50 protein-coding genes, 1 tRNA gene and 3 pseudogenes (2 of these 54 cut by a window edge) are annotated in these 55,477 nt (G+C 73.2%); 16 read left to right on the forward strand and 38 right to left on the reverse strand.

Going from position 1 to position 55,477, the window contains the following annotated elements:
- The 7 genes from OO54_RS11810 to dacB form a co-directional block, all read right to left on the reverse strand.
- Window positions 1-862: the 5' portion of a hypothetical protein gene (locus tag OO54_RS11810; protein ID WP_234439507.1), read on the reverse strand. The gene continues 158 nt to the left of window position 1, outside the view; 862 of the gene's 1,020 nt are visible here — the first part of the coding sequence; it begins with the start codon at window positions 860-862; its stop codon lies off the left edge, out of view.
- Between the two features lie 68 nt (window positions 863-930).
- On the reverse strand, window positions 931-1,536 hold the full coding sequence (folE, locus tag OO54_RS11815; RefSeq protein WP_033202819.1) for a GTP cyclohydrolase I FolE: 606 nt from the start codon (window positions 1,534-1,536) through the stop codon (window positions 931-933).
- 101 nt (window positions 1,537-1,637) lie between these two features.
- Window positions 1,638-3,665, reverse strand: a complete 2,028-nt coding sequence (ftsH, locus tag OO54_RS11820; protein WP_033202820.1) for an ATP-dependent zinc metalloprotease FtsH — start codon at window positions 3,663-3,665, stop codon at window positions 1,638-1,640.
- A gap of 183 nt (window positions 3,666-3,848) precedes the next feature.
- On the reverse strand, window positions 3,849-4,388 hold the full coding sequence (gene hpt, locus OO54_RS11825) for a hypoxanthine phosphoribosyltransferase (RefSeq protein WP_030219931.1): 540 nt from the start codon (window positions 4,386-4,388) through the stop codon (window positions 3,849-3,851).
- Between the two features lie 40 nt (window positions 4,389-4,428).
- Complete coding sequence (gene tilS / locus OO54_RS11830) at window positions 4,429-5,448, reverse strand: tRNA lysidine(34) synthetase TilS (protein ID WP_033202821.1); 1,020 nt, start codon at window positions 5,446-5,448, stop codon at window positions 4,429-4,431.
- Between the two features lie 207 nt (window positions 5,449-5,655).
- The gene (locus OO54_RS11835) at window positions 5,656-6,795 is read right to left on the reverse strand and encodes a zinc-dependent metalloprotease (RefSeq protein ID WP_078905157.1); all 1,140 of its coding nucleotides are present in this window, start codon (window positions 6,793-6,795) and stop codon (window positions 5,656-5,658) included.
- 71 nt (window positions 6,796-6,866) lie between these two features.
- Complete coding sequence (dacB, locus tag OO54_RS11840; protein WP_033202823.1) at window positions 6,867-8,264, reverse strand: D-alanyl-D-alanine carboxypeptidase/D-alanyl-D-alanine endopeptidase; 1,398 nt, start codon at window positions 8,262-8,264, stop codon at window positions 6,867-6,869.
- A gap of 103 nt (window positions 8,265-8,367) precedes the next feature.
- On the opposite strand from dacB, the gene OO54_RS11845 reads away from it, so the two are divergent.
- Window positions 8,368-8,859, forward strand: a complete 492-nt coding sequence (locus OO54_RS11845; RefSeq protein ID WP_015034462.1) for an inorganic diphosphatase — start codon at window positions 8,368-8,370, stop codon at window positions 8,857-8,859.
- A gap of 116 nt (window positions 8,860-8,975) precedes the next feature.
- Window positions 8,976-10,631, forward strand: coding sequence for a threonine/serine exporter family protein (locus OO54_RS11850; RefSeq protein ID WP_033202824.1), 1,656 nt, complete (start codon window positions 8,976-8,978; stop codon window positions 10,629-10,631).
- Window positions 10,632-10,803: 172 nt separating this feature from the next.
- Here OO54_RS11850 and OO54_RS11855 read toward each other — a convergent pair whose 3' ends face one another.
- Complete coding sequence (locus OO54_RS11855; protein ID WP_017240064.1) at window positions 10,804-11,508, reverse strand: DedA family protein; 705 nt, start codon at window positions 11,506-11,508, stop codon at window positions 10,804-10,806.
- A 150-nt stretch (window positions 11,509-11,658) separates the two neighbouring features.
- Here OO54_RS11855 and OO54_RS11860 point away from each other — a divergent pair, with 150 nt between their 5' ends.
- A complete protein-coding gene (locus OO54_RS11860; RefSeq protein WP_017240065.1) occupies window positions 11,659-12,027 on the forward strand; it encodes a YbjQ family protein in 369 nt (122 codons plus the stop codon).
- Window positions 12,028-12,115: 88 nt separating this feature from the next.
- Here OO54_RS11860 and OO54_RS48535 read toward each other — a convergent pair whose 3' ends face one another.
- On the reverse strand, window positions 12,116-12,226 hold the full coding sequence (locus OO54_RS48535) for a hypothetical protein (protein WP_324611630.1): 111 nt from the start codon (window positions 12,224-12,226) through the stop codon (window positions 12,116-12,118).
- A gap of 43 nt (window positions 12,227-12,269) precedes the next feature.
- Window positions 12,270-12,509, reverse strand: a pseudogene (locus tag OO54_RS48540) (MerR family transcriptional regulator); the annotation flags it as partial.
- A gap of 128 nt (window positions 12,510-12,637) precedes the next feature.
- Between OO54_RS48540 and OO54_RS41475 the strand changes: the two are divergent.
- Together OO54_RS41475 and gad are read left to right on the forward strand one after the other, a co-directional pair.
- Window positions 12,638-13,928 (forward strand): annotated as a pseudogene (locus OO54_RS41475) (ion channel protein).
- Window positions 13,929-13,996: 68 nt separating this feature from the next.
- On the forward strand, window positions 13,997-15,415 hold the full coding sequence (gad, locus tag OO54_RS11870) for a glutamate decarboxylase (RefSeq protein ID WP_033202825.1): 1,419 nt from the start codon (window positions 13,997-13,999) through the stop codon (window positions 15,413-15,415).
- Window positions 15,416-15,427: 12 nt separating this feature from the next.
- Here gad and OO54_RS11875 read toward each other — a convergent pair whose 3' ends face one another.
- From OO54_RS11875 to OO54_RS11905, 7 genes are all read right to left on the reverse strand, one after another.
- Entirely contained in the window at window positions 15,428-16,645 is a 1,218-nt protein-coding gene (locus OO54_RS11875) for a beta propeller repeat protein (RefSeq protein ID WP_234439213.1), read from the reverse strand.
- 91 nt (window positions 16,646-16,736) lie between these two features.
- Complete coding sequence (locus OO54_RS11880; protein WP_017240069.1) at window positions 16,737-17,501, reverse strand: ABC transporter permease; 765 nt, start codon at window positions 17,499-17,501, stop codon at window positions 16,737-16,739.
- Window positions 17,498-18,478: a daunorubicin resistance protein DrrA family ABC transporter ATP-binding protein gene (locus tag OO54_RS11885; RefSeq protein WP_033202826.1), complete on the reverse strand. Its 981-nt coding sequence runs from the start codon at window positions 18,476-18,478 to the stop codon at window positions 17,498-17,500. The genes OO54_RS11880 and OO54_RS11885 overlap by 4 nt, the downstream gene beginning before the upstream one ends.
- Before the next feature lie 139 nt (window positions 18,479-18,617).
- Window positions 18,618-19,232 carry a PadR family transcriptional regulator gene (locus OO54_RS11890; protein ID WP_017240071.1) on the reverse strand — a complete coding sequence of 205 codons (615 nt, stop codon included), beginning with the start codon at window positions 19,230-19,232 and terminating at the stop codon, window positions 18,618-18,620.
- Window positions 19,233-19,275: 43 nt separating this feature from the next.
- Entirely contained in the window at window positions 19,276-19,824 is a 549-nt protein-coding gene (locus OO54_RS11895) for a DinB family protein (protein ID WP_033202827.1), read from the reverse strand.
- Between the two features lie 102 nt (window positions 19,825-19,926).
- Entirely contained in the window at window positions 19,927-21,384 is a 1,458-nt protein-coding gene (locus OO54_RS11900) for an aldehyde dehydrogenase family protein (protein ID WP_033202828.1), read from the reverse strand.
- 63 nt (window positions 21,385-21,447) lie between these two features.
- Window positions 21,448-22,320: a helix-turn-helix domain-containing protein gene (locus OO54_RS11905; RefSeq protein WP_078905159.1), complete on the reverse strand. Its 873-nt coding sequence runs from the start codon at window positions 22,318-22,320 to the stop codon at window positions 21,448-21,450.
- A gap of 321 nt (window positions 22,321-22,641) precedes the next feature.
- On the opposite strand from OO54_RS11905, the gene OO54_RS11910 reads away from it, so the two are divergent.
- Window positions 22,642-23,139, forward strand: coding sequence for an ATP-binding protein (locus tag OO54_RS11910; RefSeq protein ID WP_017240075.1), 498 nt, complete (start codon window positions 22,642-22,644; stop codon window positions 23,137-23,139).
- Between the two features lie 100 nt (window positions 23,140-23,239).
- Here the strand turns inward: OO54_RS11910 and OO54_RS11915 are convergent, their stop codons facing one another.
- The 4 genes from OO54_RS11915 to rpmG all read right to left on the reverse strand — a co-directional run bounded on the left by OO54_RS11915 (window position 23,240) and on the right by rpmG (window position 25,309).
- Entirely contained in the window at window positions 23,240-23,452 is a 213-nt protein-coding gene (locus OO54_RS11915) for a DUF397 domain-containing protein (RefSeq protein WP_030219358.1), read from the reverse strand.
- Window positions 23,453-23,738: 286 nt separating this feature from the next.
- Window positions 23,739-24,869: a GTP-binding protein gene (locus tag OO54_RS11920; protein ID WP_033202829.1), complete on the reverse strand. Its 1,131-nt coding sequence runs from the start codon at window positions 24,867-24,869 to the stop codon at window positions 23,739-23,741.
- Window positions 24,869-25,138 carry a type B 50S ribosomal protein L31 gene (locus OO54_RS11925; RefSeq protein WP_017240078.1) on the reverse strand — a complete coding sequence of 90 codons (270 nt, stop codon included), beginning with the start codon at window positions 25,136-25,138 and terminating at the stop codon, window positions 24,869-24,871. The genes OO54_RS11920 and OO54_RS11925 overlap by 1 nt, the downstream gene beginning before the upstream one ends.
- Window positions 25,139-25,144: 6 nt before the next feature.
- Entirely contained in the window at window positions 25,145-25,309 is a 165-nt protein-coding gene (gene rpmG, locus OO54_RS11930) for a 50S ribosomal protein L33 (protein ID WP_033202830.1), read from the reverse strand.
- 63 nt (window positions 25,310-25,372) lie between these two features.
- Here rpmG and rpmB point away from each other — a divergent pair, with 63 nt between their 5' ends.
- Both rpmB and rpsN read left to right on the forward strand, forming a co-directional pair.
- Complete coding sequence (rpmB, locus tag OO54_RS11935; protein WP_033202831.1) at window positions 25,373-25,609, forward strand: 50S ribosomal protein L28; 237 nt, start codon at window positions 25,373-25,375, stop codon at window positions 25,607-25,609.
- Window positions 25,609-25,914, forward strand: a complete 306-nt coding sequence (rpsN, locus tag OO54_RS11940; protein ID WP_033202832.1) for a 30S ribosomal protein S14 — start codon at window positions 25,609-25,611, stop codon at window positions 25,912-25,914. Before rpmB ends, rpsN begins: the two co-directional genes overlap by 1 nt.
- Before the next feature lie 67 nt (window positions 25,915-25,981).
- Here the strand turns inward: rpsN and OO54_RS11945 are convergent, their stop codons facing one another.
- The 3 genes and pseudogenes from OO54_RS11945 to OO54_RS11955 form a co-directional block, all read right to left on the reverse strand.
- On the reverse strand, window positions 25,982-28,042 hold the full coding sequence (locus OO54_RS11945; RefSeq protein ID WP_033202833.1) for an FUSC family protein: 2,061 nt from the start codon (window positions 28,040-28,042) through the stop codon (window positions 25,982-25,984).
- Between the two features lie 150 nt (window positions 28,043-28,192).
- Complete coding sequence (locus tag OO54_RS11950; RefSeq protein ID WP_033202834.1) at window positions 28,193-29,323, reverse strand: DUF2786 domain-containing protein; 1,131 nt, start codon at window positions 29,321-29,323, stop codon at window positions 28,193-28,195.
- 182 nt (window positions 29,324-29,505) lie between these two features.
- Window positions 29,506-29,883: pseudogene (locus OO54_RS11955) on the reverse strand (winged helix-turn-helix transcriptional regulator); the annotation flags it as partial.
- 73 nt (window positions 29,884-29,956) lie between these two features.
- Here OO54_RS11955 and OO54_RS11960 point away from each other — a divergent pair.
- The 3 genes from OO54_RS11960 (at window position 29,957) to OO54_RS11970 (ending at window position 33,823) form a co-directional block, all read left to right on the forward strand.
- Window positions 29,957-30,775: an NAD(P)H-binding protein gene (locus OO54_RS11960; protein ID WP_033202835.1), complete on the forward strand. Its 819-nt coding sequence runs from the start codon at window positions 29,957-29,959 to the stop codon at window positions 30,773-30,775.
- A gap of 70 nt (window positions 30,776-30,845) precedes the next feature.
- Entirely contained in the window at window positions 30,846-31,670 is an 825-nt protein-coding gene (locus tag OO54_RS11965) for an ABC transporter ATP-binding protein (RefSeq protein WP_033202836.1), read from the forward strand.
- On the forward strand, window positions 31,664-33,823 hold the full coding sequence (locus OO54_RS11970) for an FtsX-like permease family protein (RefSeq protein ID WP_033202837.1): 2,160 nt from the start codon (window positions 31,664-31,666) through the stop codon (window positions 33,821-33,823). Before OO54_RS11965 ends, OO54_RS11970 begins: the two co-directional genes overlap by 7 nt.
- 177 nt (window positions 33,824-34,000) lie before the next feature.
- Here OO54_RS11970 and OO54_RS11975 read toward each other — a convergent pair whose 3' ends face one another.
- Both OO54_RS11975 and OO54_RS11980 read right to left on the reverse strand, forming a co-directional pair.
- Window positions 34,001-34,558, reverse strand: coding sequence for a GNAT family N-acetyltransferase (locus OO54_RS11975; protein ID WP_033202838.1), 558 nt, complete (start codon window positions 34,556-34,558; stop codon window positions 34,001-34,003).
- 78 nt (window positions 34,559-34,636) lie between these two features.
- Window positions 34,637-35,566 carry an NADP-dependent oxidoreductase gene (locus tag OO54_RS11980; protein WP_033202839.1) on the reverse strand — a complete coding sequence of 310 codons (930 nt, stop codon included), beginning with the start codon at window positions 35,564-35,566 and terminating at the stop codon, window positions 34,637-34,639.
- A 150-nt stretch (window positions 35,567-35,716) separates the two neighbouring features.
- Between OO54_RS11980 and OO54_RS11985 the strand changes: the two genes are divergently transcribed.
- A complete protein-coding gene (locus tag OO54_RS11985; RefSeq protein ID WP_033202840.1) occupies window positions 35,717-36,961 on the forward strand; it encodes a LuxR C-terminal-related transcriptional regulator in 1,245 nt (414 codons plus the stop codon).
- 393 nt (window positions 36,962-37,354) lie between these two features.
- Window positions 37,355-39,046: a bifunctional 3'-5' exonuclease/DNA polymerase gene (locus OO54_RS11990; RefSeq protein ID WP_033202841.1), complete on the forward strand. Its 1,692-nt coding sequence runs from the start codon at window positions 37,355-37,357 to the stop codon at window positions 39,044-39,046.
- An 85-nt stretch (window positions 39,047-39,131) separates the two neighbouring features.
- On the opposite strand, the gene OO54_RS11995 is transcribed toward OO54_RS11990, so the two are convergent.
- Together OO54_RS11995 and OO54_RS12000 are read right to left on the reverse strand one after the other, a co-directional pair.
- The gene (locus OO54_RS11995) at window positions 39,132-40,421 is read right to left on the reverse strand and encodes a hypothetical protein (protein ID WP_033202842.1); all 1,290 of its coding nucleotides are present in this window, start codon (window positions 40,419-40,421) and stop codon (window positions 39,132-39,134) included.
- A gap of 117 nt (window positions 40,422-40,538) precedes the next feature.
- Window positions 40,539-41,048 carry a SigE family RNA polymerase sigma factor gene (locus tag OO54_RS12000; RefSeq protein ID WP_033202843.1) on the reverse strand — a complete coding sequence of 170 codons (510 nt, stop codon included), beginning with the start codon at window positions 41,046-41,048 and terminating at the stop codon, window positions 40,539-40,541.
- A 163-nt stretch (window positions 41,049-41,211) separates the two neighbouring features.
- Between OO54_RS12000 and OO54_RS12005 the strand changes: the two genes are divergently transcribed.
- Window positions 41,212-41,592 carry a DUF6479 family protein gene (locus OO54_RS12005; RefSeq protein ID WP_033202844.1) on the forward strand — a complete coding sequence of 127 codons (381 nt, stop codon included), beginning with the start codon at window positions 41,212-41,214 and terminating at the stop codon, window positions 41,590-41,592.
- 140 nt (window positions 41,593-41,732) lie between these two features.
- Window positions 41,733-42,974, forward strand: coding sequence for a sigma factor-like helix-turn-helix DNA-binding protein (locus OO54_RS46765; protein WP_051786872.1), 1,242 nt, complete (start codon window positions 41,733-41,735; stop codon window positions 42,972-42,974).
- 15 nt (window positions 42,975-42,989) lie between these two features.
- On the opposite strand, the gene OO54_RS12015 is transcribed toward OO54_RS46765, so the two are convergent.
- The 8 genes from OO54_RS12015 to OO54_RS12050 form a co-directional block, all read right to left on the reverse strand.
- A complete protein-coding gene (locus OO54_RS12015) occupies window positions 42,990-43,685 on the reverse strand; it encodes a pyridoxamine 5'-phosphate oxidase family protein (protein WP_033202845.1) in 696 nt (231 codons plus the stop codon).
- A gap of 47 nt (window positions 43,686-43,732) precedes the next feature.
- Window positions 43,733-45,082 carry a lysine N(6)-hydroxylase/L-ornithine N(5)-oxygenase family protein gene (locus OO54_RS12020; protein WP_033202846.1) on the reverse strand — a complete coding sequence of 450 codons (1,350 nt, stop codon included), beginning with the start codon at window positions 45,080-45,082 and terminating at the stop codon, window positions 43,733-43,735.
- A gap of 32 nt (window positions 45,083-45,114) precedes the next feature.
- The gene (locus OO54_RS12025) at window positions 45,115-46,365 is read right to left on the reverse strand and encodes an APC family permease (protein ID WP_157856462.1); all 1,251 of its coding nucleotides are present in this window, start codon (window positions 46,363-46,365) and stop codon (window positions 45,115-45,117) included.
- A gap of 142 nt (window positions 46,366-46,507) precedes the next feature.
- The gene (locus OO54_RS42370) at window positions 46,508-48,865 is read right to left on the reverse strand and encodes an FAD-dependent oxidoreductase (RefSeq protein ID WP_051786873.1); all 2,358 of its coding nucleotides are present in this window, start codon (window positions 48,863-48,865) and stop codon (window positions 46,508-46,510) included.
- Window positions 48,858-50,483 (reverse strand): methionine--tRNA ligase, encoded by a 1,626-nt coding sequence (locus tag OO54_RS12035; protein WP_033202848.1) that lies wholly within the window; start codon window positions 50,481-50,483, stop codon window positions 48,858-48,860. The genes OO54_RS42370 and OO54_RS12035 overlap by 8 nt, the downstream gene beginning before the upstream one ends.
- Window positions 50,480-51,025, reverse strand: a complete 546-nt coding sequence (locus tag OO54_RS42375; RefSeq protein ID WP_051786874.1) for a cupin domain-containing protein — start codon at window positions 51,023-51,025, stop codon at window positions 50,480-50,482. Before OO54_RS42375 ends, OO54_RS12035 begins: the two co-directional genes overlap by 4 nt.
- Before the next feature lie 237 nt (window positions 51,026-51,262).
- A complete protein-coding gene (locus OO54_RS12045; protein ID WP_033202849.1) occupies window positions 51,263-52,168 on the reverse strand; it encodes a beta/alpha barrel domain-containing protein in 906 nt (301 codons plus the stop codon).
- 3 nt (window positions 52,169-52,171) lie between these two features.
- Window positions 52,172-52,387 carry a hypothetical protein gene (locus OO54_RS12050; protein ID WP_033202850.1) on the reverse strand — a complete coding sequence of 72 codons (216 nt, stop codon included), beginning with the start codon at window positions 52,385-52,387 and terminating at the stop codon, window positions 52,172-52,174.
- Between the two features lie 245 nt (window positions 52,388-52,632).
- On the opposite strand from OO54_RS12050, the gene OO54_RS12055 reads away from it, so the two are divergent.
- The gene (locus OO54_RS12055) at window positions 52,633-53,736 is read left to right on the forward strand and encodes a helix-turn-helix transcriptional regulator (RefSeq protein ID WP_033202851.1); all 1,104 of its coding nucleotides are present in this window, start codon (window positions 52,633-52,635) and stop codon (window positions 53,734-53,736) included.
- 42 nt (window positions 53,737-53,778) lie between these two features.
- On the opposite strand, the gene OO54_RS12060 is transcribed toward OO54_RS12055, so the two are convergent.
- Window positions 53,779-53,852 (reverse strand) — tRNA-Thr (locus OO54_RS12060).
- Between the two features lie 85 nt (window positions 53,853-53,937).
- Window positions 53,938-55,477: the 3' portion of an alpha/beta hydrolase gene (locus OO54_RS12065; RefSeq protein ID WP_033202852.1), read on the reverse strand. Its footprint extends 20 nt past the window's final position; only the last 1,540 of its 1,560 coding nucleotides appear in the window; the start codon falls outside the window, past its right edge — the gene reads right to left on this strand; it ends in the stop codon at window positions 53,938-53,940.

Raw genomic sequence — 55,477 nt, forward strand, 5'->3', positions numbered from 1 at the left:
ACTCGGGCGGGTCCAGGGGATGGTGCTCAGGGGTGAAGGTGCCGCGATCGGCCCAGCGATCCGATACGCAGAGCTGCGAGGCCCCCTTGGCCTTGGCCCTCGGGGTGAACCGTGCTCCGATGATCGGAGCGATCTCGGCCAGGAAGGGAACGTTGGCGCTCGTGATCATGCGCCCGTTCCATCCCTTGATGGGGCATCCGTCACCCTCGACGTATCCGTCGAGGAACCCTTCGAAGGTATCGATGTCCCGCAGGACCACCCGGGGGAAGTGTTGCCGCATGTGGTGGGCGTCCTCACCCACGTAGTGCCGCAGCGCGTCGGAGAGGTACGAGGAGACCACCCGCACGCGGAAGCCGGGGAGGTCCCGCTTCAGATAGCCGGATGGCCGGGTCACCGCCTCAAGGCGGGCTGAAAGCCCTGTGCAGGCCGTGAGTGCAGCCGCGTACCGGGCGGCGAAGGCCTCTTCGTTCACGACCAGCGACACATAGTTCTTACCCACTGTTCCGTCGGCGCACGTGGCCCCGACGAAGTAGCCGAACTCGTATCCCGGCCAGATCGTCAGCCGCTCCCGGCACAGCTTCTTCGCGTACGTCCAGGCGACCGTCGCCCCCGCCACGTCCGCCGCGCGCTTCCACCCGTCCGGCGTGAGCAGCAGCAGGTCCGGGCCGGCCGTGAACGTCATGCGGTCCGTGACCACGTCGACGGCCTCGCGCCCCTTCACCGCCGTCACGTCCACGACCGTGGTCTGCACCGTCCGGTCGCCGTCCAGCGTCCACATCGCGCTTCCCGGCACCACGTTCTTGGCCTGCGCGCAGCCGTCCACCAGGTTGACCAGCATCTTGCTGGTCGGTCCGTACCCCATACCGCCCCCTTGATCAGCGATCAACTCCACTGATCGGGACGGTATGGAGCACAGCGGGCAGTCCGCTGCTAACGAGCCAATATCAGGGACATGGCCTCAGCACGTGTAGTAGCGTCGCGAAGTTGACCTCGCACCGCCGAGGTCGTCGTCTTCGCGCCCGGCTTTCGGATGCCTCGCAGCGACATGCACATGTGCTCGGCCTCGATGACAACGATCGCACCACGGGCCTCAAGGATCTTCATCAGCGAATCCGCGATCTGGGTCGTCAGGCGCTCCTGAACCTGCGGGCGCCGCGCGAAGACGTCGACCAGCCGAGCCAGCTTCGAGAGCCCCGTGATCTTGCCGCTCTCCGCCGGAATGTAGCCCACGTGGGCCACGCCATGGAACGGGAGCAAATGATGCTCACAGAAGCTGACGAGCTCAATGTCCTTTACGAGGACCATTTCATCGTGACCGAGATCAAAAGTCGTGGTAAGGACGTCTTCGGGCTCCTGCCGCATCCCCGCCAGCAATTCCCTGTACGCCCGCGCCACGCGCGCCGGCGTCTCCCGCAGGCCCTCGCGGTCCGGGTCCTCGCCGACCGCGATGAGGAGCTCTCGTACGGCGTTCTCGGCGCGCTTCTCGTCGAACTCGCCGATCGTGCCCTCGCCGTCCAGCGTCACCGGGTCGGTCATCCTGTGCCTCGTTCCGTCTGACTGTGTGCGCGCGAAATAGCCACGCCCCCACAGGCTAGAACCTGTGGGGGCGTGGCATCCATTCCGGGGTGGCCGGGCGGTCAGTCCTCGGGGCTGTCGACCGGGGCGATGTCGATGCCCTTGGTCGTGTCCACGGGGGTGGCCGAGCCGTTCGCCGTGCCGTTGGCGCTGTTCGTCAGGGCGAGCTCCTTGGGGGAGAGCACCGGCGGACGCGTGGAGGGCGTGCGGCGGGAGGAGCCGGTCCAGGCCGGGCGGGCCGGGCGCTTGACGATGGGGGCGAAGATCTCGGCGATCTCCTCCTTGCCCAGCGTCTCCTTCTCCAGGAGGGCGAGGACCAGGTTGTCGAGGACGTCGCGGTTCTCGACGAGGATCTCCCAGGCCTCGTTGTGCGCGGTCTCGATGAGCTTCTTGACCTCTTCGTCGACCAGCGCCGCGACCTCTTCCGAGTAGTCGCGCTGGTGCGCCATCTCACGGCCGAGGAAGGGCTCGGTGTTGTCGCCGCCGAACTTGATGGCGCCGAGCCGCTCGGTCATGCCGTACTGCGTGACCATCGCGCGGGCCGTGCCCGTGGCCTTCTCGATGTCGTTCGCGGCGCCCGTGGTCGGGTCGTGGAAGACGAGCTCCTCGGCCGCGCGCCCGCCCAGCATGTACGCCAGCTGGTCGAGCATCTCGTTGCGCGTGGTCGAGTACTTGTCCTCTTCCGGGAGCACCATCGTGTAGCCCAGGGCGCGGCCGCGGGACAGGATGGTGATCTTGTGGACGGGGTCGGCGTTGGGCGAGGCCGCCGCGACCAGGGCGTGTCCGCCCTCGTGGTACGCGGTGATCTTCTTCTCCTTGTCCGACATGATCCGGGTCCGCTTCTGCGGGCCCGCGACCACTCGGTCGATCGCCTCGTCCAGAGCCTTGTTGTCGATCAGCTTCTGGTCGCTGCGGGCGGTGAGGAGCGCCGCCTCGTTGAGGACGTTGGACAGGTCGGCACCGGTGAAGCCGGGGGTGCGTCGGGCGACGGCGCCGAGGTCGACGTCCGGGGCGACCGGCTTGCCCTTCTGGTGGACCTTGAGGATCTCCAGGCGGCCCTGCATGTCCGGGCGGTCGACGGCGATCTGCCGGTCGAAGCGGCCGGGGCGCAGGAGGGCGGGGTCGAGGATGTCGGGGCGGTTCGTGGCGGCGATGAGGATGACGCCGCCCTTGACGTCGAAGCCGTCCATCTCGACGAGGAGCTGGTTGAGGGTCTGCTCGCGCTCGTCGTGGCCGCCGCCGAGGCCGGCTCCGCGGTGGCGGCCGACGGCGTCGATCTCGTCGACGAAGACGATGGCGGGTGCGTTGGCCTTGGCCTGCTCGAAGAGGTCGCGGACGCGGGAGGCGCCGACGCCGACGAACATCTCGACGAAGTCGGAGCCGGAGATCGAGTAGAACGGCACGCCGGCCTCGCCGGCGACGGCGCGCGCGAGGAGCGTCTTGCCGGTTCCGGGCGGACCGTAGAGCAGGACGCCCTTGGGGATCTTGGCGCCGACGGCCTGGAACTTCGCGGGTTCCTGGAGGAATTCCTTGATCTCGTGGAGTTCCTCGACGGCCTCGTCGGAGCCTGCGACGTCGGCGAAGGTGGTCTTCGGCGTGTCCTTGGTGATGAGCTTCGCCTTGGACTTGCCGAACTGCATGACGCGGGAGCCGCCGCCCTGCATCTGGTTCATCAGGAAGAGGAAGACGACCACGATGAGGACGAAGGGGAGGAGCGAGAGCAGGATCGAGACGAAGGGCGACTGCTTCGTCGGGGAGACGGTGTAGCCCTTCTCGATCTGCCCGGCCTCGAACTTCTCCTGGAGCTTGTCGGCGATGTCCACGCCCTGGCTACCGATGTAGCTGGCCTGGACCTTGCTGCTCTTGTCGATCTTCTGGCCGTCGATGAGCTCGATCTTGATGATCTGCTCGTCGCCGGTGGTGACCTTTGCCTGCTTGACCTGGTTCTTGTCGATCGCCTGGACGACCTTGCCGGTGTCCACCGTCTTGTAGCCCTCGGACGAGCCGACGACCTGCATCAGCACGACCACGGCGAGGACGGCCAGCACGATCCACATGACCGGCCCACGGAAGTATCGCTTCACGTCCATCCATACGGAGCGAGTACGCCCCGTCCCTCCTGCCCGTAGGAAAATGCTGCTGTGAGTGCTGCTGTGTGAAAAAGCTGTTCTTCGGACGGTACCTCAGCATCGTCGCCCGCGACCGCCTTCCCGTGGTTCAACGGAGGGAAGGCGGTGCGGGTTCCCCGAACGGCGGGAATGCCGGCCGAGCGGTCAGCCGCCGTAGACGTGCGGGGCGAGCGTGCCGACGAACGGGAGGTTCCGGTACTTCTCGGCGTAGTCGAGGCCGTAGCCGACGACGAACTCGTTGGGGATGTCGAAGCCGATCCACTTGACGTCGATGGCGACCTTGGCGGCCTCGGGCTTGCGCAGCAGGGTGCACACCTCGAGGGAGGCGGGCTCGCGCGAGCCGAGGTTCGACAGGAGCCAGGACAGGGTCAGGCCGGAGTCGATGATGTCCTCGACGATCAGGACGTGCTTGCCCTTGATGTCGGTGTCGAGGTCCTTGAGGATCCTGACGACGCCCGAGGACTGGGTGCCGGCGCCGTACGAGGAGACGGCCATCCAGTCCATGGTGACGGGGGTGGAAAGGGCGCGTGCCAGATCCGCCATCACCATCACGGCGCCCTTGAGGACTCCGACGATGAGCAGGTCCTTGCCCGCGTATTCCGCGTCGATCTTCGCGGCCAGCTCTGCCAGCTTGGCGTCGATCTCTTCCTTGGTGATGAGCACCGACTGGAGGTCGGTGCCCATGTCCTTCTCGTTCACCCGGGTCACTTTCGTTGCGCGTGCGTCAGCCTTGCCGGATGACCAGTCTGCCACCCTGGCGGCGGGCTTCGACTCGGCCGGGCAGGTTGATGGCTCCCTGGCCGCGCCAGCCGGTGATGAGCCGGTCGACTTCTTCGATGTGCCGGGCGAAGAGGGAGCCGGCCGGGGCGCCCTCCGCGATGACGGCGCGGCGCAGGACGCGGCGGCGTACGGCGGGGGGCAGCCCGAAGAGCTTGGCGCACTCGAGGGCGCCCGCCTCGTCGCGTACGGCGGTCTCGGCGTCGGCGGCCCAGGTGTCGAGGGCGTCGGCGTCGTCGCGGGAGAGCTGGGCCGTTCGGGCGAGGGCTTCGACGACGCCCTTGCCGAGTGCCTTCTCGAGGGCGGGGAGGCCTTCGTGGCGGAGCCGGGAGCGGGTGTAGGCGGGGTCGCTGTTGTGGGGGTCGTCCCAGACGGCGAGTTCCTGTGCGATGCAGGCCTTGCGGACGGTCTGGCGGTCGAGCTGGAGGAAGGGGCGCCGGTAGCGGCGGCTGGCGCCGGAGACGGCGGCCATGCCGGAGAGGGAGCGGATGCCGGAGCCGCGGGCGAGGCCGAGGAGGACGGTCTCCGCCTGGTCGTCCCGGGTGTGGCCGAGGAGGATCGCGGCGGCGCCGTGGCGCGCGGCGGCTTCGTCGAGTGCGGCGTAGCGCGCGTCGCGGGCGGCTGCCTCGGGGCCTCCTTCGCGGCCGACGGTGACGGTGACGGCCTCGACGGGGGTGAGGCCGAGGGCGGTCATGCGTCCGGCGACCTCGGCGGCCCGGTTGTCGGAGCCGTCCTGGAGGCCGTGGTCGACGGTGATGCCGCCGGCCCGTACGGGAAGCTTGCGGGCTTCGAAGGCGAGGGCGGAGGCGAGCGCCATGGAGTCGGCGCCTCCGGAGCATGCGACGAGCACCAGGGGTTGGGGTGCGTCGGGTGCGGTGGTGGGGTCGGTCTGGTGCTCGGTGAGAACGTCGTGGAGTACGCGGCGGACCGCCAGGCGTATCGCCGCGACCGCAGGATGGGGACCCATGTCCGGTGCCCTTCGTGATGGGGTGGGGTGCCTCGGTCGGAGTCTTAACGGTCGGAAAGGGGGTTTCGGTCACTCAGAGTGCGTCGATGGTGACAGAAACCCGACCGTTACCCGAGCATTGCACGCCTCACCCCATGCCCAGGGTCCCTCGGATGGGTGATTGGTGGGGTGTTCTCACGTGTTCCTGGGCCGTCTGGCGCTCCTGTCTCATGAGTCTGCCTTACGGTGCACCCTCGCGATCCAGTCGGCGGGTGCGGCGATCTCCGACTTGGTGGGGAGCGTGTTGGGCGAGGTCCACACGCGGTTGAAGCCGTCCATGCCGACCTGGTCGACGACGGCCCGGACGAAGCGTTCGCCGTCGCGGTACTGGCGGAGTTTGGCGTCGAGGCCGAGGAGCTTGCGCAGGGCGAGGTCGAGGCGGGAGGCGCCGCGTGCGCGGCGTTCCTTGAACTTCTCGCGGATCTCGGCGACGGAGGGCACGACCTGCGGTCCGACGCCGTCCATGACGTAGTCGGCGTGGCCTTCGAGGAGGGACATGACGGCGGTGAGGCGGCCGAGGATCTCGCGCTGCTCGGGGGTCTGGACGAGTTCGACGAAGGAGGGGGACGGTTCGCCCTCCTCGGCGTCGGGGCGGCCGCCGGCGAGGGTCTGGGCTGCTTCGCGGAGCCGTTCGACGACGGTGCCGGGGTCGACGTCGGTGGCGCTGAGGAACGACTGGATTTCGCCCTGGAGGTGGTCGCGGAGCCAGGGGACGGCGGTGAACTGGGTGCGGTGGGTCTCCTCGTGGAGGCAGACCCAGAGCCGGAAGTCGTGCGGGGAGACGTCGAGTTCGCGTTCGACGTGGACGATGTTGGGGGCGACGAGGAGGAGGCGTCCGCCGCCTTCGCCGCCGCCCGGGAGGTCGCGGGTGACGGGGGCGAAGGTCTCGTACTGGCCGAGGATGCGGGAGGCGAGGAACGACAGCAGCATGCCGAGCTCGACGCCGGTGACCTTGCCGCCGAGGGCGCCGATGACGGCGTTGCCGGGGGTGCCGGCGCGGCGGTCCTGCATCTTGCCGAGGAGCGGGGTGAGGAGTTCGCGGAAGCCGGCGACGTTGGCCTTGATCCAGCCGGCGCGGTCGACGACGAGGACGGGGGTGTCGTGCGGTTCGACGCCTTCGGGGATCATCCGCGTGAAGGCGCGGACGTGTTCCTCGGACGCCTTGGCGTGCCTGCGGAGTTCGGCGACGACCTCGCGGGCTTCGTCGCGGCTGACTTCGGGTCCGGGCCGCACGAGGCGGGTCGCGGTCGCGACCGCGAGGTTCCAGTCGACCATCCCGGATGTGCCTGCGCCACCGATGCTCGTCATGCGTCAACCGTACGGTCTCGGCGCCGGATCGGTGTCGGTTCGGTGCGGGTCGTCGGTGGTCCGGGCCGGTGTCAGCCGCTTTCCGCGAGTGCCGTGGAGAGCCGGTCGAGGGCGGGCTGGGCTTCGTACGGGGAGGGGGTGCGGCCGGCGAGGAAGGCGAAGGCGAGGAGGCGGCCGTCGGGGGTGACGACAGTGCCGGCGAGCGTGTTGACGCCCGTGAGGGTGCCGGTCTTGGCGCGGACGAGTCCGGCGCCCGGTGAGCCCGTGTCGTAGCGCCCTGCGAGGGTGCCGGTGAAGCCGCCGACGGGGAGGCCGGTGAGGAGGGGGCGCAGGGCGGGGCGGGTGGGGTCGGCCGCGCGGGTGAGGAGGCCGGTGAGGAGGGTGGCGGAGACCCGGTCGCGGCGGTCGAGGCCGCTGCCGTCGGCGAAGCGGGCTCCGGTGACGGGCAGGCCGAGCCGGGCGATCTCGTCGCGTACGGCCCGCTCGGCGCCCTGGAAGCTGGCGGGGCGCTTGTGGGCGAGGGCGGTCTGCCGGGCGAGGGCTTCGGCGAGGTCGTTGTCGCTGTGGGTGAGGGTGCGCTCGGCGAGGTCGGCGAGGGGTGCGGAGTACGTGCGGGCGAGGGGGTCGGCCTTCGGGGCGCGGCCGGGTTCGGGGTCGCCGGTGACCTGGACGCCGTTGCGGGCGAGGAGGCCTGCGAAGGTCCTGGCGGTGTCGCCCGCGGGGTCGGCGGTGCGGGGTGCGGGGCCGCTGCGGCTGTCGTCGAGGCGGCCTTCGTCGGTCATGAGGGCGACGACGGGGGCGATGTTCTCGTTGGGGCCGATGGGGTGGAGCTCGGGGCCCTGGTAGAGGTGCGTGTCGTAGGTGAGGCGTACGGAGGTGTGGCCCCGCTTCGTGAGGGCGCGGGCGGTGTCGGCGGCGAGGGCGGCCAGGCGGGCCGGGTCGAGGGTGGGGTCGCCGCCGCCGGTGAGGGTGACGGTGCGGCCGTCGGGGGCGGCGGTGACGGTGGTGGCGATGCGGTGGTCGGTGCCGAGGGCGGAGAGCGCGGCGGCGACGGTGGCGATCTTGACCGTGGAGGCGGGGGTCATCGGGGTGCCGGCGCCTTCGCCGTACAGCTGCCGGCCGGTGGCCGTGTCGACGACGGAGGCGGTGCGGAGCGGGCCGAGGCCGGGGTCGGCGAGGAGCGGGACGAGGGCGGCGGCGAGGTCGGCGGGGCGTCCGGCGGGTGCCGGGGCGTGCAGGGCGGTGAGGACGCCGGGGGCGCTGGGCGCGGGGGCGGGTCGGCGGGGTGCGGCGGGGGCGGGGGCGGGGGCGTGACGCGTGCCACCCGCCGCGGGGGCGGCGGCGCGGGCCCGCTCGGCCGTACGCTGACCTCCGTCCCAAGGTCCGGCCGCGGTCACCGCCACGGCCGCCAGGACGAGTCCGAGGGCGGCGGAGCCCGCCGTGAGCTGCCACGTTCTCGGCTGCGGCATCTGCTGACCAGCCCCTTTCGCGATCACACACGTGCGTGAGGGACACTTAATCACCGCGCGTCGTCGCGAGCAGTCACTTGTGTTGATTCAGGAGGAGCCACCCGTGGAGTTCGACGTTCTCATCGAGATCCCCAAGGGATCGCGTAACAAGTACGAGGTCGACCACGAGACCGGTCGCATCCGTCTGGACCGTCGTCTCTTCACGTCGACGGCCTACCCGACCGACTACGGCTACGTCGAGAACACCCTGGGTGAGGACGGCGACCCGCTGGACGCGCTCGTCATCCTCGACGAGCCCACCTTCCCGGGCTGCCTGATCAAGTGCCGCGCCATCGGCATGTTCCGCATGACGGACGAGGCCGGCGGCGACGACAAGCTGCTGTGCGTCCCGGCGACGGACCCGCGCATGGAGCACCTGCGCGACATCCACCACGTGGCCGAGTTCGACCGCCTGGAGATCCAGCACTTCTTCGAGGTCTACAAGGACCTGGAGCCCGGCAAGTCCGTCGAGGGCGCCGACTGGGTCGGTCGCGCCGAGGCCGAGGCCGAGATCGAGAAGTCGTACGCGCGCGCGAAGGAGCAGGGCGGCCACTGAGCCCCCGCTGTCGTGATCGTGTGAAGGCGGTGCACCTCTCCGGGTGTACCGCCTTTCGCACGTCCGTCGCACCTTCATACTGGAATTCACGATTCCCTGGGGATGAGGCGGAGAGAGTGGTGGCGGAGCCGGAGGGCCCCGAGGAGGCTCCGGAGGACCGGAAGCCTCAGTCGGACGAGGCGCGGAGCGCGTTCGTGCCGCCGGCCGGGGTGGAGAAGCCCGCACCGCCCGAGGAGGAGCATCCGACCTCCGAGTTCTCGCTGCCGGCCGGTCTGACGGCGGAGCCGCCGCAGGACCAGGAGGGTTCGGCGTTCGCGCCGCCGGCCACGTATTCGTCGAAGACCTCGCCGCCCGTGTTCACGCCGGCGTACGGGATCCCCCTGGTGCGGATCTCGCAGGACGCGCCGTGGCAGGACCGGATGCGGACCATGCTGCGGCTGCCGGTGCACGAGCGGCCGGTGCCGGAGGCCCGCAAGGAGGACGAGTCGGGGCCGTCGGTGCCGCGCGTGCTCGACCTGACCCTGCGCATCGGCGAGCTGCTGCTCGCGGGCGGGGAGGGCGCCGAGGACGTCGAGGCGGCGATGTTCGCCATCTGCCGCTCGTACGGTCTCGACCGGGTGGAGCCGACGGTCACGTTCACCCTGCTGTCCGTCACGTACCAGCCGTCGCTCGTGGACGACCCGATCACGGCGAACCGGACGGTACGGCGCCGGGGCACGGACTACACGCGGCTCGCGGCGGTGTACCAGCTGCTCGCGGACATCAACGCGCGGGCCCACGAGGTGTCACCGGAGGAGGCGTACCGGCGGCTGGCGGAGATACGGCGGAACCGGCATCCGTATCCGGGGTGGGTGCTGACGGCGGCGGCGGGTGTCCTCGCCGGCGCGGCCTCGGTGCTGCTCGGCGGCGGTCCGACGGTGTTCTTCGTGGCGGCGCTCGGCGCGGTGCTCGGCGACCGGCTCGCGTGGCTGTGCGCGGGGCGGGGGCTGCCGGAGTTCTACCAGTTCCTGGTGGCGGCGATGCCGCCGGCGGCGATGGGGGTGCTCCTGACGCTGCTGCACGCGGATCTGCGGCCGTCGGCGGTGATCACCGGTGGGCTGTTCGCGCTGATTCCGGGGCGGGCGCTCGTGGCGGCCGTGCAGGACGGTCTGACCGGTTTCTACATCACGGCCTCGGCCCGGCTCCTGGAGGTGGCGTACTTCTTCGTCGCGATCGTGGTGGGCGTGCTGTCGGTGCTGTACGTCGCCGTGCAGTTCGACGCTCAGCTGAACCCGGAGGGGGCGCTGCGGGCGGTGGAGCGGCCGGTGACGCAGATCCTGGCGTCGATGGTGCTGTGCGCGACCTTCGCGATCCTGTTGCAGCAGTCGCGGTCGACGGTGCTGTTCGCGACGCTGAACGGCGGGGTCGCCTGGGTGATCTACGCGTCGATCGCGGTGACCGCGGAGGCCTCGACGGTGATGGCGACGGCTGTGGCGGCCGGCCTGGTCGGGCTCTTCGGGCAGCTGATCGCCCGCTACCACCACACCTCGTCGCTCCCGTACGTGACGGCGGCGATCGGCCCGCTGCTGCCGGGTTCCGCGACGTACTTCGGGGTGCTCGCGATCGCCCAGAACAACCTGGACCAGGGCTTCGCCTCGCTGGCGAAGGCGGCGGCCCTGGCCCTGGCGATCGCGATCGGGGTGAACCTCGGGAGCGAGCTGGCCCGGCTCTTCATGCAGGCGCCCGGCGCGGCAGCGGCACGCCGGGCGGCGAAGCGGACCCGAGGCTTCTAGGGCCCGTCCGGAACGTAGCGCCGCAAGCCCGGAGGGCAGGACCTGGGTCCTGCCCTCCGGGCTTGCGTCTCGGGTCCTGCGGCTCGGGTCCTGTCCGGCCTGCGGCTCGGATCCTGTCCGGCCTGCGGCTCGGGTCCGCGGGCTGTCGGCCCGCGGGGCCCGGGCCTTCCGGTCAGCGCTTGGCGTGGCGGCCGCCGCGGGGCGATCCGGGGTTCGGGGTGCCGGGGGCGTCGTGGTCGTCGGCGTCCTGGGCCTTCTTGGACTGGGAGCGGGCGCGGAGGAGCTCGATGACGACCGGGATCACGGAGATCAGGACGATGCCGACGAGGATCATCTCGATGTGGCGGTGGACGAACTCGACCTTGCCGAGGGAGGCGCCGAGCAGGGTCACGCCGGCGCCCCACAGCACGCCGCCGATGATGTTGAACGTGATGAACGAGCGGTAGTTCATCCGGCTGACACCGGCGATGATCGGCGTGAACGTCCGCACGATGGGGACGAAGCGGGCCAGGATCAGCGACTTCGGGCCGTGCTTCTCGAAGAACGCGTGCGCCTTCTCGACGTTCTCCTGCTTGAACAGCTTGGAGTCGGGCCGCTTGAAGAGGGACGGGCCGACCTTCCGGCCGAAGAGGTAGCCGACCTGGTCGCCCACGACGGCGGCGAGCACCACCAGGGTGCACACCAGCCACAGCGGCGTGTCCAGCTTGCCGGTGGTGACGAGGAGGCCGGTGGTGAAGAGGAGCGAGTCGCCGGGCAGGAAGAACCCGATGAGAAGACCGGACTCGGCGAAGACGATCACCAGGACACCGATCAGACCAAAGGTCTGGATCAGATAATCCGGGTCCAGCCAGCTCGGTCCGAGGGCAAGCGTGTTCACGGGTTCCGGGCTCCTGCGGTCGGTGGGGGCATGGGGACGGCTGGTCCCAAGCTATCAACGCGGACCGGACGCCCCCGGTTCCACCCGGCTCCCACGGGATGCGGACCCGGCTCCAGCGCCTGAGGGTGGGGGGTCAGGAGGTGCATGCCGATGGGCATCGAGGAATACGGCGGCGGCCAGGGGCCGCAGCCCGACGTGCTGGTCGTGACCACGAACGACGTGCCGGGATACGAGGTCCGGCAGGTCCTCGGTGAGGTCTTCGGGCTCACCGTGCGCTCCCGCCATCTGGGCAGCCAGATCGGCGCGGGCCTGAAGTCGATGATCGGCGGGGAGCTGAAGGGCCTGACGAAGACCCTCGTGCAGACCCGCAACCAGGCGATGGAACGCCTGGTCGAGCAGGCCCGGGCGCGCGGCGCGAACGCCGTGCTGATGTTCCGCTTCGACGTGACCGAGGCGGCGGACGTCGGAACCGAGGTCTGCGCGTACGGCACCGCGGTCGTGATCGCGGAACGCGCCTGACGCGCCCCGGCGGGTGGCGGGGTCTGATCGCGCACGGCGCCGGCCACCCCGGACGGGTGGCCGGCCCCGGCTGCCGGCGCGTCGGGGGTCAGGCCGTGTGGCGGGCCGTGTTCGCCCGGACGGCTCCGAGGAGGTGCTCGGGGAGGCCGGGGTGGATGGACTCGTAGAAGGCGTGGAAGTTCTCGTCGGTGACGTACATCTCGGCGAGGCCTTCGCGGGTCTTCGGGTGGCACTCGAAGAACCAGGTGCTCCTGCGGGTCGGCGTGCGGGTCGTCGAGGAGGGCGGCGACCTCTTCGAGGGGGAAGCCGAGCTCCCGGTAGAACAGGATCTGCCGGAGCCGGTCGAGGTCCGCGTCGTCGTAGCGGCGGTGGCCCGCCGCGCTGCGGCCGCTCGGGGAGAGCAGCCCGATCGCGTCGTAGTGGTGCAGGGTGCGCACCGTGACCCCGGCGAGGCCGGCGACCCGTCCCACGGAGTGGTCCATCGGCGTTCCGCCCCCCTTTCTCTGTCGGTACGCGTGTCAGCTTCGGGCCTGACGCGACGTGAGGTGCAAGTCCCGTTCGGCGCGAATCTCGGGATGTTATGCGGCTTTTGCTCATTTATGGTGGGGCGGTGGCCACCGATCACGCTCCGCCCGCGCCGTCACCTTCCGCCCCCGAGAGCCAGCTGCGGCTGCTGCTGCCGCAGATCCTGCCCGCCCTTGTCGTGGGCGTGGCGGCGAGCCTGCTGTTCCTGGGGATCAGCGCCCTGGCGGAGCAATTCGAGGAGGTTCTGTGGGACGACCTGCCGGACGCGCTCGGCATCGGCGGCTTCTCCTCCCTGTGGATGATCAGCATGCTCACGGCGACCGGCATCGCCGTGGGGCTCGTCGTGTGGAAGTTCCCCGGCCACGCCGGACCCGACCCCGCCGCCGAAGGGCTCGGCGGCGCGCCGTTCGCCCCCGCTGTGGTGCCGGGCCTCCTGGTGGCGAGCGTGTTCGGGCTGGCGGGCGGGGTCAGTCTCGGCCCCGAGAACCCGATCATCGCGGCGAACATCGCCCTCGCCTACTGGCTCGGCCGCAAGGCCCAGCCCTCGCTGCCCGGCGCGGCCTGGGTGGCCCTGGCCTCGGCCGCCACCATCGGCGCCCTGTTCGGTACGCCGGTGGCCGCCGCCCTCGTCCTCTCCGAGGCCCTGTCGGCCCAGCCGGGCCGCGGCTCCCTCTGGGACCGCCTCTTCGCCCCGCTCGTCGCCGCGGGCGCCGGCGCGATGACCGCCCAGCTGCTGTCCATACCCAGCTTCGACGTGGGGCTCCCGCCGCTGACCGATCCCGGTTTCGGCGATGTCCTCGCCGCGCTGGTCATCGCCTCCGCCGCCGCCGCCTTCGGCCTCGCCGCCTGCTACCTGTTCCCCTATGTCCACGCCTTCTTCCGGCGGCTGCGCCACCCCATGCTGATGCTTGCCCCTCGGCGGCCTCGTGCTGGGCCTGCTGGGCGCCCTCGGCGGGCACCTGACCCTCTTCAAGGGCCTCGCGGAGGTCAAGGAGCTGACCTCCTCGCTCGGCAGCTGGTCGTCCGGCGAACTCGCCACGTTCGCCGTGGTCAAACTCCTGGCCCTGCTCGTCGCCGCCTCGTGCGGTTTCGTGGGCGGCCGGATCTTCCCCGCCGTGTTCATCGGGTCCTCGTTCGGGCTCCTCGCCCAGGCCCTCGTCCCCGAGGTCAACCCCGCGGTCGCCGTCTCCTCCGCCGTCCTCGGCGTCCTCCTCGCCACCACCCGGCAGGGCTGGATCAGCCTCTTCACGGGCGCCGTCCTCGCCGGCTTCCCAGAGGTCATCGCCCTGCTCTGCCTCGCCTCCCTCCCGGCCTGGCTGATCGTCACCGGCCGCCCCCAGCTCGAACTCGACCACCAAGGCCACGCCTTGCACTGACCTTGCCCCCCCGCCCACGGCCCTGCCCCTCGGGCAGCCCCGCCGCCACCGGACAGAAGGAGTCCCCCATGCCGCTGCACCAGGGCCCCCAGGCCTCCCCGGCCGCACACGAACGCCGGCTCGCGCTCAACCCCTTTTTCGGAGAGGCCAACCCGGTCGGCGGTATGACCGAGGCTCCGCCCCGCCACCGCCTCCCCGACGGCCCGCTGCCGCCGATGAGCGCCTATCAGCTCGTCCACGACGAACTGATGCTCGACGGCAACTCCCGGCTCAACCTGGCCACCTTCGTCACCACCTGGATGGAGCCCCAGGCCGGCGTCCTCATGGCCGAGTGCCGCGACAAGAACATGATCGACAAGGACGAGTACCCGCGCACCGCCGAACTGGAGCGCCGCTGCGTCGCCATGCTCGCCCAGCTGTGGAACGCCCCGGACCCGGACTCGGCCGTCGGCTGCTCGACCACCGGCTCCAGCGAGGCCTGCATGCTCGCCGGCCTCGCCCTCAAACGCCGCTGGTCGAAGCGGAACGCCGACCGCTACCCGGCCAGTGCCCGCCCCAACCTGGTGATGGGCGTCAACGTCCAGGTCTGCTGGGAGAAGTTCTGCGAGTTCTGGGAGGTCGAGGCCCGGCTCGTCCCCATGGAGGGCGACCGCTTCCACCTCGACGCCGAGTCCGCCGCCGCGCTCTGCGACGAGAACACCATCGGCGTGGTCGCCATCCTCGGCTCCACCTTCGACGGCTCCTACGAGCCGGTCGCCGAGATCTGCGCCGCCCTCGACGCCCTCCAGGAACGCACCGGCCTCGACATCCCCGTCCACGTCGACGGAGCCTCCGGCGCCATGGTCGCCCCCTTCCTCGACGAGGACCTGGTGTGGGACTTCCGCCTCCCCCGCGTCTCCTCGATCAACACCTCCGGTCACAAGTACGGCCTGGTCTACCCGGGCGTCGGCTGGGCGCTGTGGCGCTCGCCCGCCGAGCTCCCCGAGGAACTCGTCTTCCGCGTCAACTACCTGGGCGGCGACATGCCCACCTTCGCCCTCAACTTCTCCCGCCCCGGCGCCCAGGTCGTCGCGCAGTACTACACCTTCCTGAGGCTGGGCCGGGAGGGCTACCGGACGGTCCAGCAGACCGCCCGGGACGTCGCCCGCGGCCTCGCCGAACGGATCGAGGCCATGGGCGACTTCCGCCTCATCACCCGCGGCGACCAGCTGCCCGTCTTCGCCTTCACCACCGCCCCCGACGTCACCTCCTTCGACGTCTTCGACGTCTCCCGGCGCCTGCGCGAACAGGGTTGGCTGGTCCCCGCCTACACCTTCCCGGCCCACCGCGAGGACCTGTCCGTCCTGCGCGTGGTCTGCCGCAACGGCTTCTCCGCCGACCTGGCCGACCTGTTCATCGAGGACCTGAAACGACTCCTGCCCGAACTCCGGCGCCAACCGCGTCCCTTCACCCACGACAAGGACGCGGCGACCTCCTTCCACCACTGAACCGGCCCCGGCTCACGAGGAGTCTCTCCCGCAGGCGAGCCGGAACTCCGACCACCGCACCCCGTCCGCGCTCAGCTCGTACTCGCAGCGGGACCCCTCGCGCAGCAGACCGAGCGGGGTGCGGCGGGTGTAGTGCGTGCCGTCACGGAGCCCGACGAACGTACGACCGCCGTCCACGCTCCCGTACCCGGACAGCTCCCCCCCGATCTCCACCCGGCCGCCCGGGCCCGGCACCGGCACGCCCAGCAGCGAGCGGGGCTCCCCGGTCGGGCCCGTGGTCCACACCCGCTGCCACGTCCGGCCGCCGTCCGGCGAGCGGTGCAGCGCCCTCATCGGGTTCTTGACGGGCTCGCCGGGCACCACCTCCCCCATCTCCGCCGCGTACACCGCGTCCTGGCCGACCGCGACCACCACGTGCCGCCCCGGCCGGTCCATCGGGCTGGGCAGCCGGCTCACCGTCCAGCCGCGGCCCCCGTCCCGGGAGAAGGCGACCGCCGATCGGCCGGACAGCGGGTCCGTCCCCGCGACCCACCAGGACCCGTCGGGCTCCCGGTGCGCGGCGGGCAGCGGGTGCGCCCCCAGCGAGGGCGCCCCCGCGAGCGTCCGGCGCCGCCCGTCCTGGGGCGACACCACGACCACCCGCTCCCGTAGGCACGCGTCGGGCAGCGCCCCGGCCGGTGCGGCGCACTCGGTGGCGAGCACCGCGTCGGCGGGTATCTCCGCGACCTCGCCGACCGTCCGCCGGTCCACGGCGTGCCAGCTCCGGCCCCCGTCCCGGGTGAACCAGGTCCGCTCCGGCCGGTCGCCGCCACCGTCCTCGATCAGCGCCCGGCCGGGCCCGAGGGCCAGCAGGTTCGCCGACGCGCCCTCCGACGCGCGCAGCTCGGGCAGCGGAGACCGCCGCACGACCCACTCCGCCGCCCCTGTGTCCCGCACGGCCACCCGCTGTCGGCAGAAACCGGTCCCCGGCGCCGCATCGGAACTCACGCATCCGACGAGCAGCGCGAACCCGCTGCCGTCCCGCGCGAATCCCAGACCGTGCGCCCAGCCGGGCAGCTCCTCTCCGGACGGCATCCGGGGCGGCGCCCCGAACGCCCCCGCGACGGCCGGCGGGCCCGAACCTCCCCGCCCTGCACCCGACTTCGGATCCTCGCCCGGCCCCGTACAGCCGCCGAGCACAGCCCATACCAGCGCCACGACGGCGCCGACCACTCCCACCGGCCTGCGCATGGCACGTCCCCCGTCCTCCCTCGGGCGGCCCGCGGTGAGCCGCTGCTTTCAATACACCGCTCGCCGCCCCCGGGTTCCCACTCCCGCGCTCCTACTTCCCGAGGCGCCCGAACTTCCGTACCGCCAGCGGGAAGAAGACGGCCAGCAGCACCAGCGGCCACACCACCGCGGCCATGACGTGCCCCGGCTCACCGCCGGGGTTGCCGAAGAGTTCACGGACCGCCGTCGCCGTCGCGGACATCGGGTTCCACTCGACGAACGTGCCGAGCCAGCCCGGCATCGAGTCCGGCGCGGCGAAGGCGTTGGAGAGGAAGCCGACGGGCCAGACCAGGATCTGCACCGCCTGCACCAGCTCGGGCCGCCCGGCGACCAGGGCGAGGAAGATCCCGATCCAGAGCATCGCGAACCGCAGCAGGAGCAACAGTCCCAGGGCCCCCAGGGTGCTCCCGAGGCCGCCGTGCGCCCGCCATCCGATCGCGTACCCGACGCCGACCATCACGAGCAGCCCGACCGTCGACTGGAGCATGTCGGCGGCCGCCCGTCCCACGAGCACCGCCCCGTCGGCCATCGGCATCGACCGGAAGCGGTCGACCACGCCCTTGTCCAGGTCCCTGGTCACCGCCGTCATGGTGCCTTCGAGCCCGAACACCATGGTCAGGGTGAGCATTCCGGGCACCAGGAAGTCGACGTAGTCGCCCTCGACGTCCCGCCCGCCGCCGACCAGATAGCCGAACATCAGCAGCATCATCACCGGGAAGACGAGGCCGACGAGGACCGCCACCGGCTGCCGGGCCCAGTGCGCGAGCTCCCGGCGGGTCATCGTCCAGCAGTCGCTCACCACGTACGCGGCGCTCATGCCGCCACCTCCTTCCGCCGGGACGCGTCCCGGTCCGGCTCCCGCTCCCCCGCCGTCAGGCGCAGGAAGACCTCGTCCAGCGTCGGCCGCCGCAGGGCGATGTCCTCCGCCTCGATCCCGGCCGCCCCCAGCGCCCGCACGGTCTCGGCGAGCGAGGCCATCCGGTCCTTCACGGGCGCGCTGAGCAGCCGCCGGTCGGCGTCCACGTCCACGTCGCCGCGCGCCACGGGCAGCAGCGCGGCCGCCTCGTCGATCCGCGCCGCGTCCCGTACGACCACGTCGATGCGGTCCACGCCGACCCGTGCCTTGAGTTCGTCGGCCGTGCCGTCGGCCACGACCCGCCCGCGGTCCACGACGGAGATCCGGTCGGCGAGCCGGTCGGCCTCCTCCAGGTACTGCGTGGTCAGCAGCACCGTGGTGCCCCCGCCGACGAGCGAGCGCACGGAGTCCCAGACCTCGCCCCGGCCGCGCGGGTCGAGTCCGGTCGTCGGCTCGTCGAGGAAGAGCACCTCGGGCTCGGTGATCAGCGAGGCGGCGAGGTCGAGCCGGCGCCGCATGCCCCCGCTGTACCGCTTGACGGGCTTGCGTCCGGTGTCGCCGAGGCCGAAGCGTTCCAGGAGTTCGTCGGCCCGGGTCCCTGCGCGCCGGGCGCCCAGGTGGTGGAGCCTGCCGAACATCTCCAGGTTCTGCCGCCCGCCCAGCTCCTCGTCGAGGGCGGCGTGCTGGCCGAGCAGCCCGATGCGCCGCCGCACCTCCCTGGCCTCGGTCCGCACGTCGTGTCCCGCCACCCGCACGAGGCCCTCGTCGTGACGCAGCAGGGTGGCCAGGATCCGTACCGTCGTGGTCTTGCCCGCGCCGTTGGGCCCGAGCAGGCCGTGGACGGTGCCGCGCCCGACGGTCAGGTCGAGGCCGGCCAGGGCGTCCTTGTCCCCGTACCGCTTGCGCGCGCCCTGCACGAGGATCGCGTCCGCCGTCATGTCGATTCCTCCCGAAAGCTTGGTAGTCAAATTTGACCAGCTGTCGCCGACGGAGCAAGGTATGCCCTCCATACCCTCTAGTCAAACTTGACGAGATGGTCTCGTCAAACGCGCCGAGCAGGCTCCCTACCGCGGCCGGTCAGGTCGCGAAGGGGTTCTCCTCACCCTCGGCGAGCACGCCGACGAAGGGCTCCCCCTCGCCCGCGAACACGTACGCCCCGCCCTCGATCCGCTCGATCAGACCGAGCGTCCACTCCTTGCCCGCGTCCGCCGAGTGGACCCACAGGTGCATGATCTCGCCGATGTGCCCGAGCTGGCCGGGGCCGCCCTCCGGCGTGTAGTACTCCGTGACCGCGGCCCGCCACTCGTCGAGCGCCCGCACCCGCCGGCGCAGCAGCTCCGCGGCCTCCTCCCGGGGCAGGTCCACGATGAAGCCGATGCCCGCCGACAGGACGTCCATCTTCTGGTCGTACGTGGTCAGCGCCTCGCGCAGCAGCGCGAAGTACTCCTCCGTGCCCCGCTCCGTCAGCTCGTACTCGACGCGCGGCGGCCCGCCGACCGTGCTCGGCGCGCTCTCGTGGGCGTGCAGCATTCCCTGCTTCGCCAGCTGCTTCAGCGCGTGGTAGATCGAGCCGGGCTTGGCCTGGGACCACTCGTGCGCGCCCCAGTACTCGAGGTCGTTGCGCACCTGGTAGCCGTGGGCGCGGCCGTGCTGTTTGACCGCGCCCAGGACGAGAAGCCGGATCGCCGACATCTCGCACCTCCCTAGTCAATTTTGACCAGGGTACGCGCGGGGGTCACGCGCCCCGCTCCTCCCGCTCCGCCGCGATCAGCTCGAAGGAGGTCCTGCCGTCCAGGGACTCGCGGATGATGTCGGCGTGCCCGGCGTGCCGGCCCGTTTCCTGCACGAGGTGGAGCAGCATCCAGCGGATCGACACCCGTCCGTCCTCGGGGAACCAGGGCGCCTTCGGCAGCGGGAAGGTCTCGTCCAGGCTCGGCACGGTGCGGACGAAGTCCTCGGTCTCCTTCGCCACGCCCGCCCAGAACGCGACGATCTCCGGGACCGTCTCGTCCCCGACGAGACGGAAGCCGTCGCCCCAGGTGTCCTGGGTGCGCTGCCGCTCGTTCGGCCGCCGCTGGGCGAGCCGGAGCCAGTTCAGCTCCACCTCGGCGACGTGCTTGAGCAGGCCGGAGAGGCTGAGCTCGCTGGCGCTGGGCCGCCCGGCGGCCTGCTCCTCGGTGAGTCCGTGGAGTGCGCGGCGGAGCGCGGCGCGCTGCTCCTCGATGAAGTTGAGGAACGCGCCGCGCTCGTCGCCGGGGGCCTCTGCGGGAACAAGGGCAACCATGGTGTCCGCCTCACGTGGTCGTGGCTTCTTTCGACACGGACCACGCTACGGACCATTGAGGACAGCTGCTGTCCTCAATGGCGGGCTTGCGGGAGGGGACCGTCAGAAGGGGAAGCGGCTGCGGCCGTGCTGGATCGAGATCCACTTCTGGGTGGTGAACGCGTCCACCATCGCGTCGCCGTTGAGCCGCCCGATGCCGGAGTGCTTCTCACCGCCGAAGGGCACGATCGGCTCGTCGTGCACGGTGCCGTCGTTGATGTGGATCATGCCGGTGTGGATGCGCTTGGCGACCCGTACGCCCCGCTCGACGTCCCCGGTGTGGACGGCGCCGCTGAGCCCGTACGGAGTGTCGTTGGCGATCCGCACGGCCTCCTCCTCGCCGTCGAAGGGGACGACGAGGGCGACCGGGCCGAAGATCTCCTGGCTGAGGACCGGGGCGTCGGCGGCGAGGCCGGTGAGGACGGACGGGGAGACGAGGTTGCCGTCGACGGTGCCGTGCAGCAGGGCCGTCGCGCCGGCCGCCACCGTCTGGTCGACGAGCGAGGAGACGGACTCCGCCTGCTGGGAGTTGATGAGCGGGCCGATGTGGGTGGCGGGGTCGGCCGGGTCGCCGACGCGCAGGGTCTTCACCTTCGCCACGAACTTCTCCGTGAACTCCTCCTCCAGCGTGCGGTCCACCAGGATGCGGTTGGCGGCCATGCAGACCTGCCCCTGGTGCACGAAGCGACTGAAGACGGCCGCGTCGACCGCGTAGTCGACGTCGGCGTCGTCGAGGACGATCAGGGCGCTGTTGCCGCCGAGTTCGAGCACCGCGTGCTTGAAGTTCTGCGCGCAGACCGTGGCGACGTGGCGGCCGACCTTGTCGGAGCCGGTGAAGGAGATGACCTTCGGGACGGGGTGGGTCAGCAGGGCGTCGCCTATCTCGGCGATGTCGGTGACGACGACGTTCAGCAGACCGGCCGGCAGACCGGCCTCCTCCAGGACCTTGGCGACGAGGGTGCCGCCGCAGATCGGGGTGTTCTGGTGCGGCTTGAGGACGACCGCGTTGCCGAGCGCGAGCGCGGGCGCGACCGACTTGATCGACAGGAGGAAGGGGAAGTTGAAGGGGGAGATGACGCCGACGACGCCGACCGGGACGCGGTAGACGCGGTTCTCCTTGCCGTCGACCGGCGAGGGCAGGATGCGGCCCTCGGGGCGCAGCGCCAGCTGGATCGCCTCGCGCAGGAACTCCTTGGCGAGGTGCAGCTCGAAGGCCGCCTTGAGGCGGGTGCCGCCGAGTTCGGCGACGATCGTCTCGGCGATCTCCTCCTCGCGGTCCTCGACGATCCGCAGCGCGCGCTCGAAGACGAGCCGGCGGGTGTACGGGTTGGTCTCGGCCCACACGGCCTGGGCGCGCTCGGCGGCCCGGTAGGCCCGGTCGACCTCGTCGGCGGTGGCGACCGTGATCGAGGCGAGCTTCTCCCCGGTGTACGGGTTGAAGTCGATGATGTCCCACGAGCCGCTGCCCGGCTTCCACTCGCCGTCGATGTACTGGTGGGCCAGGTCGGTGAAGTGCGACATGGTGGAAGACCCCTCTACCCGCTACCTGCAGTGCGACTGATGTTGCGTCATCGTACTGATGTATCAGGAGAGTTGGAGGAGACCCCGGAGAAGGTCACGACTTTCGGCCGGATCCGGACCGTCCTTCTGGAGCTTCTCCATCACCCGCTGGTACTGGGCGACCTCCTCGCGCTTGTCGAGGTAGAGGGCGCTGGTGAGCTGCTCCAGGTAGACGATGTCGGAGAGGTCGGACTCGGGGAAGCTCAGCATCGTGAAGGCGCCGCTCTCGCCGGCGTGGCCGCCGAAGCTGAAGGGCATGACCTGGAGCGTGACGCCGGGGTGCTCGGAGATCTCGATGAGGTGCTTCAACTGCTCCCGCATGACGGTCCGGTCGCCGTACGGGCGGCGCAGCGCGGCTTCGTCGAGGACGGCGTGGAACTGCGGGGCGCGCTCGGACACGAGCACCTTCTGGCGCTCAAGGCGCAGCGCGACGCGGCGGTCGATCTCGGCGCGCGGGGCGTCGGGCATGCCGCGGGTGACGACGGCCTGGGCGTACGCCTCGGTCTGCAACAGGCCGTGGACGAACTGGACTTCGTAGACGCGGATGAGGGAGGCGGCGCCTTCCAGTCCGATGTACGTCTGGAACCAGCCGGGCAGGACGTCGCCGAAACTGTGCCACCAGCCGGCGACGTTGGCCTCGCGGGCGAGCCCGAGGAGCGAGCCGCGCTCGGCCTCGTCCCCGACTCCGTACAGCGTGAGCAGATCCTCGACGTCCCTGGCCTTGAAGCTCACCCGCCCCAACTCCATACGGCTGATCTTGGATTCGGAGGCCCGGATCGAATAGCCGGCCGCCTCGCGGGTGATCCCGCGCGACTCGCGCAACCGCCTCAGCTGGGAGCCCAGCAGGATGCGCCGCACCACACTCCCGCTCGCTCCGCTCGATTCGCCTGCGGTCACGGCTCCCAGCCTCCCCTTTACGGTGTCGAGCCCCCGTCGAGCCCCGGATTCTGCCACCAAACGCTTCAGCGCGTACACATTCGATTACGGAATGGCGGCGAGATTCGGGCAGGCGCGGGCACAGCGCACGCACATCGCGGAAAGTTCCCCTCGCCGAGTGGACGACTTATGCACAGATTCGGCACGGGGACGGACAGGTCCGGCGCGTGCACGTGCATCTGCCCTTGCATCCAGTGGGCGCATTCGGAACCATGGACCCCGCGCAGCCGCGTACTCGTTCGTGTTGTCGCACCACAGTCGCGATTCCCGGGAGTGCCTCGCATGGGGACGAATGGATCGACCGTGCTCGAGCCTTTACGGCAGGGCCTACCGCCGCTCGATCCCGGCGCCGTCTCCACTTCCGCCTCCTGCGCCCTTCCCGCCCGGTACGAAGCCGTGCGCGGGGCCCGGAAGTTCACCAGTGCGACGCTCGACCGCTGGGAGCTGACCGAACGCTTCGACGACGTGGCCCTGGTCGTCTCCGAGCTCGTCACCAACGCCCTGCGCCACGCAGTACCCACCGACGCACCCCAGGAAGAAGGCCAGAACCCGCCGGTCCGGCTGCACCTCATGCGCTGGGCCTCGCGCCTGGTGTGCGCCGTGCGCGACCCCAGCGGCGAGAGCCCGGAGGCGCGCGGCGGCGAGGAGGACTTCTCCGCCGAGTCGGGCCGCGGACTGTTCCTGGTGGACTCCTTCAGCGACAGCTGGGGCTGGCACCCGCTCGCCGGAACCCTCCAGGGCAAGGTGGTGTGGGCACTGTTCCGGATCGGTCCGGAGTAGCACCCGACGGGTGCGCGAGGCGTGCACGAGTCATACGGAAGGGCCCGGGCGCACACCGCCGGGGCCCTTCCCTCGTCATGTCCCGCGCCGCCCGCGCCGGTCACACCAGGTGGTCGAACTCCCCGTCCTTGACGCCCAGCAGGAGTGCCTCTATCTCCGCGGGCGTGTAGACGAGGGCGGGCCCGTCGGGATGGCGCGAGTTGCGCACGGCGACGTTTCCCCCGGGGAGTTTGGCGAACTCCACGCAGGAGCCCTGGGAGTTGCTGTGCCTGCTCTTCTGCCACACGACACCGCGCAGCTCCGTGGCCGCCATGCCGTTGTACGCGTGATGCGCATGGTGCACTGGAAGCTCCCCGAGTCACTTGGTGCAGGTGTCAACTTCCTCGGATCATAGCTGTGTTCACATGCCGATGCATGAGCAGATGCACGTGCACGAGGGGTGGCGTAGTGGCTACGCGACACAGCGTGCCACCGGCGCCCACGAGCCAAGTTCCCCTGATCAGACGTTCCTGACGGCCCGTACGGTTCCCTTCGCGATCCTACGGTTCCCGATCTCCACTCCGCCCGAGAGGGCCGCCGCGCAGCCGCCCCTGGCCGCGTCAGACCCCCAGCACCGCGTCGAAGGCGGACGCGAGGCCCTTCCAGGAGTCGCGGCCCGCCGCGTACTCGGCGTCCGTGAGGAGGCAGGAGCAGAGGAGTTCGTCGAGGCCCTCGCGGTCGAGGCCGGGCGAGGTGAAGACGAGGTGCTGGCAGCGGTCGCCGTGCTCCGGGTGCCAGTCGAGGGCCGCGGCCGCCCTGCGGACCGGCGGGACCTCCTCCCAGGCGGCGTCGGGCAGCGAAGCCAGCCACGGCCCGGCGCTCTCCACGCAGAGCGCACCGCCGGCCGCGTCCCAGGCGAGCAGGGTGTCGGGCCGGTCCGCCAGGTAGAACCTGCCGCGACTGCGGGCGGCCGCGCAGGTGAGGCCCTCCAGCGCGGCGTAGAGCCGCTCCGGATGGAAGGGCCGGTGGTGGCGCCAGACGTACGTGCCGACGCCGTGCCGCTCCGCCTCCTGCGGCAGCAGCGCGCAGGCCGGATGCTGGGCGGCGGCCGCGGCCTCCACGTCGAAGCCCGCGAACGCGGCCGCGGCGAGCAGCCCGGCCCCCTCGACGGGGATCCGCCGGGCGGTGGGGTGCAGCTGGTCGAGCAGTGCACGGTCCCCGGCGTCGGCCTCCGGGCTGTCGACGACGGCCAGGACGGGCGCGTACTCCAGCTGGCGCGCCCAGGTGTCCGCGACCGTGCGGCGGTCGGTGGCGGCCGCGGCGAGGCCGACGTCCGCGAGGTCGTCGCCGTTGCCGAGGTACGGCAGGAGGAGGGCCGGGTCGACGGCGGTGACGACGGCGCCGATGCGCAGCCCGGCGGCCGCGACGACCTCGGCCATGGTCCTGGGTTCGACCGAGTCCCAGAGCTCGACGACCGCGAGGCGGGTGAGGCCGGCGGCGCGGAGCCGTTCGAGTTCGGGGACGAGGTCCTCGCGCAGGGCGCAGCAGGCGCAGTCGTCGACGAGCGGGGTCTCGCCCGTCGAGAGGAGGCCGGTGGCGTCGCGGACGGTACGGACGACGGTCCCGGTCTCCGGGGCCGTCGCGAGGTCGTGGTGGAGCGCCACGCTGCCGGGGACGTCGGCCAGGAGCCGGTCCACGGCAGCGCGGCGGGCGTCGGAGTGCAGTCCTCCGACGAGGGCGACGGTGAGCATCAGCCGGCTGCCCCGGGGGCGCCGGCGCGCGTTCCGTAGCGCTTCTCGAAGCGCTCCACGCGGCCCGCGGTGTCCAGGACGCGCGCGGTGCCCGTGTAGAAGGGGTGGCTCGCCGAGGAGATCTCGACGTCGACGACGGGATAGGTGTGCCCGTCCTCCCACTCCACGGTCTTCTCACTGGTGAGCGTGGAGCGGGTGAGGAAGGCGAAGCCGCCGGCCTTGTCGCGGAAGACGACGGGCTCGTACGGGGGGTGGATTCCGGGCTTCACGGGGGTTCAGCGCTCCTCTCGGAAGTCGACGTGACGGCCGGCGACCGGGTCGAACTTGCGCAGGGTGAGGCGGTCGGGGTCGTTGCGGCGGTTCTTGCGGGTGACGTAGATGAATCCGGTGCCCGCGGTGGACCGGAGCTTGACCACGGGGCGGAGTTCGTTGCGTGCCATGGTGTGTAGAGTAAATGAAAATGGTTCCCATTTCCAATATCTTCTCGGAGAGGTAGGTCACCCTTGTCCGCCCACTGCCAGCTCACCGGCGCACGGCCCGGATTCGGCAACCGGATCTCGCACTCCCACCGGCGCACCTCGCGCCGCTTCGACCCCAACATCCAGCACAAGCGCTACTGGCTGCCCAGCGAGGGCCGGCACGTACGGCTGACCCTGAGCGCCCGCGCGATCAAGACCGTCGACGCCATCGGCGTGGAGGCGGCGGTCGCCCGCATCCGGGCACGCGGAGGGAAGGTCTGATGGCCAAGCGCGGCAAGATCGCACGCAACGAACACCGGAAGGCCGTCGTCGCTCGGTACGCCGGACGGCGGGCCGGACTCAAGGAACTCATCCGCCGCCCCGGCACCCCGGCCGCCGAGCGCGAGGCTGCCGTACGGGAACTGGCCGGCCAGCCCCGCGACGCCTCCCCGACCCGCGTCCGCAACCGTGACGCCGTCGACGGCCGGCCACGGGGCCACCTGCGGAAGTTCGGCATGTCCCGCGTCCGCGTCCGCGCACAGGCACACGCGGGGTTCCTGCCGGGAGTACGGAAGGCATCCTGGTGACGCCCGGCTGACGCGCGCGCGTGGACGCCGTTTCGGCCCGGCCGCCATCAGTGCCGCCAAACCCCGGCTAACGCGCGCGCGTGGACGCCGTCAGGGCCACCGTGACCTCGTCCAGGGCCTCCAGGAGGAGGGCGGAACCCTTGTGCAGCAGGAAGTGGTCCGGCGGGTCGGCGGACCAGGCGGCGACCGTCTCGCGCAGGTCGTCCCACTGCGGCTCCCGGTGCTCCCGCACCTCCTTCGCGCCCCGCTCCGTCGCCCGGCGCAGGGCTTCCGCCAGGGCCGCGGCGGGGGGTACGGGCGGGGCGCCGCGCTCCGGCAGGTGGGCCTCCATCAGCATCGCCACCCGGCCGAACTCGGCGAGGGCGTCCTCGGCCTGCTCCGCCGCCGCGTGCGACAGGCCCCGGTGGCGCACCGGCTCGTGGGTCGCCCGGGCCAGCGCCTCCTGCCAGGCGACCCGGGCCGTGCGGGTGTCCAGGAGCGCCTCCCGGACATCGGGGCAGGCCGGGCCGACCGGGTCGGCGTACCGCGCGGCGACGGCGGCCGCGTACCGGCCCACCGCCGCCAGCCAGTCCGCGAGCCGGCCGCGCAGCCGGGGGGTCTCCCAAGCCGGGTAGACGGCGTACGCCAGCATCGCCAGGAGCCCGCCGACGAGGGTCAGGAGCACCCGGTCCCGCACGGTCTGGGTCAGGCCCGCGCCGTCCATGGCGAGCAGGAACACCACGTACGCGGAGACGAAGACCTGGCTCGCCGCGTACCCCGACCGCATCAGCAGGTACATCCCGAAGGCGCTCAGCACCGCGAGCGCGGCGGACAGGTACGTCCCCGGGTCCGCCCCCTGCACCACCGCCGTCGCCAGTGCCACCCCGACGAGCGTGCCGCCGAACCGGGCCACCGACCGCGCGTACGTCTGCGAGAAGTCCGGCCGCATCACCATCACCGAGGCCATCGGCGCCCAGTAGCCGTGCCCGAACGGCAGCACCGCGCCCAGCAGGTACCCGGCGGCCGTGACCGCCGACACCCGGACCGCGTGCCGCAGGACGGGCGAGTCGGGGCGCAGCTCGGCGCGCATCTTCGCGGCGACGACGGGCGCGAGGCGGACGAGCGTCGGCCGGGTCCTGGTGGCGGCCCGGGGAGACGTCTCCGTACGCGGCTCCGCCGTCTCCACGACGTCGCCGAGGAGGGCGGCGAGCCGGAGGGCCGCGCGGCGGGCGGGACCGGAGAGGATCCTGCCCGTGTCGGGGGTGCGGAGCGCGGCGACGGCCGGCGCGGGGAGCGTGACCGGTTCGCCGTGCCGGATCGCGTGGGCGGCGGCGTCCAGGAGCGAGGCCGCCGCGGCGAGCAGCTCCCGTACGCGGTCCCGTTCCGGGCCCTCCTTCGGCACCCCGACCGCCGGATCCGCCAGCGAGGCGAGCACCGGGCGGATGCGCTCGGCGAGCCCCCGGGCGCCGTGCAGTTCCGCCGGACGGCGGCGAGCCTGGCGGGGCGTCACGGCGGCGGCGCTGCGGGCCGTCATGAGGGGGACGGGGTCGAAGGGCGCGACCGGGTCGTGCCGGAGCCGGCGCGCGTAGTCGGCCTCCGCGGCCAGCGCGTCCGCCAGGGCGTCGCGCTGGGCGCCCCAGCGGCGGACGGGCAGGAGCACCACCAGCGCGGCCTGCACGACACCGCCGGCGAAGATCATGGCGGCGTGGCCGGCGGCCGTGGCCACGGACGTGGGCAGCGTGACCGTCACCAGCATGATCGCCACGTTGGACGAGGCGATGATCCCGGCGGTCGGGCCCGCGGCCCAGGCCAGGCCCGAGACGAACGTCCAGGAGAGCAGCAGCGCCAGGAACAGCACCTCGTGCGCGCCGGTGAGATAGCCGATGAACGTCGACACGGCGAGGCTCGCCCCGGACGCGAGGGCCAGCGTGGGGCGGGGCCGCCACGAACGCTGGAAGGTGGCGATGGCCGCCTGGAACGCGCCGAACGCCGACGACGCGGCGACGGCCGGCCCGAAGAACGCGAGCGAGAACCCCACGACCAACGCCAGGCCCAGCGCGGCCCTCGCCGCGATGACGGGCTCGAGCGGCCGCCGCTCCACGGTGAGCCCCGAGCGGGAGGTCGCCTTCAACGCCCGAAGCCAGCTCATGCGCCGAGCGTATCCGCGATCCCCCATGAAACCGGCATTTCACCCATCGCCCCTCGCCCTGAGGCCTGAGGCCTGAGGCCTGAGGCCTGACCGGAACGGCGATCGTGCGTGCCGGGCGCCGCGAGCCGGACGGGGCTTTCCGGACCGGCCCTAGGGCGCCCCGCCGTCCCGGAGGGAGCGGTGGTCGGGGTGGAGTCCGGCCTGGTCGGCGGCCGAGGCTCCGTGGTTCCAGCCCGCCTCGTCCCAGGCCGCCCGGACGCGGGTGGTGCGGGTCTCGGGGAAGAGCTCGTCGGTGCGGCTGGTGACGGCGAGGTCCCGCGACGCGAGGGCGGGCAGGAGCGAGGGGGCCTCGGCGGCGACCCGGCGGGACGTCGACGCGAGACGGGCGCCCAGCCGGTTGGCGTACGCGAGCAGGAACGACTGCCGGAAGGACTTCGTGCGCTTGCGGCCGCCCGCCCGCTGCTCCGCCTCCGCCCGCGTCATCGCCGCCGTCCCCTGGACGAGCAGCGACGTGTACAGCAGCTCGACCGGATCCAGGTCCGCCTCGAAGCCGACCACCGTCGAGAAGGCGTACGTCTCGTTCCACACGGCCCGGCAGTGGTTCGCCGTGGCGACCGCGTCGAGCAGGATCGCCTTCGCCTGTTCGTACGGCGGCTCCACGCCGATGCGGATCGCGCCGGGCGTCTCCGGCGACGGGGCGCCCGCCGCGAGCGTCGCCTCGTCCAGACTGTGCCGGGCCATCAGCTCCTGGGCCTTGGCCGTCAGCGCCTCCGCCTCCTCGGGATAGCCGGTCGCCTCCGCCTTGGCCAGGAGCGCCCTGATCCGGGTGAGCATCCGCGGCTCCCCCACGGCAGCCGGCGGCAGCGCCTCGCCCGGCACCGGGCCGACGGCGTCGAGTCGCGGCAGCCGGACCAGGAGCCGGTACAGCTCCAGGACGGTCGTCGCGTGCGAGAAGCGGTCGGCCGGCCGCACGGCCGCGTCGTCCAGCTCGTCGAGCTGCGCCTGCCAGCGGTGCGGCAGCCTGCCGTACCCGGCCGTCTCCGTCCTGATGAGGGCGGCGAGCAGGCGCACGTGCTCGTCCGCCAGCTCCCGCCGGGCCGTCCGGGCCAGGTCGGCCGGCTGCCAGCCCCTGCCCCACAGGGTGCGCAGGAACTCCTCGCCGCGCCTGGCCAGTTCGCCGTCCGCGCCCCGGTCGGCGGCGAGCAGCGACGCCGCCGTGTCGAGCGACCCGTCGTCGCTCGCGTACAGCGCCTCGAAGGCCTTGTCGATCGTGCTGCTCATGCGGTCCTCGTGCCTCTCGTGCCCCTCGTGCCCCTCGTGCCCCTCGTGCCCGTCGCGCCCGTCGCATCCGTCGCGCCCGTCGCGTCCGTCGCATCCGTCGCGCCCGTCGCGTCCGTCGCGCCCGTCGCGTCCGTCGCGTCGCCCCTCGCGGCTCCGACGCTTCCCGCACCTCCGGCGCCTCCCGCGTCCCAGCGCTCGCGTGACCGGGCGATCACCGCACGGTGGTCGAGCGACCAGTCGACGAGCTGCTTGATCAGGTGCGTCATGCTGTGGCCGGTCTCCGTCAGCGCGTACTCCACCTGCGGCGGGGTCGTCGGGTAGACCGTCCGGGAGACGAGGCCGTCGCGTTCGAGGCGGCGCAGCGTCAGGGTCAGCATCCGCTGCGAGATGCCGGTGACCAGCCGCTGGAGCTCCCTGAACCGACGTGGTCCCGGAGCGAGTTCGACGACCACGTGCACGGTCCACTTGTCGCCGAGACGGTCCTGGACGTCCCGCACCCCGCAGTCCTCGGCACAGCTGACCAAGGGCTCGGTGGTTACCTCCGTGTGCCCCTCCGACATGAATGTGCCTCCTTCCGCACAGGTGTCCGTCCCCCCACGATGGTCTCAGCCATCACGACCCCAGGGGGAACGCATGCTGCTCGTCACCGGTGTCTCCGGCGCGCTCGGGGCGCTCGTCGCCGAACGGCTCGCCGGCCGCGACGACGTCGTCCTCGGCACCCGCGCCGGGCTGCCGGGCACCCGCCGGCTCGACTTCGACGCGCCGGAGACCCTGCCGGAGGCCTTCGCCGGGGTGGAGACGCTGCTGCTGATCTCCGCCGGGTACGGCGAGGACGACACCGTCGTCGCCCGCCACGAGGCCGCGATCTCGGCGGCCGAGCACGCGGGCGTCCGGCACGTCGTCTACACGAGCCTCTCCGGCGACGGCGACCACCTCACGTACGCCCTCGCCCACCGCTGGACCGAGCGTCGGCTGCGGCGGTCGGCCACCCTCGACTGGACGATCCTGCGCAACGGCCTCTACGCCGAGTTCCTCACCTGGATCGCCGCGCCCGACGCCGAGAACCGGATCACCGGGCCCCTCGGGGACGGCCGGCTCGCCGCCGTCGCCCGCGCGGACCTCGCCGACATCGCCGTCTCCGTCGCCACGGACCCCGCCGCCCACCGCGGCCGCGTCTACGAACTCGTCGGCGACCGCCCCCTCGGCGGCGCCGACCTGGCGGAGGCACTGGGCGCCGCGTACGCCCCCGGCACGCTCGCGGACGCCCGCGCCGCCGTCGCCGCCTCCGGGGCCGTGCCCTTCCAGGTCCCGATGCTGGCGAGCACGTACTCGGCGATCGCCCACGGCTTCCTCGACGGCACGGGCGTCGAGAGCGACCTGCGCACCCTGCTCGGCGGACGCGAACCCCTCGACGCCCTGGACGTGTTCGTGAAGGCGGTACGCGAGGGGTAGGGCCAGGCATACCCCCGGGACGCCCCTCAGCGGTCGTGATCCGGACGGGCCGAAACGGTTCGCTTGAGTCATGACCACGACCACCGAAGCCACCGCCGCCGGCGCCGTCGCCGTACGGCTCCGCGGGCTCAGCCGGCACCACCGGGACGTCCGCGCCCTCGACGGCGTCGACCTCGACTTCGCCGCCGGGACCTTCACCGCCGTCATGGGCCCGTCGGGCTCAGGCAAGTCCACGCTCCTGCAGTGCGCCGCCGGGCTCGACCGGCCCACCGCCGGAAGCGTGGAGGTCGGCGGCGTCGCCCTCGACGGACTGAGCGAACGGCGCCTCACCCTCCTGCGGCGCGACCGCATCGGCTTCGTCTTCCAGTCCTTCAACCTGCTGCCCTCCCTGACCGCCGCGCAGAACGTCGCCCTGCCGCTCCGGCTCGCCGGCCGCCGCCCCTCCCGCACGGAGGTACGGGAGGCACTCGCGCGCGTGGGTCTCGCCGGGCGCGAACGGCACCGCCCCGGCGAACTCTCCGGCGGACAACAGCAACGCGTCGCGATCGCCCGGGCCCTGATCACCCGGCCCGCCGTCCTCTTCGGCGACGAGCCGACCGGCGCGCTGGACTCGACCACGAGCCGCGAGGTCCTCGGCATGCTCCGGGACCTCGTCGACCGCGACGGACAGACCATCGTCATGGTCACCCACGACCCCGCGGCCGCGGCCCGCGCCGACCGCGTCGTCTTCCTCGTCGACGGACGCCTCGCCGGCGAACTCCCCTCCCCCACGGTGGAGACGGTCGCCGCCCGGATGGCCGGGCTCGAGACGAGCGGCGGGGCGGCCGAAGGGGCCGGGACGGGCACCGGAGCGGGTGTCGCCGACGGCTCCCCGGTGGGGAGGCTCGCGTGCTGACCGTCGTCGTGACCGGGTTGCGGGCCCGCTGGGCCTCGTTCCTCGGCGGATTCGTCGCGCTCTCCCTCGGGGTGGGACTGCTCACCACGATGGGCCTGGGCCTCTCCGCCACTTTCCACGCGCCCGAGCGTTCTCCTCAGCGGTTCGCCTCGTCGCCCGTGGTGGTGCAGGGCCGGGACCGGCTGGTGCTCGACGTGCGGCGGGGACCCGACACCGTGCCCGTGGCGCGGCAGCTCGACCGTCCACAAGCTGTGGACAAAGAAGTGCTGCGGGAACTCCGCGCGCGCTGGACGGTGACCGTGAACCCGTCCGCCGCCGGACACGACGGCCCCGGAGGCCGGACCGCGGACGGCGGCGGCCCCGACGCCGTCGGTGTGGACGCGCCCGCCGACGAGGTCAAGGCGGTCGTCGGGGACCGCGCACAGGTGCTCACCGGCGCCGACCGGGTGCGCGCCGACCCTGATCCCGAGCGCGACGCACGGGCCCTCACGGCCCTGAACGCGCTGCTCGGCACCTCCGGCGGGGTGACCGCCTTCGTGTCGGTGTTCGTCGTCGCCTCCACGTTCGCGTTCGCCGTCGCGCTGCGCCGACGCGAGTTCGGGCTGCTCCGGACCGCCGGAGCCACCCCGGGGCAGGTCCGGCGGCTCCTGCTCACCGAGGCGGCCGTGCTCGGCGTGGCCGCCTCGGCCACCGGATGCGCGCTCGGCGCCCTGGGGGCGCCCCTGCTGGCCCGCACCCTCGTGGACGGCGGCCTCGCGCCCGCGTGGTTCACGATCGGCACAGCCGGCTGGCCCTTCCACGCGGCCTTCTGGACAGGAGTGACCGTCGCCCTCACCGGGGCCCTGGCCGCCTCTCGGCGCGCCGGAAAAGTGGGCCCGACAGCCGTGCTGCGCGAAGCCGACGTCGACACGGACACCCTGCCCCCCGGCCGGGCCGTGCTCGGCACCGGACTGCTCCTGGCCGGGATCGCGATGCTGGCCTGGACGTACGCCACCGAGCCGTCCGAGCTGCTCAAACGGAAGACGTACACGACCCTGCCCATGCTCCTGATCGGCGGCGTCGCCCTGCTCTCCCCGCTGCTCGTGCGGCCCACAGCCCGGCTCCTGCGCCTCCGCGGCGCCGTGGCGACCCTCGTGCGGGAGAACAGCGCGGCCTCCGTACGCCGCACCGCCGCCGTCGCCGCGCCCGTCCTGGTGACCGTGGCGCTCGCCGGGACCCTCTTCGGCTCGGCGACGAGCGTCACGCGCGCGCGTGGAGCCGAAGCGCGGGAGCAGACTACGGCTCAGTACGTGGCGAGCGGAACGGAGTTGCGGCCCGTGACGGCACCGGCCGGAGCCGTCCTCTCCGCCACCGGGGCGACCTCCGTCTTCGTACGGGACGGAGACGAGGCGGTCGTGAAGTACGGGGCACGGGCGGTCGCCGACCCGGCGGCCTTCGCGTCACTCGCCCGGCTGCCCGTCGTCGCCGGCGACCTGAGAGACCTCGACGACCGGTCGATCGTCGTCAACGAAGAGTTCGAACGGCACCGGGTCGGCGAGACCGTCGAAGTGTGGCGGGCCGACGGCAGCGGCCCGGTACGACTCCGGGTCGCGGCCGTCCTCGCCCTCGGCACCGGCGACAACGGTCCCTACGTGACCCCGGCGAACGCGCCCGGCGCCACCCTCGACCGCATCGACGCCCGCGGCGGCGGCACGGCCACCGCACGAGCCCTCGAAGCCGGCGGCGGAACCGTCAGGACCGCCGACGCGTGGGCCGCCGCCACACACCCCGCGGGCAACCCGCAGACCCGGCTCGGCATGATCCTCGTCCTCGGCATCGCCCTCGTCTACACGGTCATCGGCCTCGCCAACACGCTCCTCATGGCCACCTCCGTACGCGGCGGCGAACTCGCCTCACTCCGCCTCGCCGGAGCCACCCGGGCCCAGGTCCTCCGCACGGTGGCCGGCGAATCGGCGCTCGCCGTCGCCATCGGCGCCGCCCTCGGCCTCGCCGTCACCGCCGCCGTCCTCGGCACCCTCGGCGCCGGGCTCTCCGTCCTCTCCGCGCCCCCCGCCCTCGCCCTCCCCTGGGCCCCCGTCCTCGCCTCCACCGCCGTCTGCGCGGCCGTCGCCGTAGCCTCTTCGGTCCTTCCCGCGTGGCGCCTCGTCCGCTGAGCGGTCATGGTGGGACGACGGGGCGGTGACAAGGGTCGGAGCCGGGTCATCGCCCCACCCGCCCCCACGGGCCCCCACGGTGTGGAGCCTCCGCCCCGGGCCCCGTCGGGCCCACACCCCCGGGGCCGCGCCCCTCGGCCCCCTCGGCGCCCTCGGGCGCGGGCGCACGACGCGGGGCTAGGGGGTGGGGAGGGGGCGCCAGGTGGGGGCGAGGGTGGACCAGATTTGCTGGTCGTGGCGGGCGCCGCGGTAGGAGTAGGACTCGCGGAGGACGCCGTCGAGGGTCATGCCGAGACGCCGGGCGACGGCGATGCTCGGCAGGTTGTCGGAGGAGACGATCCACTCGACCCGGTGGACGCCGCGTACCGTGATCGCCCAGTCGATGAGGGCGTGCGCGGCCCGCGTCACGAGGCCCTTGCCGACGGCCGCGGGCTCCAGCCAGCAGCCGGCCTCGGCGTATCCGGCGGCGGTGTCGAGCCGGCGGAGGATGACGGCGCCGACGAGGGTGCCGTCGGACCAGATGCCGTGGATGCGGCCGGTGTCGGCGGCGACCTTCTCCGCGTAGAGGCGGAGGAAGGCGCGGCTGGACTCCAGGTCGGTCACGACGTCGGGGAGCCCGTTGCGGGCGCCGATGAACTCGCGCCCGCGGTCCATGTGCGCGAGGAACTCGTCGGCCTGCCACGGTTCGAGCGGGCGCATCTCCGCGCCGTCGTCACCCAGGGATATCGCGTACATCGTCGTCGCCTTCCACGGTCGGGGTCCCGTACTCACGGGAGACGGATGATCTCACCCGACGCCGCCGCGGGGTGGTCCTTAAGGGATGAGGACGAGCTTGCCGCGCACGTGGCCCGACTCGCTCGACTCCTGGGCGCGGGCGGCCTCCTTGAGGGGGAGGGTGTCGGCCAGGCGGACCGTGAGGGTGCCTTCGGCCGCCAGCCGGGCCTGGGCGGTGAGCCCGCGCCGTACGGCGTCGGGGGCGCCGGTGACGCCCGAGAAGGTGATGCCGAACTCGGCGGCGTCGGTCGCCGCGATGGTCGCGATCCGGTTCTTGTCGGCCGTGCCCTCGCCGCCCAGGAGCTCGATGGCGACCGGCAGCACGCCGTGGCCCGCCGCGTCGAAGACGGCGTCGACGCCGTCCGGGGCGGCGGCCCTGACCCGGTCGGCCAGGCCGTCCCCGTACGCGACCGGGATGGCGCCGAGTTCGCGCAGGTACGCGTGGTTGGACTCGGAGGCGCTGCCGACGACCGTGATCCCGGCCGCGACCGCGAGCTGGACGGCGACCGAGCCGACGACACCGGCGGCGCCGTGCAGGAACAGCGTCTCGCCCTCCCGTACGCCGATCAGGTCCAGGACCCGCTGCGCGGTCTCGCCGGCCACCGGGAGGCTCGCGGCGGCCTCCCAGGAGAGCCCGGCGGGCTTGGGGGCGACGGTGCCGGCGATGGCGTACTCGGCGTAGGCGCCGGTCTTGGTCCAGCCGAGGACCTCGTCGCCGACGGCCAGATCGGTGACGCCCTCGCCCAGCGCGTCGACGGTTCCGGCGAACTCCAGGCCGGGAACGGCGGGGAAGGTCGTCGGGTAGAACTCCTCGACCCAGCCGTAACGGCGCTTCCAGTCCACCGGGTTGAGCCCGACCGCCGCCACCTTGACCCTGACCTCGCCCGGGCCGGGCTCCGGCACGGCGACACCGGTCGCGTGGCGCAGCACCTCGGGGCCGCCGAACTCCTCGTACACGATCGCTTCCATCTCAGCCTCCACAGCTGTCCGTTGCCGCCTGCCGGTCTTCGATGCCCCCATCCTGTGTCGCGGTCCCGCCGCGCCCCGCCCTCCCAACGGCCAGTCCCACCTGTCCGAAAGACCGGCCCGGATCCGTGCCGCCCGCCTAGGCTGGACGTCATGGACGCGTTCACGCTGACCGCCGCGTACGAGATCCTCCGGCAGCCGCTCGGGGAGATCCTCCCCAAGGTCTCGGCCGCCCTCGCCACCGTGGTCCCGCACGTGGACGCGGCCGAACTCTCCACGCACTGCGCCCACTCCCCCTTCAAGGCCATCGGCGGCACGGAAGGCCTGGCCACCTCCGAACTCGAGCCGCTGCTCACGGCCGGCGTGCCCGGCACCCCCTGGCAGGGCGTGGCGACGGTCGGCGGCCGGGAACGCGAGGTCGTCGCCGTCACCAGCCACGCGACCCGGCGCGGTGCGCTGCTCGTGCTCGTACGGGAGGACGGCGCCGCCCCCGTCGGCGCGGCCGAACTCGCCGTCGCCCAGGCCCTGTGGGACCTGGTGACCAGCCACTTCGACCGGTTCGCCACCGAGGCCATGCCGGGCGCCCTCGCCCGTTCGCGGGCGGCCGCCGACACCCGGGCCCGGGTGATCGCCGAACTGACCGCCTCGCACACCGCCGCGCTCTCCGGAGTCCTCGGCGTCCTCCGCAGCCGCGCCCTCGACGACACGACCGCCCGGGCCACCGCGACCGACCTCGCCGCCACCGCCCTCATCGAGATGCGGGCGGCACAGCGCCGCGACCGGGCCCTCGCGGAGGAGCCCGCCCAGGAGGCCTTCGAACGCCTCGCCGGCGAACTGCGGCCCCTGCTGCGCCACAGCCCCGTCCGGCTCGACCTCGGCGCCCCCGACTCGACCCGCTCCCTCGCCGCGGACGTCGCGCACAGCGCGCGGGCGATCGTCCGCTCCCTGCTCCTCGTCGTCCTGGAGCAGGACTCCGTACGACGCGTCCACGTCGGCTGGCAGCTCACCGAACACGAACTCCGCGCCTCCGTACGCGACGACGGCGCCGGCGCCCTCGCCCCCTGCGACCTCGGCGCGGGCACCATCCGCGACCGGCTCGACGTCCTCGGCGGCCGCCTCGACATGGACGCCGTCCCCGGCTGGGGCACCACCATCACCGCCGTCCTCCCCCTCGCCACCCCCGAGGCCCCGGCCGACGCCGCGCACCCCCTCACGGGGCTCGGCGAACGCGAGGTGGAGGTCCTGGGGCATCTGGCGCTCGGGCATCGCAACCGGCGGATCGCCGAGGAGCTGCACATCAGCGAGTCCACCGTGAAGTTCCACGTCGCGAACATCCTCGACAAACTCGGCGTCGGCTCCCGCGGCGAAGCCGCCGCCCTCTTCCACGCCGCCGCCTGACCCCCCACACGCCCCTCCCTGCCGCGGGGCCTGAGCCCCCGGTCGTGGGGCCTGAAGCCCCGCGCGCGCCCCCGCGTTGTGGGCAACTGTTCCGCGAGGGCGGAACGGGTGGGCACAACCCGACCGCGGCGAGCGGCCGCCCCTGCGCCTGGTCCCGATGGTGCGGACACTGTTCACGGGCTCGGTCCGGCGGGGCGTGGTAGGTGCGGGGAGCCTGGGCCCGGCAAGGGGCGCCGTCCGTTGTGCCCACCCGTTCCGCCCCAGCGGAACAGTTGCCCACAACGCGGGAGGGCGCGGGGGCTCTGCCCCGGCGGCGCGGATGCCCGCAACGAGGTGGGCGGGGGTGCGGCGCGGTGCCGGGGGGTGTCAGTGGGGGGTGCCAGACTCGGATGCATGAGCGAGAGGTGGGCGGTGGGCGCCGAGGGGGAGGGGGACGGGGCGCTGGTGGTGCCGCTGGGGGCGGACGGCACGCCGGTGGGGGACGTGCGGCGGGAGCCGGATCTGGTGGAGGCGGTGCGGTCGCGGCCGGAAGTGACGCGCTGGGTGTGGCGGTCGACGGCCGAGGTGTATCCGCGGCTGCTCGCCGCCGGCGTGCGGGTGGAGCGGTGTTACGACGTGGAGGACGCGGAGCAGCTGCTGCTGGGGCACGAGGGCCGGCTCGGGGAGCCCCGGTCGGCCGCGGCGGCCTGGGCGCGCCTGCGGAACGCTCCCGTGCCGCCCGACCCGCCGCAGCGCAGTGCCGAGCCCGGCTCGCAGGATTCGCTGTTCGAGCCGCGCCCGGTGGTCTCCGTACCGTTCGAGGGGCTTCTCGCGGTGTACGCGGAGCAGTTGCGGCGTCATGACCGGGCCGGGCACCCGGGCCGGATGCGGCTGCTCACGGCCGCCGAGTCGGCGGGGATGCTGGTGGCGGCGGAGATGCACCGGGCGGGGCTGCCGTGGCGGGCGGACGTGCACCGGGAGCTGTTGAACGAGTTGCTCGGCGAGCGGTACGCGGGTGGGGGTGAGCCGCGCCGTCTCGCCGAGCTCGCGGACGAGGTGTCCGCGGCGTTCGGCCGCCGGGTGCGGCCCGATCTGCCGGCCGACGTGGTGAAGGCGTTCGCGCAGGCCGGGGTGCGGCTGAGGTCGACCCGTCGCTGGGAGCTGGAGGAGGTCGACCATCCGGCGGTGGAGCCGCTGATCGCGTACAAGAAGCTGTACCGGATCTGGACGGCGCACGGCTGGTCATGGCTGGCCGACTGGGTCAGGGACGGCCGTTTCCGGCCGGAGTACCTGCCGGGCGGCACGGTCAGTGGACGCTGGACGACCAATGGCGGCGGGGCCCTGCAGATCCCGAAGGTGATCCGGCGGGCGGTGGTCGCCGACGAGGGCTGGCGGCTCGTCGTCGCCGACGCCGACCAGATGGAGCCGCGCGTGCTCGCCGCGATCTCCCGGGATCCGGGTCTGATGGAGGTCGCGGGACACCCCGACGACCTGTACACCCGGCTTTCGGACCGGGCGTTCTCCGGTGACCGCGACCACGCCAAGATCGCGCTCCTCGGTGCGATCTACGGCCAGACCAGCGGCGACGGTCTGAAGAACCTGGCCGCGCTCCGGCGGCGCTTCCCGCGCGCGGTGGCCTATGTCGACGACGCGGCGAAGGCCGGCGAGGAGGGCCGGCTGGTCCGCACCTGGCTGGGCAGGACCAGTCCGCGGGCGGTCGGTTCGGGCGACGACGACGAGGCGGGCATCCCGCAGGAGGGCGGCGAACCCGAGGCGGAGAGCGGCGAGTTCGTGCCGGGATACGCCTCCGGGAACGCCCGCGCCCGCGGCCGGTTCACCCGTAACTTCGTCGTCCAGGGCAGTGCCGCCGACTGGGCCCTTCTGATGCTGGCGGCGCTGCGGCGCTCCCTGTCCGGGATGCGGGCCGAGCTGGTGTTCTTCCAGCACGACGAGGTGATCGTGCACTGTCCGGCGGAGGAGGCGGAGGCGGTCACCGCGGCGATCGGCGCGGCCGGGGACGAGGCGGGCCGGATCGCGTTCGGGGACACGCCGGTGCGGTTCCCGTTCACGACGGCCACGGTCGAGCGGTACGCGGACGCCAAGTAGCCGCACGGCGCGACACCCGTGCGGCTATGTGGCGTCGGGGCGGCGGGTCGGCCCGCCGCCCCTGTTCTCCCCCGTGCGCGGCGGCCTACTTGCGAGGAAGCTTCTGCCACTTCGGGTCGAGGGCGATCGCCTTCAGCTGGTCGAGGGTCAGCGCGGGCTCGGCGCGCGTGGCGGCCTCGTGCTGGGCACCGGTGTTGAAGGCGGAGACGACGACCCGGAAGCCCTCGGGGGTCATGGTGTCGGCGGTCCACCAGACGACACCGGCGCCGCCCTTCTCACCGGGCTGCTGGATGAGCTTGACCTTGCGGCCGTCGGGCAGCGTGGTGACGTCACCGCTGCCGTAGAGGTCGTCGGCCACGTCCCTCATGTCCGACTGGACGTTGATCTGGACGAGGCTCTTGCCCTTGCCGTCGTCGACGACGAGGAAGCCGAACTCGCCGCTGCCGCCCTTGTCCACGACCCTCAGCCCCTTGGGCAGGAGCGTGCGCAGGGTGGCCTGGACGGAGTCGCCGACCGGCTCGGCGGGCGGCTGGGCCGCCTTGCCCGGGGCGAGCTGCGTCGCCGGCACCTGGGGCAGCTGCTTGAGCAGCGGACGCCAGTCGTCGGTGGTGACGAGGGCCTTCAGCTGGGACATGGTGAACGGCGGGTTCTCCCGGCTGATGGGCGCGCCCTTCTCGGCAGCGGCGTTGTACTCGTTCACGTCGATCAGGAAGCCGTCCTTGGTGAGCAGGACCACCCGCCAGTACTTGGTCTCCTCGCGCTTGTCGGGGTACACGTACCCCTGGATGGCCATGAGCCGGTCGCCGTTCGGCACCCGCCCGCTGATGCAGCGGTCGAAGGCGACGACGGCCTTGTCGGGGCAGGCGACCTGGTCCTCGCCGGATTCGGCGGTCCGGCCGACGCGGTACAGGCCGACGCTGACGGCCGCCTTGCCGTGGCCGTCGTCGTAGACGCCTCCGACCGACTGGCCCTTGGCGTCGAGGTCGTCGATCTCCCACGTCCCGGCCGGGGTGTGGGCCTTGAGGACGGCGGCGAGGTCCTTGACCGGGATCTGCGCCTGCTCCGGCCGCTTCGGGTCGGCGGTGCCGGTGGCGTTGCCCGGCTTGGGGGCGGCGGCCACGGAGGTGGTCGTCGCCTTGCCCCCGGGGCCGACCAGGGACCCGCCGTACACGCCGCCGATGCCGACGGCGGCGAGCGCGAGGGCGCCGCCCGTCACCGCGAGGCGGCGGCGCACCAGGCGGCGTCGGCCGCGCTGGAGCCCGCCCGCGACCAGCTCGCGCCGGTCGTCGGCGGAGAATCCGTCGCCGGTGCGGCGCAGGACCGCGCCGAGCTCCTCCTCGAAGCCTTCGTGCTGGGATTCGTCGTTCTGGGACATGCCGAAATCACCGTCTCCGGGTTCGTGGGTGAAAGGTTCAGTGGCCGGCGGCCGGTGGTCCGTGGCCGGCGGCCGGAGATCCGGGGCCAGTGGTCAGTGGCCAGTGGCCGGAAGTCGTCAGCGGGTGGCGAACTCGGCGATGCTGCCGCCGAGGCGTTCCCGCAGCTTCGCCAGCGCCCGTACGGAGCGGGTGCGTACCGCGGCGGAGCTGACGTGCAGGGCGTCGGCGGTCTCCTCGATGCTGCGGTCCTCCCAGTAGCGCAGCACCACGACCGCCCGGTCCTTGGGCGCGAGTCCGGCCAGCGCGTCGAGGAGCGCGATCCGGAGTGCGGGGTCCCCGCCGTCGTCGGGGGCCCGGTCGGGCAGCTCGCCGAGCGGGCGCTCGGTGGCGGACCGGCGGCGCTGGTGGCTGAGGAACGTGCGCACCAGCACGGTCTGGGCGTACGCGGCGGGGTTGCCGATGCGGGCCATGCGCCCCCACTGTGCGTACATCCGGCCCAGCGTCTCCTGGGCGAGGTCCTCGGCCAGGTGTGTATCGCCGCTGGTCAGCAGGCATGCGGACCGGAAAAGGTGCCCCGTGCGTGCGGAGGCGAACTCCAGGAACTCGTCCGCGCGGGACTTTCTCATGCCCCTCCCTTCCCTCAGGGTCACGTGGTGTGGTCGCCGTACACCTCATTGACGCGATGGGGTCGGGGAAATGTTTCAGGCGGTGCCGGGAATTCCCGGGGGAATCCGAAGGGGATGTCCGCTCGACGTATCCGCCGAAGCGGAATCGGGTAATCCTGTTGGTATGAACACTCTCAGCGCAGCAGAGATCCTGGCCGCTGGAGTTTGGCAGTCAGGGCTTGCACAGGTTCTCGGCGGGCTCGTCATCGTCGGCGTCCTCATCGGCGCGTTCTGGCTCGGCATGAGGGTCCGCGACCGCGAATCCGCGCCACCGGCACCGGACGAGCAGCCGCACCGGCCCGACACCGACGCACTGCCCGGCGAGATGTCCGAGTACCGACGACCGGCCGAGATGCCGCAGACCGACGGCGAGCACCGGCTCATGCCCTACCAGCTCAGGGACGGCACGGAGACCTCGCCCGACCCGCCCAGCGAGGAGAAGCGCAAGTGGGGCGGGATCTCCAGCGGCGGCTTCGGCAGCGGAGGCACCGGCCACGGCGACTGACGCCCGGGCGATCCCCGGCCGTCGACGGGACTCCGGGGTGTGCCGGCAAGACACCCCCGAGGACACCCGGGGGTGTCGCCAGGACACCCCTCAGGGCACCCCGGCGGCGGCCGTAGCCCGCGTCACGGAGGTCACACCCCGTGGATGAACACGAGAACGACAGGAACAGCAGCGACGACCGGCCCGTCACCGTCCGCTTCGAGGACCAGCGGCCGCGACTTCGCGCCGTCGCGTACCGCCTGCTCGGCACGTTCGACGAGGCCGACGAGGCGGTACGGGAGGCGGTGCTGCGCGCCGCGCGGGAGGCGGTACGGGACGCGGGCGCGGCACGGCACGCCGACCCGCCGACCACCACCGTGGCCCGGATCTGCCTGGAACGGCTCCGAGCCCGCGAGACGCACCACCGGAAACCCTGGGACCCGTGGGACCCCTGGGCCGTCGGCGCGCCGAACCGGCCGCACCGGCCCGAGCAGGTCACCGACCCCGGCCGGCGGGCCCTGCTCGCCGCCGACACCGAATCCCCCGGCCCCGACCTGCCGCTCGTCCTCGACGGCCTGACGCCCTCCGAACGGCTGGCGTACGTCCTGCACGACCTGTTCACCGTGCCGTACGAGGAGATCGCCGGGATCCTCGACCGTTCCCCCGCCGCCGCCCGGCAGCTGGCCGGCCGCGCCGGCCACCGCGTGCACGGCGCGGAGGAGATGCCGCAGCCCGATCCCGGGCGCGGCCGCGAGGTCGTCGCCTCCCTCCTCACCGCCGCCCGGGCCCACGACCACGACGCCCTGCTCGCCCTCCTCGACCCCGACGTGGTCCTGCGGGCCGACGCCGGCGCCGTACGCACCGGGGCGACCCCCGCGCACGGAGCCCCGGCGGTCGCCCGCGCCGTCGCCCGGCAGGCCCGGTCGGCCCGCCCGGCCCTGGTGGACGGGGCCGCGGGCCTGGTGGTCGGCGACCCCGAAGCGCTGAGCACCTCCACGACCACCCGCGACACGACGACCGGCGCACCGGCCACCGTCGACACGACGACCGGCGCCGCACCGGCCACCCGCGACGACACGACAGCCGAGGCCGGATCGACCACCCCCGACGCCGCACCGGCCGCACAAAGCGCCACACCTGGCGCCACACCCGACGCCGCCCCCGGCACCACACCTGGCGCCGGCGCCGCCGCGAACGCCGCCGAGGCGGACGCGACCGAGGCGGACGCGACCGAGGCGGACGCGACCGAGGCAGACGCGACCGAGGCAGACGGCGTCCCCGCCGTCACCGTCCTCGGCTTCACCGTGCTCCACGGCCTGATCACCTCCGTCGACCTGCTGGCGGACGCGGAGCACCTGAGCCGCCTGGACCTCCAGCTGCTGGACGAGCGCGCCGCGGCCTGAGGACGAGGGGGCGGGTCAGCGGGCGGCGTCCGCAGGGCTGCCGGCGCGGGAGGCGATGTGGGCCGGAGGGGAGAAGTCCGCCGGGAGGGCGGGGTCGGTGACCGGCTCGCCGAAGGTGGTCACCACCGGGAGGACCCCCGCCCAGAGGCCGAGCGCGGCGTCCTCGGAGTCGCCGTCGTCCGGCGGGCCGCTGCGTGTCTTCACCGAGGCCTCGGTGAGGTCGAGCGCGAGGACGGAGGTCGCGGCCAGCTCCTTGCGGCTGGGCTGCCGGACGTACTCCCACTGCCCCGGGGAGCTCTGCTCGGTGAGGGCCCGCAGGCCGCGCAGCTTCTCCTCCGGGTCGGTGACGAGCCGGGGGACGCCGTAGACCATCGCGCAGCGGTAGTTGACGCCGTGCTCGAAGACGGACCGGGCCAGGACGAGGCCGTCGACGTGGGTGACGGTGACGCAGACGGTGGCGTCCGGGGCCTGGACCAGGCTGCGGCTGGCGACGGACCCGTGCAGGTAGAGCCGGTCGCCGTCGACGCCGTACGCGGTGGGCACCACCATCGTCGTCCCGTCGACGGTGACGCCGAGGTGGCAGAGGAAGCCCGCGGCGAGCACGGCGTCCAGGTCGGCGCGGCGGTGACTGCCCTTCTCCCGCATGCGGCGCAGCCGGGTCCGCTCGGTGACGACGAGTCCGTCGTCGGCGGTGGCGGTGGTGGTGCTCATGGTTCCCTCTCGCTCCGAATACCGGTGTGCAGGTGTTGTACGGGGTCTCAGCCCGTCACCGCCACCGGCGCCCGCCTGTCGGAACGGCGGTGCTCCGCAAGGGATTCGCAGATCTCGCCGGCCCGGACGGCGGCCATCGACAGCAGGTTGGCCGTGATGCCGTGCGAGTGCTCGGTGCCGCCCATCAGATAGATCCCGGCCTCCACCTCCGGAGCGGTCTCCACGCGGTAGTCGCGGCGCACGCGCAGCCGGCCGTCCTCGTCGCGCAGGCAGGCGGAGTCCAGCTCGCCCAGCAGCCGGGTCGGGTCGGGCTCGCTGTAGCCGGTGGCGTAGACGACGGCGTCGGCCGTCATCGTCTCCGTCTCGCCGGTCGCCAGGTTCCGCACCTCGACGCGGACGCCGTCGGGGCCCTCCTCGACGTCGGTGAGCCGGGTGACGCCGAGGATCCGCAGCCGCTGCTCGCCGCGCACCTTCTCCTGGTACGAGCGGCGGTACAGCTCCTCGATGAGGTCCATGTCGACCACGCCGTAGTTGGTGTTGCGGTGGTAGTCCATCAGCGTGCGGCGGACCGAGGGATCGGCGCCGTGGTAGAGGTCGACGGCCTCCGGGTCGAAGATCCGGTTCGCGTACGGGCTGTCGTCGGCCGGGCTGTACCCGTACCGGGTGTGCACGGCGACGACCTCGGCTCCTTCGTACGTGCGGTGCAGGTGGTCCGCGATCTCGGCGGCGCTCTGCCCGGCCCCGGCGACCACGAACCGGCGCGGGTTCCCGGTCGGCAGCGCGGCGAGACGGTGCAGGAACTCGCCGCTGTGCCAGAGGCGTTCGGACGACTCGACGCCCTCGGGGAGCCGGGGCACGAGACCGGTGCCGATGACCAGGTTCCGGGCCCGGTAGGTGACGGCCTCCGCCTCGGCGCCGCTGCCCGCGCCGCCGAGCGCGGCGACGTCGACCTCGACGACGGGACCGTCCTGGCCCGGCCGGTCGGCGGGACGGATGGCGGTCACCTCCAGGCCGTAGCGGACCATGTGGTCCACGCCGTTGGCGGCCCACTGGAGATAGTCGTGGAACTCCTCGCGGGTCGGGAACAGCGCCTTGTGGTTGATGAAGTCGACCAGCCTGCCCCGGTCGTGCAGGTACGGCACGAAGCCGAAGCGGCTGACCGGGTTGCGCATCGTGGCGAGGTCCTTGAGGAACGAGACCTGCATGGTGGCGTCCGGGATGAGCATGCCCCGGTGCCAGCCGAAGTTCGGCTGCTTCTCCAGGAACACCGCCGTCAGCTCCTCGCCGGGCGCGGCCTGCTCGTTGTGCTCTTCGATGGCGATCGCGAGGGCGAGGTTGGCGGGCCCGAAGCCGACACCGACGACGTCGTAGACGGGGGTGGTCTCGTTCGTGTTCACAGGGGAGGACCTTTCGGTTCGGGGAAGCGGATTCAGGACGTACGGCTGCGGCCGGCCGTCAGCGCGACGCAGCCGGCGGCGAGGGCCAGGGCGAACAGCAGCCCCGTACCGGCGAAGGACAGGAACACGGCCGCGATCAGCAGGGTCACGACGGCCGTCACGCGCAGCGCGCGCCCGGTGCCGCGCGCTCTCAGGGCGGCCGCCGCGGCCGCCACGTACAGGAGCAGGAAGGCGCTGCTGGTGACGACGAGCACCAGCTCCTCGCCGGTCCCGGCGAGGGTCAGACCGCCGAGCACGGCCGCGTAGGCGAGGGCCAGCGCCACCGTGGCCGGCACCGGGCGCTCGGCCAGGAACCCCGGCAGGATCCGCTCGCGGGCGGCGGCCCTCACGACCCGCGTGGCGCCCAGGACCCACGCGTTCGTGGCGACGACCGCGAGTCCCAGGGCCAGCAGGTCGCCGGCGATCGCGCCCGCCTCGCCGAGGGAAGCGCCCAACAGGGCCGTGATGACGACCGGTTCGTCGCCGGGCACGGCCAGATAGGCGGCCGTCACCGCCGCGTACAGCAGCCCCACGATCGGGACCGCCCAGCGGATGGCCCGCCGGTAGCTGCGGGCCGGGTCGTCGACCTGCTCGGCGAGCGTCGAGACGTTCTCCCAGCCCAGGAAGGAGAAGAACGCCGTCACCACGGCGATGCCGACACCGCCCCAGCCGTGCGTGACGAACGGCGTGTACTCCGCCGCGTCGAAGCGCGGCACCGCGAGCACGACGGCCGTGCCGAGCCCGAGCACCAGCACCACCAGCGCCGCCGCCTGGACGCGCGCGCCGGCCGTGAGGCCCAGCAGCGTGAACGCGGCGGACACCACCATGAAACCGATGGCGAGCGGATACACCGGCCCGTCCGGCTCGCCGAGCAGACCCAGCAGGCACCGGGCCGAGACGATGCCCATCACCGGGTTCCCGATCACGTACGTCGTCACGAGCAGCAGCCCCGCCGCCCGCCCCGACCGTCGGCCGAACCCCGCCTCCACCATCGCGGCGAGCCCCGACGCGTCCGGGCGCCACGCCGACATCTCGGCGAAGAACCGCGCGAACGGGTACGAGCTCAGCGCGAGCGCCAGCCACGCGAGGAGCGCGGCCGGGCCGGCCTGCCGCTCCGTCAGGCCCGGCACCAGCAGGATGCCGGTCCCCACCAGGCTGCTCACGTAGAACACCACCAGGGCCCGGACGCCGAGCCCCCCACGTCCTCCCTCGGCCGTCTCCGGCCGAGCCACCACATCCGTCACACCGCGACCTCCCATACCGATGTCAACCGACCGACTCACCACCTCGGCCCACCCCGTGGTGGGCACGCGTTCCGCCCCGGCGGAACAGTCGCCCGCCACCCGGCGGGGCGCAGGGCCCCGGGGCACGGGCAGGGTCCAGGGGTCAAAGGCCCGTGAGGACCTCCAGGGCTTCGGCGGCGGCGAGCTCGGCCGCCGCGGGCGCGGTCTTGAAGCCCGCCCCCGACCACCCCGTCGCGAGGACGACGCGGCTGCCCGGGTGGGAGCGGCCGAGGTGGGGGCGGGAGTGGGGCGTGTAGAGGTCGACGCCCTGGCGCCCGGCGAGGAAGCGGGCTGCGGGATCGGCCAGCCAGGGCCAGCGGACGGCGGCCCCTTGGCGGATGTACGCCACGTGCTCGTCGGTGAGCGTGTCGTCGCCCCCGAGGGGTACGTCCCATTCGTCGACGGGCCGTCCGGCCATGTAGCCGCCGGCCGCCTCTCCGCTGAGCTGGGGCCGGCCCCAGACTCCGGTCACCAGGTCGACGACGGTCGGCAGGCCGGCCGTGGCGGGGTGGTGGAAGAAGCCGTAGCGGATGGTCTTGGTGCGTCCGGCGTCCGCGCCGCTGAGCCGGTGCCCGGCGATGTCGCCGGTGCCGCCGCCGGCGGCGAGGACGATGGCGCGCGCTTCGACGGGACCGCCGGGTTCGAGGAGGACGCGGACCCGGTCGGCCCCGGGCGGGGCGACGAGTTCGCGGACGAGCGCGGGCAGCAGCCTGGCCCCGTGGGCGAGGGCGCGGTCGCGGTAGGCGCGGGCGGTGCGGGGCGGGTCGGCGTAACCGGCCTCGGGTTCCCAGACGGCGGCGGTGACGCCGTCGACGGCGAGCCCGGGGAAGCGTGCCCCGATCTCGTCGGGCGCGAGGAGTTCGGCGGGCACGCCGGCCCCGTTGAGCTCCGCGACGCCCTTGCGGGCCTGTTCCAGGTCCGCGTCGCCGCACAGGACGAGGGACCCGGTGGCCATGAAGCCGTACGGCCCCGGTGCCAGCGCGGCCGGCCCCCAGGCGAGCCGGTGGCTGCGCAGCGCGAGCCCCCTCAGGTACGGGTCGGGCTCGTAGGACCGCACGAGTCCGCCGGACATCGCGGTGGCGTGGTCCCGGCTGCCGTCCATGGGCGCGACGAGCGCGACCCGGGCGCCGTGCCGGGCGAGTACGGACGCGGTGGCGGCGCCCACGACCCCGGCGCCCACGATGATCACGTCGTAGGCCCGGCCCCGGCCGTGCCCGGGGGCGGCGGTGCGGGGCGCGGCCGGCACGGGCACGAGGTCCCATCCGACGCTCCCGGCCTCCGGCTCCCCGCGCGCCGTGAACCCCCGGTCGGCATGGGCCCGCACCGCGGCGAGCAGGGTGCGTCCGGTCCGCCCCGGGTCCTCGGCGAGCGCGGCGGTGGCGGCGGCGAACGCGGCGTCCACATGGGTCTCGGGGCCGCCGCGCATCCGGGCCACATGGGCCGGGCCGCGCCCGGTGGGCTCGGCGAGCAGCGCGGCGAACTCGTCCACGGCGCAGTCGTCGGTGAAGTAGAACGCCCCGGCGAACCCTGCGGCCCGCCACTCCCGCCCGATCCGCGCGGCCCCGACGTGGGTGCCGCACACGACGAGCGCGGTGATCCGCGCGGCGACCCCGGCACCGGGCCCGCCCGCGCCGTCACCGGCGTCGAGGAGGTCGAGGACGTCGGGGCCGGACCCGGGCGGCGCGCCCGCCGCTTCGGGCGCCCCCAGCAGACCCGCCGGCACCGCCACCGCCCCCGTCGCCGGGCCGCTGCCGTCCGAGACGACGGCACCCGACGGCAGGGCGGGGTGCGCGGCGGGCGTGACCCGTGGTTCGCGTACGAGCCCGGCGAGGCGCTCCCCGTACCCGGTGCCGTCGTGGACGACGGCGATCCGGGTGTGCCCGGCGGCCCGTACGGCGGCCAGCAGGTCGGCGGCCTGGGCGCGGTCGTCCGGGCACCAGCGCAGGATGGTGCCGGCGCTGTCGGCGAGCAGGTCGGGCGTGGTGGCCAGCGGCAGCAGGATGGGGAGCCCGGCGGCCCGGTAGACGGGCAGGGCCGCCCGCGCGCCGGAGCTGTTGAAGTGCCCGATGACCAGCGTGTGCCGGCCCTCGGCGACGACGGCCTCGGCGATCTGCCGGGCGGTCTCGGTCTCCCCCCGGTCGTCGTACAGCTCCCAGGTCACGGCGGACCCGTAGTGGGCGGCCGCCCGTTCCAGGTGTTCGCCCCAGGCGGCCCGTTCGCCGGAGAACGGGCCGACGACCGCCGCGTGCGGCAGCGCGTCCGCCGCGGCCTCGGCCTCGGCGGACCGCAGGCCGGTGACGGCCCCGGCCCAGGTGCCGAGCGCGGACACGACGCCGCCGGGGGTGACGACCGCGGCCGCGTCCCCGGACACGGCCGCGGTCTCGATCGGGCCCGGGACCGTTTCCCCGGTCCCGGTCCCGCCGTCGATCCCGGCCTCGGCGTCCCACAGGAACTCACGCACTGAAGACCGCCCCGGGCCAGGACGCCACCGGCGTCCCCGGGGCGAGGGGGGCCAGGGCGTCCACGTCCACCCGCCGGGGCTCGGGCGCCAGCGCGAGGAGGCCGGCGAGGCGGGCGGAGCCGTACGGCAGGGCGGGCGCGGCCCAGGCCGACAGGGCGGCGGCGACGGCGAGTTGGGCGGCGAGGGCGGCCCGGTACGCGGGGCCGCCGGCCGGGCGCTCGCGCTCGAAGCCGGTCACGTACCCGAAGTCCTCGGCGAGGCCGACGATCTCGTCGAGCAGCGCGATCGCGCGCCGCGCGTCGTACCCCTCGATCCCGTAGGCGTCCCTCAGCTGGCCGACGGTCCCGGCGAGCCGGGCGCGCAGCCGCTCCCACTCCGGGCCCCGCGGCGCCTCGGCGGGCGCGACGCCGTCCGACTCCTCGGCGACGGCGGCGAGGAGGCGGCCGAGCCAGCCGTCCCAGCGGTCGGCGAGCCGGGCGCGGCTGACCTCGAGAGCGGCGGAACTGAAACTGGTCTGGCGGCCGTTGGGCCGGTCTGCCAGGACGTGGTAGCGGAGCACGTCGGCGCTGGTGCGGGCGAGTTCCTCGTGCGCCCAGATGGCGTGACGCCGGCTGGTGGAGAACTTGAGCCCTTCGAGCCGGTAGAACTCGTTGACCACGAAGGCCCGCGGCAGCGCGACCTCGGGGTCGTACGCCCGGAAGGCGGCGGGGAAGAGGAGGGCGTGGAAGTAGCCGTTGTCGAAGCCGAAGAACTGCACCGGGGCGGGCGCGGGGCCGGTGCCGCCGGCGCCGGCCCACTCCAGGAGGTAGCCGGGGGCCATCTCGAACCAGACGTAGATCCGCTGCTCGGTGAAGCCGGCGACCGGCACCGGCACGCCCCACTCGGAGGGGTGGCTGACGGCGATCTCGGGAAGCCCCTCGGCCCGCATCCACTCGCACAGCGACCGCAGGTGCGGCGGCATGTCGACCTGGTCCCAGAAGTCGGCGAGCTGCTGCTCCCAGGGGGCGAGCGGGAAGTAGAGCCGTTCGCAGTCGCGGAGTTCGGGGGTGGCGCCGCAGCCGGTGCAGACCGGGTTCGCCAGGTCGGCGCAGTCGTTGGGGCGGCCGCAGGGCTCGCAGGCGTTGCCGTTGGAGCCGGAGCCGCAGTGCGGGCAGTCGCCCTTGAGGTAGGCCTCGTACAGCCAGCGCTCGCAGCCGGTGCAGTACGGCAGCGGCGTCGTGCGGGCGACGATGTGCCCGGCGTCGTACAGGCGCTGGAAGAACTCCTGGACGGCCGACTGGTATCCGAGGTCGCGGCGGGGGCGGACGATCGCGTCGAACTCGGCGCCGGCCCGGCTCCACACGGACTCGATGGAGGCGCCGTAGCCGTCGGCGACCTCCTCGCCCTTGCGTCCGCCGTCGTTGATGCCGCGGACGGGGACGTAGCTCTGGTGGTCGTCGAGGCCGGTCGTGTAGTGCACGGGGCCGTCGCCCTCGGCGGCGAGGAAGCGGCGCAGGACGTCACCGGCGAGGTAGGGGCCGGCGAGGTGGCCGATGTGCAGGTCGCCGTTGGGGGTGGGCGGGGTGGCGGTGATCCACTGCGCCGTCCGGGTCGTCTCGTTCGTCACGTTGTCGCTCATGCGGCAACCTCCTTGTTCTCAGCGGTGTCGTCGGTGCGGTTGGTGCCGTCGGTGCGGTTGGCGCCCTCGGCGCTGCCGGTGCCGTCGGTGCCGTCGGTGGACAGGGCGGGTTCGCGCAGTGGCCAATAAAGGGAGACCCAGCTCAGCTCGGTGTCGCCGGTGTTGTGGACGACGTGCTCCCGGTTGCGCGGCAGGACGACGATGTCGCCGGCGCGGAAGGGCGGTTCGAGCTCGCCGTCGAGGGTCACGGCACCGACGCCGGCCAGGATGATCATGACCTCGTCCTGGTTGTGGCAGTCGGGGTCGGACTCCCCGCCGGGCCGGAGGAAACAGGCCATCGCGCCGACGGGCGTCTCGGCCTCCCCGCCGGGCCACGGGATCAGGCGCTGGCAGGCGAGCCCGAACTCCTCCGTCGCGGAACTGCGGTCGATGCGGAAGCGGTTGGCCATGGCGGCGGCTCCGGGGTCTCGGGGAAGGTCGCGGTACGGGGTCGGGGCGAGGGGCTGTTCCCCCGGCGGCGGGATCGGCGCGGTGAAGGGCATACGGGTCTCCTCGGACGGGCGACGGCGACGGCGACGGCGGTGGCGGTGGCGGTGGCAACGGGCAGGGGGCATCGCGGCACGGCGACGCGGGGGCACGACGACGCGACCGGGAGGGACGGAGGACGAGGGCTGTCGGGGACCGGGGCCGGCGGAGGCCGGGTACCCGTCGGCTCAGGAGACTGGGCCCGTCGGCTCAGGAGCCTGGGCCCGTCGACTCAGAGAACGGGGCCCGTCGGCTCAGGGGCCGGCGTGCGGGTCCAGTCCCCGCACCGCCGAGACCGGGATGCGGGCGAGGCCGGCCATGACCTGACGGGGCCCGGCCCCCCACCCGTACCGCCGCTTCAACGGGGCGACATGGGTGGCGATGAGCGCGAGCAGGGGCGTGAGGTCGGCGGGTGCGGCGCCCAGCAGGGCGAGCAGCTGCTCGGTGCGGGTCAGCCCGGCGCCGGGACCGATCCCGTGCACGGCGGTGTCCTGCCAGGTGGCACCGGCGCTACCGGCGACGACCGTGTTGTGCAGGGCGAAGCCCTGGTTGTCGTGGGCGTGGATGCCGACGGGCGCGGTGACCGCGGCGCGGGTGGACTGGACGAGTTCGATGACCCGCTCAGGGCGGAACGAGCCGAGCGAGTCGACGAGGAACACGGCGTCGAGGGGACCGAGCGCCGCGGCCTCGCCGAGACAGCGGTCGAGTTCGGGGTAGGAGGCGAGGTCGATGTCGGTGAGGAAGAGACAGACGCCGAGCCCGGCCTCCCGCAGGCGGTGCAGCGGGGCGGCGACGCGGGCCACCCGGTCGTACCGGACGGCGAGCCGCACCAGGCCGACGGGCGCGGAACCGGCGGCGAGCGCCTCGGCGATCCGGCCGGCGGCGGCGGTCGCCGCGGTGTCCGTGACGGGCAGCAGGGCGGTGTCGAGCAGGACGGAGAAGCGCGGCCCGTACCGCTCGTCGTGGTCTTCGGGAAGGGGGACCGGCAGCAGGTCGCCGAAGGGGGCTCCCGGGCCGTCAGGGTCGTGGACGGTGCCCAGCTCGACGATGTCGACGCCGACCCTCCCGCAGACCGCGAGGTAGTCGGCGGCCAGCGCGGGGGGTACGGAGCCGCCGGTGAGCTGCCCGCCGGTGCGCAGGGTGCAGTCGAGCAGGGTCATGGGTCATCCCCAGCCGGTGTCGTGGGTTCCCGCACCGGCGACCGGCACGCTCCGGCCCGTGCCGTCGGCGCCGTACGTGCCGCTCAGGACGCTCGCACCCCACCCGGTGTCGTCGGCGCCGGTGCCGACGGCGGCCTGGGTCGCGGTGACGGTGGCCAGACCCGCGAGGCCGGTGATCAGCGTGGTGGCGAGGAGGCTGCTGCGGATCCGCCGCTTCATGTCGGGTGCTCTCTTTCCGCGAGGGGGCGTCACGAGGACGCCGCGAGGAGGTCACGAGGGGACCGTGAGGAGGTCGTGATGGTCTGCGATGGGTTGCGAGCTTCACGGGCTGTGCGCGCTTGGTGAGCTTTGACCTTGTGGGCGGTGGGATGAACGTATCCCGCGACTGCATGCCTATGGGTCCGACCGCATGGCTCATGAGCCTGCATGGCAGCAACAGGACGCCATGACAAACGGGGGACAACATGTCGATAACGGACAGAAGGCACGGCTCCGGCAGCACTCGAACACCCCGGGAAGCCGACCCGGGGACCGCCCTCCCCGGACCGCCCACCGACGAGAGGGCCACCACCGACGACGACCCGCTGAGCCGCGTCTACGGCCGCGTCCTCGACCGCGACCCGGCACGGCCCGCAGCCCACCCCACCGAGCTCGCGGAAGAACTGCAACTCCCTCTCGCCCGAGTGGAATCCGCCGTCTCCGCCCTCCTCGACATGGGCCTGCTGCGGCGCACCCCGGAACGCGCCGTACTGCCCGTCGCACCCGACGAGGCCGTCCAGCGCACCCTCGGACCCCTCGAACGCGAGATGCGCGCCCGCCGCCGGCACATGGAACGCAGCCGCGAACAGCTGATGGCGTTCATGCCGCTCTACGAGTCACACCTGCGCCGCCTCACCCACCTGCGGCAGACGGAACACGTCGAGCTGCTCACCGACCTCCGCTCGGTACGGGAGGCCATCACCGAACTGGGCCGCACCTGCGAACGCGAGGTCCTCACCGCCCAGCCGGGCGGCGGCCGGCGCGCCGAGGTCCTGGAGGAAGCCGTGGCCCGCGACGAGGAACTCCTGCGCCGCGGCGTCCGCATGCGCATGCTCTACCAGCACACCGCCCGCTTCTCCGCCGGCACCTGCGCCTACGTCGAGCGGGTCGGCCGGCTCGGCGCCCAGGTCCGCACCCTCGACGACGAGTTCATGCGCCTCCTCGTCTTCGACCGCACCACGGCGGTCATCCCGGTGCCCGACGACCCCCAGGCCGCCGTCCTGATCCGCGAGCCGCACGTGGTCGCCTTCATGACCGGCGCCTACGAACGCCTCTGGCTCGAAGCCCTCCCCTTCGAGACCGAATGGGACCGCCAGACCATCATGGACATCTCCGACGAGCTCAAGCAGACCATCATCCGCCTCCTCACCGAAGGCCTCACCGACGCCGCCATCGCCCGCCGCCTCGGCCTCTCCGTCCGCAGCTGCCGCCGCCACGTCGCCGACGTCATGTCCGCCCTGGGCGCCGAAAGCCGCTTCCAGGCCGGCTACCTCCTCGCCCAACAGGACACCCCCGCCCTCAGGGCATGAAAAAGCCCCAGGTCACGGCGAGTGAGTCCTGGGGCTGATCCGAGCCGCCTTCGGGATTCGAACCCGAGACCTACGCATTACGAGTGCGTTGCTCTGGCCAACTGAGCTAAGGCGGCATGCTGTGCAGACACATCGTGGGTGCAGCAGCGCGGCCAAGTCTACACAGTTTCCGGGGGTGGTCCGACCACCCCTGGATCAGGGCTATGAGCAGCGCTTTCCGTCCTGGGGAGGGGTGCCTTCCAGGAGGTAGGCGTTGATGGCGGTGTCGATGCAGTCGCTGCCGCGGCCGTAGGCGGTGTGGCCGTCGCCCTCGTAGGTGAGGAGGGTGCCGGAGGAGAGCTGGTCGGCGAGGGAGCGGGCCCACTGGTACGGGGTGGCGGGATCGCGGGTGGTGCCGACGACGAGGATGGGGGCGGCGCCGGCGGCGGTGATGCGGTGGGGCCGGCCGGTGGGCGGTGTGGGCCAGTAGGTGCAGTTGAGGGCGGCCCAGGCGAGGCCGGCGCCGAAGACCGGGGAGGCCTTCTCGAAGGAGGGGACGGCCTTGCCGGCGTCGGCGGGGGCGGCGTAGGCGGGCGGGAGGTCGAGGCAGTTCACGGCCGCGTTGGCGAACATCAGGTTGGCGTAGGTACCGTCCGCCTCGCGCTCGTAGTAGCTGTCGGCGAGGGCGAGGAGGTTCGAGCCCTCGCCGCTGATGGCCCGGGTGAGGGCCTCGCGCAGCTGGGGCCAGGCGCCCTCGTCGTACATGGCGGCGATCACGCCGGTGGTGGCGAGGGACTCGCCGAGCGCGCGGCTCTCGCCGGTGGGCACCGGCTCGGCGTCGACGTCGCGGAAGAACGTCTTCAGCGCCTGGCCGGCCGCCGCGACCGACTCGGTGCCGAGGGGGCAGTCCGGCGTGCGGACGCAGTCGGCGGCGAAGGCGCGGAAGGCGGTCTCGAAGCCCGCGGTCTGGTCGCGGTTGAGGTCGACCGCGGGGAGCGACGGGTCCATCGCGCCGTCGAGGACGAGGCGGCCGACCCGGGCGGGGAACAGCTCGGCGTAGGTGGCGCCCAGGAAGGTGCCGTACGACGCCCCCACGTACGTGAGCTTCTCGTCGCCGAGCACCGCCCGCAGGATGTCCATGTCTCGGGCCGTCTCGACGGTGGAGACGTGCGGGAGGATCGCGCCGGACTTCTTCTCGCAGCCGGCCGCGAACTCCTTGAAGGCGGCGCTGAGCGCGTTGACCTCCGCCGCGTCGTCGGGCGTCTGGTCGACCTGGGTGTACGCGTCCATCTGCGGGCCCGTCAGGCAGTCGACCGGCTCGCTGCGGGCGACTCCGCGCGGATCGACGGCCACCATGTCGTAGCGGGCGCGGACGGGTGCGGGGTAGCCGATGCCCGCGTACCCCTGGAGGTAGCCGACGGCGGAGCCGCCCGGCCCGCCGGGGTTGACCAGGAGCGAACCGAGCCGCTTCCCGGGGCCGGTGGCCCGCACCCGCGAGACGGCCAGCTTGACGTCCCCGGCCTCCGGTTTCGCGTAGTCGAGCGGCGCGAGCAGCGTCGCGCACTGGAAGTCCGTGACGCCGCAGTCGCGCCAGGTCAGCTTCTGCCCGTAGTACTTCTTCAGCGCCGCGGCCACGGGCGTGGCGGCGGATCCCGCGGCCGTGGGGCCCGCCGGGGTGCTGCGGGAGGCGGCGGCGTCGCTTCCGCCCGTACAGCCGGAGAGGATCAGTCCGGCGGCCGCCAGGGCCGTGGCGGACGTGCGG

This window comes from Streptomyces wedmorensis (genome assembly GCF_000716445.1).
Lineage (GTDB): Bacteria > Actinomycetota > Actinomycetes > Streptomycetales > Streptomycetaceae > Streptomyces > Streptomyces wedmorensis.

Excerpts from the sequence above, each read along its gene's own strand:
- folE (WP_033202819.1), bottom strand. The coding sequence starts at position 1,536 with ATGACCGACCCGGTGACGCTGGACGGCGAGGGCACGATCGGCGAGTTC.
- ftsH (WP_033202820.1), bottom strand. The coding sequence starts at position 3,665 with ATGGACGTGAAGCGATACTTCCGTGGGCCGGTCATGTGGATCGTGCTG.
- hpt (WP_030219931.1), bottom strand. The coding sequence starts at position 4,388 with ATGGGCACCGACCTCCAGTCGGTGCTCATCACCAAGGAAGAGATCGAC.
- tilS (WP_033202821.1), bottom strand. The coding sequence starts at position 5,448 with ATGGGTCCCCATCCTGCGGTCGCGGCGATACGCCTGGCGGTCCGCCGC.
- OO54_RS11835 (WP_078905157.1), bottom strand. The coding sequence starts at position 6,795 with ATGACGAGCATCGGTGGCGCAGGCACATCCGGGATGGTCGACTGGAAC.
- dacB (WP_033202823.1), bottom strand. The coding sequence starts at position 8,264 with ATGCCGCAGCCGAGAACGTGGCAGCTCACGGCGGGCTCCGCCGCCCTC.
- OO54_RS11860 (WP_017240065.1), top strand. The coding sequence starts at position 11,659 with ATGGGCATCGAGGAATACGGCGGCGGCCAGGGGCCGCAGCCCGACGTG.
- OO54_RS48535 (WP_324611630.1), bottom strand. The coding sequence starts at position 12,226 with ATGTACGTCACCGACGAGAACTTCCACGCCTTCTACGAGTCCATCCAC.
- gad (WP_033202825.1), top strand. The coding sequence starts at position 13,997 with ATGCCGCTGCACCAGGGCCCCCAGGCCTCCCCGGCCGCACACGAACGC.
- OO54_RS11875 (WP_234439213.1), bottom strand. The coding sequence starts at position 16,645 with ATGCGCAGGCCGGTGGGAGTGGTCGGCGCCGTCGTGGCGCTGGTATGG.
- OO54_RS11880 (WP_017240069.1), bottom strand. The coding sequence starts at position 17,501 with ATGAGCGCCGCGTACGTGGTGAGCGACTGCTGGACGATGACCCGCCGG.
- OO54_RS11885 (WP_033202826.1), bottom strand. The coding sequence starts at position 18,478 with ATGACGGCGGACGCGATCCTCGTGCAGGGCGCGCGCAAGCGGTACGGG.
- OO54_RS11890 (WP_017240071.1), bottom strand. The coding sequence starts at position 19,232 with ATGTCGGCGATCCGGCTTCTCGTCCTGGGCGCGGTCAAACAGCACGGC.
- OO54_RS11895 (WP_033202827.1), bottom strand. The coding sequence starts at position 19,824 with ATGGTTGCCCTTGTTCCCGCAGAGGCCCCCGGCGACGAGCGCGGCGCG.
- OO54_RS11900 (WP_033202828.1), bottom strand. The coding sequence starts at position 21,384 with ATGTCGCACTTCACCGACCTGGCCCACCAGTACATCGACGGCGAGTGG.
- OO54_RS11910 (WP_017240075.1), top strand. The coding sequence starts at position 22,642 with ATGGGGACGAATGGATCGACCGTGCTCGAGCCTTTACGGCAGGGCCTA.
- OO54_RS11915 (WP_030219358.1), bottom strand. The coding sequence starts at position 23,452 with ATGGCGGCCACGGAGCTGCGCGGTGTCGTGTGGCAGAAGAGCAGGCAC.
- OO54_RS11920 (WP_033202829.1), bottom strand. The coding sequence starts at position 24,869 with ATGCTCACCGTCGCCCTCGTCGGAGGACTGCACTCCGACGCCCGCCGC.
- rpmG (WP_033202830.1), bottom strand. The coding sequence starts at position 25,309 with ATGGCACGCAACGAACTCCGCCCCGTGGTCAAGCTCCGGTCCACCGCG.
- rpsN (WP_033202832.1), top strand. The coding sequence starts at position 25,609 with ATGGCCAAGCGCGGCAAGATCGCACGCAACGAACACCGGAAGGCCGTC.
- OO54_RS11945 (WP_033202833.1), bottom strand. The coding sequence starts at position 28,042 with ATGAGCTGGCTTCGGGCGTTGAAGGCGACCTCCCGCTCGGGGCTCACC.
- OO54_RS11950 (WP_033202834.1), bottom strand. The coding sequence starts at position 29,323 with ATGAGCAGCACGATCGACAAGGCCTTCGAGGCGCTGTACGCGAGCGAC.
- OO54_RS11960 (WP_033202835.1), top strand. The coding sequence starts at position 29,957 with ATGCTGCTCGTCACCGGTGTCTCCGGCGCGCTCGGGGCGCTCGTCGCC.
- OO54_RS11965 (WP_033202836.1), top strand. The coding sequence starts at position 30,846 with ATGACCACGACCACCGAAGCCACCGCCGCCGGCGCCGTCGCCGTACGG.
- OO54_RS11975 (WP_033202838.1), bottom strand. The coding sequence starts at position 34,558 with ATGTACGCGATATCCCTGGGTGACGACGGCGCGGAGATGCGCCCGCTC.
- OO54_RS11980 (WP_033202839.1), bottom strand. The coding sequence starts at position 35,566 with ATGGAAGCGATCGTGTACGAGGAGTTCGGCGGCCCCGAGGTGCTGCGC.
- OO54_RS11985 (WP_033202840.1), top strand. The coding sequence starts at position 35,717 with ATGGACGCGTTCACGCTGACCGCCGCGTACGAGATCCTCCGGCAGCCG.
- OO54_RS11990 (WP_033202841.1), top strand. The coding sequence starts at position 37,355 with ATGAGCGAGAGGTGGGCGGTGGGCGCCGAGGGGGAGGGGGACGGGGCG.
- OO54_RS11995 (WP_033202842.1), bottom strand. The coding sequence starts at position 40,421 with ATGTCCCAGAACGACGAATCCCAGCACGAAGGCTTCGAGGAGGAGCTC.
- OO54_RS12000 (WP_033202843.1), bottom strand. The coding sequence starts at position 41,048 with ATGAGAAAGTCCCGCGCGGACGAGTTCCTGGAGTTCGCCTCCGCACGC.
- OO54_RS12005 (WP_033202844.1), top strand. The coding sequence starts at position 41,212 with ATGAACACTCTCAGCGCAGCAGAGATCCTGGCCGCTGGAGTTTGGCAG.
- OO54_RS12015 (WP_033202845.1), bottom strand. The coding sequence starts at position 43,685 with ATGAGCACCACCACCGCCACCGCCGACGACGGACTCGTCGTCACCGAG.
- OO54_RS12035 (WP_033202848.1), bottom strand. The coding sequence starts at position 50,483 with ATGAGCGACAACGTGACGAACGAGACGACCCGGACGGCGCAGTGGATC.
- OO54_RS42375 (WP_051786874.1), bottom strand. The coding sequence starts at position 51,025 with ATGCCCTTCACCGCGCCGATCCCGCCGCCGGGGGAACAGCCCCTCGCC.
- OO54_RS12045 (WP_033202849.1), bottom strand. The coding sequence starts at position 52,168 with ATGACCCTGCTCGACTGCACCCTGCGCACCGGCGGGCAGCTCACCGGC.
- OO54_RS12050 (WP_033202850.1), bottom strand. The coding sequence starts at position 52,387 with ATGAAGCGGCGGATCCGCAGCAGCCTCCTCGCCACCACGCTGATCACC.
- OO54_RS12055 (WP_033202851.1), top strand. The coding sequence starts at position 52,633 with ATGTCGATAACGGACAGAAGGCACGGCTCCGGCAGCACTCGAACACCC.